This window comes from Sphingobium sp. SJ10-10 (genome assembly GCF_036038995.2).
Taxonomy (GTDB): Bacteria; Pseudomonadota; Alphaproteobacteria; order Sphingomonadales; family Sphingomonadaceae; genus Sphingobium.
Genome location: NZ_CP158135.1, coordinates 57,672 through 115,342 on the forward strand (window position 1 = coordinate 57,672; position 57,671 = coordinate 115,342).

Here is a 57,671-nt window from a genome sequence, read left to right on the forward strand (position 1 = left end):
TCCGCCGGATCGCGTCGAACCGTCCCTCGGTCGGCAGGGAGGCAAAGCGCGCTGCCATCATTTCCTCAACCGGCTGGACATCGCTCGCTGCCATCATCTCGTCGGGTACGTCGGTTTTGACCCTGTCCGCCTTCAATTCAAGGGCCAGATGATAATCATAGGCGCCATGGAGAAGCTGACCGGCCAACGAGTCCAGCAGAATATCGAGCGCGAGTGCGGGGTTTGCCGCCACCGCCTCCTGCACGATCTGGGTCTTGATCCGGGTGAGATCGGCATAGAGGCTATTGGGATAAAGCGGGGCAGGGCCACCCGCGACGCCCGTCGCCTTGACCTTCTTTTCGGCCTTGGCCCGATAGATGCGCTGGCCCAGCGTCCCATCCCGCGAAATCCACAGCGCGATGCCGCCGACCGCTTTCTGCTCGCCATTGTAGGAGCGCAATGCTGCCGTGATAGCGTCCCGCTCGTCGATCAGCGGCGTGATCCGTTCACTATCCTCGCCCTCTTCTTCCGCGATGGCCTCGATCTGCGTGTCCAGTTCGGCCATGCGTTCGGCTTCAAGGTCGCTGGGTTCCCGTTCGACGGGATAGAGATAGCCCTTGTTGTAGAGATCATAGGGCTGGTCGAAGGTGGCGGTCACTTCGAACCAGCCGCTTGCCTGATATTCTTCGGCCAGTGCGTCCAGCTTGGCTTGCGCCAAACCTTCGATCAATTCGGGCTGGTCGGCATAGCCGCCGTCGCCCTGCGCAAATAGATCGGGCGTGATCGTGCCGCCCTGTTCGACATAGGCCTCTCGACCCACAAAGAGGAATGGCCCGCTCTGGGTGGTGAGCTTTTCCTCGGTGAGCATCGCCCTGATCCGGTGCGCCTGCCCATGCGAAGCCTTGAACACCCGAAGCTGTTCGGCATGATCGTCGGACAAGGTGAGGGCTTTGGCCGCATCAAGGGTCAGCTGATCCTTGGCGAGAATGTCGATCAGCTTGGGATTGAGCGCGGAAAGGCGTAGCATACGCGAGACGTAGCTGTCAGCATAGCCGAAGCGGCCCGCAATCTCCGACGCCGACATGCCGCTATCGCGCATTGCTGCGAAAAATCTAATAGCATCGGCACTGTGGAGTGCCTCCCTTCCGGCATTTTCCGCGTAGGAAAGCTCGATAGCTTCTTCTTTGGTCCGAAGCTCAACGGGGAAGATGTCACTGTTGCTGATCTTCTTGCGCTTCACCAATTCCTTAAGGCCGCGATAGCGACGACCGCCTGCAAACACCCAGAACAGGTCATCCTCTTCATAGGCAATGAGGTTCTGCAACAGGCCGTGAGCGGCGATATCGTCGGCCATGGCGTTGATGGCCGATGGCTTCACGCGGCGGATATTGAGGGGGGAAAGGCGAAGCTGCGACAGCTTGGGGGTAATGATAGCCATGATGGAAACTCCTGAAATCTTGACAATGTGCGGGGGAGGGGAGGGTCAGTCCTCCAAGGCAGACAGGTCATCGAACTCGGCCGATGCGCGCTGCGCGGCGTCTCCGGCGAAGGTCGCGCCGGTAAGCGGGTAGAAGAAAACCCGGTCGCCTTTCTTGTAGGGGGTGCCGCTGGTGCAGACCCCGTCAACCTTGGCGCGTTTCCAGTAGGGATCGCCCTGATATCGTCTGGAAGGCATTGTTCTCACTCCTTTCTCTGGCTGAAAGCCGCTTGCTCTGCGGCATGCGGCTCTGCTGCTCCGGCGAGGAGCGGGATGGGGAGGGAGGGCAAAAATCGACCGCTGGCGCGGGCGAGCCGCCTAGCCTGGTCGCCGCCCACAGGGCGGCGGGCTCCGGGGTTGGCGGATTACACGGGCGGTCGATTTTTGTTCGGGAACGAAAGGGCAGGGTCCCTTGGTGTTCCCCGTCTGTGTGGCCTTCCTCAGGGAAGGCCAGCAGGACAGCAGGCCATGCCGCGCAACCGCGCGTCAGTCCGTTGGTGAATGATGGATGGGATGGAGCTTCTGGCGGCTCAGCGCATCAGGCGAAGCGGCTGCTGCATCAATGGCCGATCATGCCGGGGCGCGGTATCGCTCCCAAAGTACGCCCATCGCGTCGTTATATCCCCAGGCGTCGGCATAGACGGTGGATTGCTGGGCCAGATAGGCCATGATCGTCAGCATATCCTCCGCGATGATCGCATCGACATTGCAAAGGTGCAGGATAGGAAAATGGCCGCAGTCCAGGCCATCCCACCAGGCCAACAAAAAGTCAGCGATCTTCGATGATGCGCCGGTTTCTGCCGCGCGGGTCGGGGGCAACGCGATCTCGAGCAAACGTCCGATCGCAGCGCCGGCATCGTCAAAGCTCACGGCTCGGATGACGGGCCGGCGTTGCGGTGAATCTGTCATCTGCGCCCATCCTGCCAAACGTGTCGCGTCTCGTGCACCACTGACCTGCCATAGTCGGTGGCTGTTTTCAAAGGGGTGTCGAAGCCGCGCCGCCCGCCTGCGGGGGGCGCGGCGATTTTTCGGGTTCCAGCGAGATTGGTTCCCGCAGTCAATACGCGATGTATAGCGCTGTGTGCCGCGCTGTGTGCCGCGAGAAACATTTGACCGATCAGCGACAAGGCTGCGCCGTGACAGCGGCGCTTCCCTGTCGCCGGGTCGGGCCCTCCATCACGGGAGGGCGCGAACATCGCCCCTGATGATCTGGAAGCCAGCGTTTGCCAGTTCGTCGCAAAGGGCTTTCTCTCGCGCGGCTTGCTCGCCGGTCGTCGCGATATAGGCGCATCGCCCGTCGTGAAATGCAAAGCCCGCTCGTTTCACGCACGCCCAGAATCGCGCGCGGATACGGTCGCTCCAATCGATCGTGTCGGAGGAGGTGTGGAAGGCGGTCACGGCGTGGACCGGCCCGTAATTCTCGTCGCGCCAATCAAGGCCGATGATGGGGGACTTGTTGGTCATGATGGCAACCCTGCTGCCAGAGGGGAGGGCGACCTGAGGGCCGCCCGGGATGCTCAAGCGGCCTGCTGGCCTGCGGCGGTTTCGGCGGCCGCGAGAATGAAATCGCTGGCGGCCTGTGCTGCGGTAGCGGCCTGAAAAATGGCGCGTTTGTCTCCGCGAAGGACGGTGAGCCAACTCGCAAGGTAGGCGGCATGATCCTCGCGTTCGGTGGGTTCCATGCCCAAAGCTGCGCAGACGAACGATGCAGAAATCTCGGCTACCGCCTCTTCCTTCGCGCGCATCGCGATGCTGGTCCCATATTTTTGCAGGGTTTCCCGGTTCAATCGGCCGATACTGCCAACCGCATGGGCACATTCATGCGCCAGCGTGGCATAATAGGCGTTGCCGCTGGTGAAACTCTCGAACCGGGGCATGGTGATGGTGTCGGTGGCTGGGCTGTAGAAGGCGCCGCCATCCTTCTCCATGATCTTCACGCCCAGCGCGGAAAAGACGGAATCCAGATGCGGATCGCGGCTGTCGCGGTTCTGTATGACGGGGGCAGGGGTCGGAAAAAGCTCTCCGGGGAGACCTTCAATTTGCTCACGATTGAACACTGTAAATCGCTTCAGGAAGGAAATGCGCCGTTCCTTATCCTCCTCGTTCGCCTGACCATCCTCACCCTTTCGGGCGATCGATCCGGCATAGACGATGCGGGTGCCGCGTTCGCCCTTCTTGACATTGCCGCCCAGTTCCAAGGCTTTCTTGAAGGTCATCCAAGTGGGATTGGCGTAGCCGCGCGCCATGCTCTGCGCCCACAAGAGCAGGATGTTGATGCCCTGATAATGGGCGCCGCAGGTGCGCAGCGGCAGGCTGGCGGAGCCGCTTGCCCAGCTTGGCGACCATGGACGCACACCCTGTTCCAGTAGAGCGATGATCTGATCCGTGACCTCCTGATAGATGTCTGCGCGTTCAACATTGCTGCGAGCCGTCTTGTTGTTCCGTGCCATGGGATTTTCCCTTCCAATCTGAAGCCGAAGGCGATGGCGCCATCGACTTCTGCCAACTGGCGAAGGCGGGAGGGTTGAACCGGCAATGTCAGGGCTGGTTGGCGGGGAGGGGCATCACCCGGCTTGCACAAGCGCAGCGCGGAAAGCTGGGGATACCCCGCCAACCACCAAGCGAGCGGAGCGAGACGGTCCAGCCCTTGCCGGGAAGGGAGGAGGCCACCTCCCTTGACGAGAAGAAGAGCATGGCCGCTCGGCGGCCGCCGCTTCGTGCGAGGGGCGTCACCGGAGGGCCGAAACCGCATCGCGGGTTCGGTTGAGCGCAGCGAAATAGAGCCGGGCCGCAGGCCGCACCCGACACATCCTTGGCTTTACTTTATCTCAGCGGCTGCGGCCCCGGTCCGGCGCCGGACGTCGGGATGGCTTGGAGGAGCCAAGGACAATCCCCTCATCGAAAGGTCTGCCTGCGCGCATATTGGCCGCGATCGCCGTGCGCGCTGCATCGGTCGCGCCTTCCACGAGACGGGGACCATCCCCCTTGGCGCGGGATGCTTGCTGCACCCGCTCCAATAGCGCCTCTGCTCCCAGAAAGCGGGGGTCCGCCTTGTTCTGCTCGGGCGTGTTTTTCAGAAACAGGTCGGCGAGGCGCTCCTGCGCAGGAGACTGGGCAGAAGGAAGGATGGGCCGTTCGAGGGATCGAACGGTCCGCAAGACTTGCGCAGGCTGCTGGGTATTGATCCGCGCCGCCAGGGCCGCGCCGATCTCGCGCACCCGCTCCAAGGGCGTCTGCTGCGCCGTGATGACGGCATCGACCTCCCTCTGGCCAAGGTGCGAGAGTAATTGCGTCTGATAGAGTGGTCCCTTGGCATGTCGCACATAGGCAAGTTCGACGCGGGCGGCCGAAATTCGCGCTTCAGCCTCTCCGCCCTGCACCAGCTTCTTCAGTCGATCGGCCGCTTCGGCGCGCGCCGCCGGCAGATAGTGATCCAGCTCTTCCCGGACTTTTGCGAGGGGCAAGCGGTAGCGCTGGCCGGTCGGCGGATCGCGGGGCGGCAGAAAGGCGATGCCGCCTGGCCCGGTTCGCGGGAGAAGAGGAGCGCCGGGATCGACGGCGGCGGCCGCAAGGGTCGCGCTGAACAGACGATGATCGCCGGTCAATAACCCATGGCGAGAGGCCTCGCCCCAGGCCTGCTTGTCGATGCTCGCGATGCGGATTGGGTGCCCGGCGTCGCGTGCCAGCTGCGCTGCATGGTGGCGCAGCGTGCGCGCATTGCCCGCGCGGAAAGGGTGGATGGCATGCAGCTCGCCCAGATGGTGGCCCAGGCGGTCGAAGAAATCCTCGGGCGCCAAACCTTGAAGCCGATCATGGCGGGCGAGATCCTGAAACGCCGCTGACAGCGCGCCCGCGACATAGGGGGCGTGGGTGAACAGGCCGCCGGTCTCGCCGATATTGACGGTGCGGTCCTGGCCCGCCCAATCATAGAGGTCCCCAAAGAGATGCTTGTGGCGCGCCCGGTAACCGTCAGCGTCCGGCGAAAACGTCATGCGCGCGGCCTCATGGCCGCGCGCATGGGTCAAAAGGCGCTCGGCCTGTGCCAGGGCCCGCTCGTCCCGCAACTCCAGACGGTTCTGGAGCGTGGTCGAACCGGGATAGAAAGTGGGGTCGTGATCCGTGGTCAAGGCAGGATCAAGCGGCAGAGGCGGCGATGCCGCGGCGAAGGAGGCCCGCGACAATCTGGGTGACGAGGGCGGGCGGGACGGCTTCGTCCATCAGCATATCGAAAAGCGCCGCCTCATTGGCAGCCAGGCCTGTGCCGGTGATGGCAAGATTGGCGCGCGATTCCTGCTCGTCGAGCCGCCACTGTGCGACCTCATCGGGCGTCCCGCGAACGAAATCCATCGTCCTGACCTGCGCCCGGATCGCCTCGATATCAAAGTGAAACTTGGTAAAGCTCATCGCCACCATAACTATCCAAAATGGAGTGAAATGACAATGAATCACGATCGCCCTGAGGGGGCATCCGCCGCCCCGCTGCGCGGGGCGGCGGCGATTTAATATTCGCTGGCGAGCAAGATGGTCAGCACCCGCGTGGTCTGCTCGGCATCCCAGGGTGCCTCACTGCCGAACTCCAACGCCTTGTCATAGCTGTCGATTTTCCAGAAGACGGTTTCTCGGATCGTCTTCTTGTCCTCCGGCCGACGCTGCACCCATTCGCCGGAAGGAAGGCGATAGATAGCGCCGAAATCATGCTCCCCGTGGGGATCATTGCCCTCGTCAAACTGGTTGAAAGCCATGATCGCGGTGACGGCGGCGTGGCGATCCAGATCCTCCAGCGCTGCAAAGCCGGCCGTCATGACGGCGCGACCGGCCACACCGGGCTTCTGCCGCGCCAGGTCGTTCAGCGTGCGGATGCGCTCAACCTTCTGGTCGTCGGTCAATTCGATGCTCATATTCTGCTCCTCCATTGCAGGCCGAAAAGGCCACGGCCTCACGGCCCTGCTGTTCCGGCGAGGAACGGGATGGGGAGGGGAGCAAAAATCGATCGCTGGCGCGGGCGAGCCGCTTAGCCTGGTAGGCGCCCATCGGCGCCGGGCACCGGGGTTGGCGGATTACACGGGCGGGCTATTTTTGTTCGGGAACGAAAGGGCAGCGCCCTTGGTGTTCCCCCGCGCGCAGCAGCATGGGCTGAGCGCTAGCTCGCATCATCATTGGCAAAATGGGATGGGGGTGACGTCGTCTGACCATCAAAACAACGCCGCCAATAAGGATTGAATGGCGCCTCGCCTTTCTGGCAAAGATTGGAACGGTAGGTAAACAAAGGGGGACGCAGGTGATCCGTTCGGATTTGACGACAAAAGTGGCTGGGGAAAATCCGGCGCTCCCGCCGGAGGTCGTCGAGAAGATTGTCGATCTCTTTTTCGAGCAGATTGTGGACAGCTTATCGACGGGTGGCCGGGTCGAACTGCGTAGATTTGGTTCATCCACGACCCGAGCGCGGGAAGCGCGCATCGGACGAAACCCTTCGACGGGCGAAGAGGTCGCCGTGACGGCGAAGCGCGTGCCATTTTTCAAGCCCGGCAAAGAAATGCGCGAGAGGCTGAAAGCCGAGAAAGCGACTGCCTGAATATGGCTCGCTGCCAAGCCCTCGATTTGACGGCAATGGCGTCCGTTTGGATGAGCGCCATGGCGGCCTCTGTGTTATCGGAGACATTAAGCGGGCTTTCTGAGCAGGAACTGCAATCCTCGGTGCTCCGCGCCGACGATAAGCGCGGCTTTATCTAAAGTATAAAATCGTATATAGTGGGCAATCAAAAGTCACATTTTGCGCGCGGCAAGTTGTGCGATAATAAGAATTATGTTAAGCGGACATGTTCCTGCTAGTTAGAGATGTTGTCGTTTCCCGAAGATCGGTGGACTCTGACTGAAACGGGACCGATTTACCGAAGATCACCGGACAAATATTACCGAAGATCGGTGGATATTTCCCTTAGATTCGGTGGACTCGTCTGATCGTCAGCTCCTTATCCTTGAGAGGACTCGCGCTGCTACATTACTACGAACTGCCAGCTTCCGGCCATAGCGTAATGTCGTTGTCGGCGAACTCCACCGCAGCGCCTGGGGCCAACTGCTCGATGCCTTCCCTCCCCACGAATGCGCAAACTACCTCAGGAATAGCGGCTATGCTTCAATCTAATCAGGACAGACTCTAGATGACGTTCTGACGATTCCAAGGGGTATGGTCGGACCTGGCGCCAACACATTATTTCATCACCGTGGCGCCATCCGGATGGCGCCATCGAGGCGGATGACCTCGCCGTTCAGCATCGGATTGGCGATAATGCTCTCGACAAGCTGGGCATATTCCTCCGGCTTGCCCAAGCGGCTGGGATGTGGAACCTGCGTGCCTAGGCTATCCTGCGCGGCCTGCGGCAGGCCCATCAGCATGGGCGTAAGAAAGGTGCCCGGTGCGATGGTCATCACCCGGATCTTGTGTTGCGCGAGGTCGCGCGCGACCGGCAGTGTCATGCCGACCACGCCCCCCTTGGACGAGGCATAGGCGGCTTGGCCAACCTGCCCGTCATAGGCGGCGACCGATGCGGTATTGATGATCACGCCGCGCTCTTCGCCAACAGGATCGGCGGCCGCCAACTTTGTGGCGAACTTGCTGATGACGATGAAGGTACCGATTAGGTTGATCTCAACCGCCTTGCGAAAGGCATCGATCGGGTGCGGCGCATTGTCCCGTCCCACGGTCTTAATAGCCGGCGCGATCCCAGCGCAATTGACGAGGATACGCGCGACGCCATGGGCAGCCTCCGCCTCCTCGATCCCGGCGATCACGCTGGCTTCGTCCGTCACATTGACCTTGCAGAACAGGCCGCCCAGGGCCTGCGCCGTCGCTGAGCCTATTTCTTCGTTAAGATCGAAAATGGCGACCTTGGCGCCGCGCCCCGCCAGCAGCTTTGCAGTAGCGCCGCCCAGACCTGACGCGCCGCCAGTGACGATCGCGCTTACACCCTGAAACTCCATGGCTTTTATCCTGTTCTAAAAATCAGACGAGTTCGACGGCCATGGCGGTGGCTTCGCCCCCGCCGATGCACAGACTGGCGACACCGCGCTTGAGCCCGCGAAGTTCCAGCGCGCCCAGCAAAGTCGCCAGGATGCGCGCGCCCGACGCACCGATCGGATGGCCAAGTGCGGTCGCCCCGCCATTGACGTTCAGCCTGTCTTCGGAAATACCCAAATCGCGCGCGGCGATCATCGGCACGAGGGCGAAGGCTTCGTTGATCTCGAACAGATCGACATCGGACACGTCCCAGCCCGCTTTGGCCAGCAGTTTGCGGATCGCGGGAACCGGCGCAGTCGTGAATTTGGCGGGCTCATGGGCATGGGCGGCCGTGGCGATCACCCGTGCCACGACCGGTAGGCCGAGCTTCTGCGCGACGCTCTGCCGGGTCATAACCAGCGCCGCGGCGCCATCAGAAATGGACGACGCGTTGGCGGCGGTGATCGTGCCGTCCTTGATGAAGGCGGGCTTGAGCGTCGGGATCCTTTCCGGCTTCGCCTTGCCGGGCTGCTCGTCAGTGTCGACGACCACGTCGCCGCCCCGGTTGCCGACCGTCACGGGCGCGATCTCGCGCGCGAAAGCGCCGCTGGCGATCGCGGCATTGGCGCGGCCGAGCGATCGGATCGCGAAATCATCCTGCTGCGCGCGCGTGAACTGATAGTCGCGCGCCGCGTCCTCGGCGAAGACGCCCATCGCCTTGCCTGGCTCATAGGCGTCCTCCAGCCCGTCCATCATCATCGTGTCGATGATCCGGTCATGGCCGATGCGGGCGCCGCCGCGATGCTTGGGCAGGGCATAGGGCGCGTTGGTCATGCTTTCCATGCCGCCCGCTATCGCGACATCGACCGACCCGGCCGCCAGCGCATCATAGGCCATGATCGCCGCCTGCATGCCCGACCCGCACATCTTGTTGACCGTGGTGGCCTCGACCGACTGTGGAAGGCCGGCGCTCAGCGCCGCTTGGCGCGCGGGCGCCTGGCCGAGCCCGGCGGGCAGCACGCAGCCCATATAAATGCGCTCGATAAGGTCGGGCGCGACGGCGGCGCGCGCCCTGGCCGCCTCGACCGCGGCGGCGCCCAGATCGGTTGCCTTCACGTTGGCAAAAGCGCCCTGAAAGCCGCCCATCGGCGTGCGGGCGTAGCTGGCGATGACGACGGGATCATGGGACATGATAGTTCTCCTTAGGTCGGCGTCGGCAATCGTCAGATAGGGTTTTGTCGACATGCACGTCCTACCAAATATAACGGATTGAACAGCGAGCAGTGATCTCGATTTCGCTGGCAATCACAGCGTCCACCCGCCGTCCGCCGCATAGCTGCCGCCGGTCAGGAAGCTAGCGGCGTCCGATGCAAGAAAGACGATGAGGCTAGCGATCTCTTCAGGTCGCCCAGGCCGCGGGATAGGAAGCCCTTTTGCGAACTGCGCAATGGTTTCAAATGCCTGGTCATCGCCTCTAGGGCGCACCATTGGCGTATCCACCAGGCCCGGATGCACCGAATTCACTCTTATGCTTAATGCGGCGAGATCGAGCGCAGCCACTTTGGTCATGCCCGTCACGGCATATTTGCTCGCGACATAGGCGATCGCCCCACGCTCCGGTTGCAGACCCGCAACAGAGGAAATGTTCACGATCGCCCCGGCGCCCGCGCGGCGCATGGATGGCACCACCGCCTTCATCCCCAGAAAGCAGGAGAGCTGATTGATCTCGACGACCCTTCTATAGTCGGCCTCGCTAACTTGATCGAGCGGCATGATCGGCGCCGTCGTTCCAGCATTGTTTATGAGAATGGAGACCGGACCGAAGCGGTCTTCCGCAACGCGCACGACATTTTCCCATTCGCCGGACCTGCTGACGTCATGCATCATGAAGTGCGCATTGTCGCCAATAGCGACCGCGACCTTGACGCCCTCCGTCTGCTGTGTGTCAGTCAGCAATACCGTGGCGCCCAGAGCCGCCAGCGAACGCGCCGTTGCCGCGCCGATCCCGCCCGCGGCCCCGGTAACGATAGCGATACTGCCTTGCATGGAAACCTGTTCCATTATCTGTCCTATCTGTAAGGAGCCAGACGTTCCGACGCCTTGAAAATCGTTGAGAGCAACTATCGAACCCGTGGTCAGATTTCCGGCGCAGCGCCGCGATTGGCCGTGGACGCGGCAAAGGCGCTCAAGCTGTCGCGGCCGATCTGGGAGAGGGACGTCGCGCCCGTCAGCGCCATGCCGACCCGCATCTCCGCCTCCAGCAGGGTCAGCATGTTGGCAACCGCCTTTTCGCCTCCGCCTGCCAGGGCGTAGGCCCATGCGCGTCCCAACAGCACGGCCTTGGCACCAAGCGCCAACATCTTCACGACATCGAGGCCGGAGCGGACACCACCGTCTGCCATGATGACCGTATCGTCGCCAACGGCATCGGCAATCACAGGAAGCGCGCGCGCCGTCGACAACACGCCATCAAGCTGACGGCCACCGTGATTGGAAACGACAATGCCATCCACGCCGTTCCGCACGGCCTCTCGTGCATCCTCGGGGTCCAGAATACCCTTCAAGATCACATGACCCTTCCATTCCGAACGGATAAAATCCAGATCCTTCCAGCTCGTCGCCGGATCGAAATTGTTGCGCATCCAGGCAAAGAAATCTTCCAGGCCGGTATTACCTGCCAGGATCGGCGCGACGTTCCCCAGATGATGCGGACGACCCCGGATACCGACATCCCATGCCCAACCCGGGTGCGTCATTCCCTGCCAAAGCCGGCGTATCTGCCCCGCGAGCCCCGAAGCACCTGCCAGCCCGCTGCGATAATCGCGATAGCGCGTGCCGGGCACCGGCATGTCCACGGTAAAGACCAGGGTCGTGATGCGTTGGGCCGCCGCCTGGGCCATAAGATCGCGCATGAAGGCCCGATCCCTGATCATGTAGAGTTGGAACCAGATCGGCTTCGTGACGGAACCGGCGACTTCCGGCAGCGAGCAGGCCGAAACGGTGGAAAGCGTGAACGGCACATCCGCAGCTTCCGCCGCACGCGCAGCCTGCACTTCACCCCGGCGCGCGTTCAATCCTGCAAGACCGATCGGTCCCAGAGCGACTGGCAGATTCAGGCGCTGTCCAAGCAAGGTCGTACCAAGATCGATGACGGAGACTTCGCGCAGTATACGCTGGCGCAGCGCGATCTGCTCGAGGTCCGCCACGTTGCGGCGAAGGGTCGATTCGGCATAGGATCCACCGTCCATATATTCGAACAGAAATGGCGGAAGACGCCGACGGGCGAGTTCGCGATAGTCCGAGATCGACGCCGCCTTCATCATATGCCTTTCATGCAGGCGGCCCAAAGCCACCGTACAACAACAAATCCGCTTCCCAACATGCGCCTGACGCTATGATCTTGCCGCGAATGCCTCGACTGCGGCATGATATTCGGACGATTCATGGGACATGGCCTGGAAGGCCGCAGCCAGCTCAAGGATGGTCGGGAGTTCAGCCATCCGGCTCTCTTTCAGAAGACGCTTGGCGAAACGCACGGCTTGAGGCGGATTGGCGGCCACCCGTTCGGCAAGCAGCCTTGCCTCGGCCATCAGGTCGCCGTCGGGCACGACCTGCGAAATCAATCCGATGGCGGCCGCCTTGTCCGCAGTGATGGCCTCGCCGGTCGCGATCATTTCGACGGCATGCGCGTAATCCACGACCCTCGGCAAAATCCAGGTTCCGCCGTCGCCGGGAATGAGACCCAGTTTAACGAAACTGGAAGCAAAACGGGCGCTAACCGCACCGATGCGCATGTCGCAATAGGCGGCAATGCCGCATCCCAGGCCGATCGCCGGACCATTCACGGCGGCGATCGTTATCAGTTCGGCGTCCATGAGCGCCAGCGGAATACGCTGAACACCCCGCTTGTAGTTGCCGCGCGTGGCGGCGGACGAGTCGAGCGGTCCGATCCCATATCGTTCCTTCATAGCTTTCAGGTCGCCGCCCGCGCAGAAAGCCGATCCGGCACCGGTCAGTATCAGGACCGAGACCTCCGCATTGTGCGCCGCTAACTCGATCGCCGTGACCAGATCATCACAGTCCTGGTGCGTCGCGATCGCATTGCGGGTCTCGGGACGCGACAGTGTAACGGTCGCGATCCGTCCATCGATCTCCAGCTTGGCAAAATTCCCCATCATTCACACTTTCTCGTTCAGGCTTTCACCTTAGTGCCACAACATTGTCGGTCCTGGTCAGCGACCGGTCACTTGCTCCAGGATCGATTTGGCATCATCGGGTATGACATCGCCGCGCCAAGCTACATGGTGATCCGGCCTTACCAGGACGAACCGCTTTTCCAGCATCCGAATGGCCGACTCTTGCGTTACCATGAGGGTGCTGAGCGGCACCGCCAATCCTTCTGCGGCTGCCACGAAAGGCGCTGGGTCGCCGCCATCGGAGACGAGCAGGGTCAGTTCGAGGCCCAGGTCATCGTAAAGAGGATGCCCCTCGCCCAGATATATCAGGGGCAGGCGCGACCCCGGCCAGGTCGTTGGCGTGCAGCGCACAGGATCGAACAAGGGGGCGACACCCATTTCCGGGACGATCACTGGAGAGTTGGCATAACGATAGCCATGCTCGATCCCCCAACTTTCATTCTCGGCATTGCCGAGCGCCTTGATCGCCGCTCCCAGATTATCCCGCGTTCCCGCGCCATCCGGACTGTCGAGACCGCCTTCCTGGTTGGCTTCAGCCTTTAGGATTAAATCCCTAATCTTCACGCGTACCTCGGCATGGCGCCGGGTCGCCGCGCGGTTCTGGATCGCGATCTGTTGCCTCTCCGTTTCATAGCTTGGCAACAGCGCGGGCCCGCCCCAGCCATTCACCATCGCCGCCAGCTTCCAACCCAGATCGAACGCATCGCCGATGCCTGTGTTCATGCCATAGCCGCCGGTCGGAATGACCTGATGCGCGGCATCGCCCGCGAGTATGACGCGATCAACGATATAGCGTTCGGCGATTATCTGATGCGCCGACCAAGGATTTGCGAGCACTATCTCGAAATCGAAATCCTGCCCGACCCACTGCCGCAGCTTTTTTGCTGGGTCCAGGCTGCTCTCATCGGTTCCCGGCGGCAGGGGCATTTGCACGGTCCAGGTTTCGACCCCGTCCTGGATGATCAACGATCCAGACACCGTTTGAAAATGATATGCCGCTCCGAATCGCGCGATCACGGCGTGATCGCGGGACTTGAAGTGGATCATGTACATGCGGATGACGGCGGGCTGGCCTTCGGATTCCACGCCGATGCGGCGACGCACCGTGCTGCCGCCGCCGTCACATCCCGCCAGATACTGGGATCGCAGCGCCACGGTTTCACCCGACTTGGAGCGAACGGTAGCGGTAACGCCATCCTCGTCCTGCTCCAGTCCTTCGAGCGCCCAGCCGAAACGGACATCGATCAGGGGATTTTCGTCGATCGCCTTTTTAAGAACCGGCTCGAGAATGACCTGCGAAACGCGCATGCTGGGTTCGGCCGTATCGGTGCCGTCATCGGTCGCAATCGCGGTAGCGCGCTTCTCATCGGGCGTAGGATAGGCAAAGCGATGGAGGACATGACCGCTAAGGCTGGTCGCCCAGACGACATCGAGCGGCTGGTCCGGCGGAACGCCGACAGCCCGAAGCTTATCCACGATACCAAGTGTCCGAAAGAGCTCCATGCTACGTCCGTTGGTCAGGTCCATCTTGGGATAGGTGGTCGTATTTTCGTTGCGCTCGACGATTATCGACTGCACGCCATGATGCGCCAGCACGAGGGCAAGCGTCATGCCGACGGGCCCGCCGCCGGCAATCAAAACTGGGGCGTCTATCATGTTACTCCTCACCTGTCGGACGTTCGTTGACTACGATATTCTCAATGGCGCCAATGGACTGGATTTCGACCTTAACCGTGTCGCCTTCGCGCAGGAAGCTGGGCGGCTTCATGGCGGCCCCCACACCGCCAGGCGTTCCGGTGTAGATGACATCGCCCGGTTCGAGCGTCATCGCCTTGCTGAGATGTTCGATCTGCGCCCAGCAGTCGAAGATCATGTTGCGCGTATTAGAATTCTGCCGGAGTTGCCCGTTGACATGGCTTTTGATGTCCAGTTCATGCGGATCGATATCCGTGGCGAGCACGATCCACGGTCCAAATGGTGCGTGTGTGTCGAATGATTTGCCGATGGTGTGCTGGCCACCCATGCGCTGCCAGTCGCGCACGCTGACATCATTTCCCACGCAGTAACCGAATACCACGCCAGCCGCCGCCTCGCGCGACACATGCCGGCATCGCTGCCCGATGATCATTACCAGTTCGGCTTCATAGTCGATTTCTTCAGAAACCATTGGCCGCTCGATCGGGTCAAACGGACCTGCGACAGCTGTCGCAGGTTTGGCGAACCAGATTTGATGCGCGGGAGGCGCCATGCGCGCCTCATCGATATGGGTCGCATAATTCATGCCTATCCCGCAGATCTTGCCGGGACGCTCAATGGGCGCATGCAGCCGGCATTGCTCCAGGCGGCAATCGTTCTCACCGCGGACCGCCTCCACCAAAGGCGCATAGGTCGGCCAATTCGCAATGAGATCAATCATATCCGAAATCTGCGGAACCCGATGCGTCAGAGATGTCACCGCATCCCCATCGACCACGCCTAACTGTATGGGACCATTCCCCACAGAGAACCGTGCAAGCCTCATTCCACCCCTCCCGAGCTCATGTGAACCCTGTTTGAATGAGCAGTAAATCATCAAGCACAACATTTCAATGCCTATAAATTGCTTGCATGTAACCATTTTCGTCGCAATTATACTGATTTACTGATCAATAAAGTTCCACGCTTGAGCTTAAGATAGAGGAGCCGGGATGTTACCCCTTAGCGGAATTCGCGTGATCGAGTTGGGCGCAGTAGTTCTCGGCCCTTATGCAGCCCAGTGGCTTGGCGATCTGGGCGCGGAAGTCATCAAGGTGGAAGCGCCGACCGGCGATTCCACACGCCGGACCGGGCCGACGGCGGAGTTCGGCATGGCATCCCTGTTCCTTGGCCTGAATCGCAACAAACGCAGCATTGTCCTGGACCTCAAGACCAAGGCTGGAAAGGAGGCTCTTTTACGGCTTGTCGATACCGCCGACGTGCTTTTGCATAACAACAGGCCGCACAAGATGAAGGCGCTTGGCCTAGACAGCGAGACGCTAATCGCACACAATCCGCGCCTTATATATGCGTGCCTCCATGGCTTTGCAGAAAATGGCCCCTACGGAGGCCGCCCTGCCTATGATGACGTGATACAGGGTATGTGCGGACTGGCTGACCTTATGGGGCAGCAAACGGGAACGCCACGATATCTACCGACCGTGGCCGCCGACAAGACATCAGGCCTGGTCGGGGCAATCGGCATTCTTGGCTTGCTGGTCCGGCGCGAACGAACCGGCCTGGGAGGGTATGTCGAGGTGCCCATGTTCGAGACGATGGTGGCCTTCACGGCGGTGGAGCATCTTTACGGGCTGAGCTTTGATCCTCCACTCGGCCAAGGCGCCTATCCACGCGTCATGGTCGCTGAACGTGGCCCGTTTACCACGAAGGACGGTCATATTTGTGTGATGCCCTATACCGACAAGCACTGGCAGGACATGTTCAAAGAATGCGGTCGTCCAGACCTGGCCGCTGAACCGCGCTTTCAGGGGATCACATCGAGGACGCAGTACATCACCGAAATTTACGGCGAACTGGCTCACCAACTGACGTCCAGAACGACCGCAGAATGGCTTTCCACTTTGCTGCGACTGGAAATTCCATGTGCACCGGTGCAATCGATCGACGATCTGGTGACCGATCCGCATCTGGAGCAAACCGATTTCTTCGCCATCCTGGACAATGAAACCGGTCCAGGCAAAACGCGCTACGCTGGCGTTCCGATCCTGTTCGATGGCAATCGCCCGCCCATCGCCCGTCCGCCGCGTCTGGGCGAACATACGGAGGAAATTTTAACTTCGCTCCTGTTCGAAAATGCCAAGATCGAATAACGGGTGCAATGAACGATCTGGAAGCGGCTGCGCGGGGCCGTGCATTTTGGGAGATGCCGAAATATTCAGCCGCCGGTAAAGCCTTATGTGGCTATTTGATGATGCAGGCGTGGAAGCTCGCCTGTTTCCATGCACCGTCTTCCTTCACCCACACCTGGGTCGCCATCGCGTTCATGACATGCTCCGCGCCGGTTCGCACAATGCGGATGGTCTGCTGGAGGCCGCCCGTCATGACGGCCGCTTCCCCATAGATGCGAATGTTCAGATCGCGCCGTTCGACTTTCAGGAAGTCGATGGCCGCCTCCACGCCCTGCAGATAACCTGTCCGTCCATCGATAGTGCCGATTGCATGGATGTGAACCAGATCTTCCCGGATCAACTGATTAATCGCCGACATGTCTCGCTCGACTAGCGCGCGACAGCGCCGCTGTTCGCACGCCGCCACTTCTTCAATGGCTTCCGACATTGCCACGTCCATCACCACTCCACTGATATTATCCAGGCTCATTTGATCGGCGCGCTGATTTCGTGACAACGCTCCGCAAAATGAATACTCAACGTCTTCCGCCACAAACCTCCGTGTCGGTCCCGGTAATCATTGCGGCGCCATCGCTGCTCAGGAAAAGTACGGTCGCAGCAATCTCCTCCGGCATCACGGCACGCGTAATGATGTGCAACTCCCTTGCGATGGCGACCTGTTCGTCCTGAGACAGCATCTCGTTCACCATCTTGGTAGCCGTCAGACCGGGCGAGATGCTGTTCACGCGGATGCCTTCATTGGCATAGGCACAGCTTGCATAATGGCTCAGGTGAACCACGCCCGCCTTTGCCGCCGAATAAGCCGGCGAAGCAGCTGGCGTAAAAAACTTGCCCGACGTCGACGCGGTATTGACGATGGTCCCGCCGCCCGCCGAACGCATGCCAGGAATTTCATGCTTCATGCACAGGAATGTCGACGTCAGCGACATCGAAAGCGTCCAGTTCCAATCCTCGAGCGACATATTTTCAACCGAACCGTTTCGCGGCATGCCGACATTGTTGAAGGCATGGCGGATTGGCCCGAAGGCGGTGGTCGCGCCGGCTATCATGGCCATGATCGAATTTTCGTCGGCCGCATCAAAGCGGAAGAACCGCGCCTTGCTGCCAAGGCTTTCGATCTCCTCTACTACGGACTGCCCCTGCTCCTCGTCGATGTCGGCCAGGCTGATCAACCCGCCCTCGCCGGCAAAAGCCAGCGCCGCAGCACGACCTATCCCCGATGCGCCGCCTGTCACGAGAATGGATCTGTCGGTAAAACGCTGAATCGTCATAATCCAATCCCCCGCCGCGCATATCGGAGACCGAGGCGTTCTGCGTTGCGCGATCCTGTTAAATAACCGATGTGCCAACCGTTCATGAGGACGATGCTGGCTAATTTCGCTTGAGCATTTTGCGTCAGCCGATAGAAAGGCTCCGCTGCTTTCGCTAGAATATAAGGGGCGACAGAATCGCTCCTGTCACCCCTTCCGTTTATTCGGGGCGCGGCTGCTGCGGCCGTGCCGTCAGCGGGCGCAGCTGATCAAAATCGGGATTGCCGATGTGCGAGCCGTTCCATTTGATCCATCCACGATCGATGTGCGCCAAGCCTTCGAAGGCCATGCCGTAACCAACGCCGATCTTATCAACGATAAGGTGCTTCCAACGGTCCACCAGGCAGAGGCGCGTGTAGCGAAGCGTCAGTTCCGAATAGGTCGCCATCTGATGCGCCAGCTCCATAGCACGCGGCATTAGTTCGTCATGCGGCAGGACCTCGTTCACGAAGCCCAGGCGCTGCGCCTCATAAGCGTCGATACGCTGGCCGGTCAGGAGAAAGTAATTGCCCCGCGTCACGCCCAGCAATTCCTGGAACACAATCTGGACACCGTCGCCGATCACCTCGCCAACAGCGAAATGCCCTTCATCGGCAAAGTGCGCCTTTTCCGAGGCGATCACGATGTCGCCCAGGACAGCCAGTTCAGCATGGATCGTGGCGGGACCATTCACCGCGCAAATGACCGGCATTTCGATTTCCAGCAGGCGACGGAACATCAGCTTCTCGCCCCAGGCCGAAAAGTCGAATTCGCGCGGACGGCCGAGCGGGTGGTCCCAGCTGCTATGCTCGTTCATAAATACATCGCCGGTCGCGGTGAGCACGATCACGCGATTGTCGCGGTCCATTCCGATGTCGGTGAATGCGGGAGCCCATTCGGTGTGATGGTCCGCCGAATACATTACCGGACCATTGTCGCTGTGCAACCGAACCACCAGAACGCCATCATCGAAGCGCTCAAAAGCGATCGTCTTATATTTATCAAAATATGCTGGTCGTTTCGTCACGTCATCCTCCGTTGATAATAGAAATACATCTGGCGTTGAATAAAACGCCAAATTTTTACTTTCTCGCGCGCGAACCTTGAGAGTGTCCATAACGAACGCGACAAACAATTTGAATTTCGATAGATGAAATCAGCCAGTTTTTAGCCAGGTCGATATAGCGGGCTGCACACCATGGTGTGTTCGAACATCACCATCAAACGCCAAGTGCAAGCACGGATCCATTGTCCACTCCTCAACCTTCGAGAGGTTCTTATTGATCTAAAGGTCAGTAGATGCGTCTTCCAATGATGTCAATAGCACGAGCAGATGAGTGCTTTGCGCGCAATTCAGGCTAGATTGGCCGCCTAAGCTGGGGCACATGACAATCCCATCGCCGCCCTCGCCGCGAATTTCGAAAGCAGCGGCCGCGCGACGTACAGTTTCTTGCGCAGTCGAATAAGGGAATGTTGAATGAGTGATCCAGACGGCGGGAAAGCCACCGATGCTCCGGCATCGAAGCCAATCACTAGCGCGCCCAAACAGCGCCGCCGCCAACCCGAGGATGTCAAAGCTCGCATTCTGGAGGCGGCACTGAACGCTTTTGCGAATTTTGGTTATGAGGGGACCTCAACCCGATCGGTCGCGATGGAGGCAAATGTATCGCTATCCCTGCTACTCTATCATTTTGGATCGAAGGATGCCCTCTGGATCGCCGTAGTGGAGAATTTGTTTCTTCATACCCAAGGTTCGAAATTGCTGCATAACCGGCCGAAAGGCTCGACTGCCGCGGAGCATTTGCGTGCGGTGGTCCACGCCTATGTCGAACGATTCGCAAAGATCCCCGCCTTGCACCGGCTGATGACGCTGGAAGGACACCGCATATCCCAAAGACTGGTTTGGCTTTGCGAAAACTACATCAAGGAAGATTTCCAACTCCTCTGCGAGCTGATCGCCGAGGGGCAAAGGGAGGGAAGCGTTCACGCCGGCGACCCAGGGCGCTTGCGATACGCCATTATTGCCCTGGCGACCGTCCCATCAGCAGTGGCGGGTGAGTATGAGTATCTTACCGGCAAGAATCCCGTCAGCCCGATAGAAATCCAGTCATCAGTCGATTTCATAAATCGATTGGTTTTCAAGAGCGGCTGAAAGCGCCAGGAACCAGCCGGACAAGCTGATCGGACGACCAGCTCATATCGGCAGAGTCTCGCCTTGACCGACCTCTGCTCACCCGGATAGCGGAAGCGTCGTTGCGCGCCCTTAGCTCAGCGTCAGTCGTCCAGAAGATCCGATTCGCGACGCCAGCAAAGGTCTTGCCGGCGCCTTCTCTCGTCGGGCACGCGCCGTTTAGGCCGGCCAGAACGACGTTTTTGCGTGAAGCCCATCGGCCGGAAAACCTATTGACTTAGTGAAGTCGCTCCCACATTACTGATCAATATGTAAGTTAAAGATTTGGGGTCGGCCTGATTATGGCTGCAGTCGCGGCATGAGTCCGACACCGAGGCTTGCCATATTAACGTAACAGAAAACAGGATTTTGAAATGAACCATTCCGAAAATGCGCTTGATCAGTCGCCTGTGGAACGACCGGCCTATTTCGCCCATTTCGTGGTGCGTACATCCCAATATGCCGAGATGGTCCGTTGGTATAGCATCTTCCTGAACGCCGACCTGGTCTACAATGACGAAAAACTGACTTTTCTCACCTTCGACGAGGAGCATCACCGACTGGCGATCGTGAACAAGCCCGGCTTGGTTCCGATGACGAACGAGCACGCCGGCATCGACCATGTCGCCTACAGCTATTCGTCTTTCGAAGGTCTGTTCAGACAATATGAATGGCTGAAGAAGCATGATATCCTGCCGCATATTTCCATAAATCACGGCCCGACCACGTCCTTGTACTATAAGGATCCCGATGGCAATCAGGTTGAGAATCAGGTTAATAACTGGCCAGATGCGGCGCGTCCAAAGGCCTATTTCAAGACCGAGGCCTTTGCGCAGAATCCGCTAGGAGAATTTTTCGATCCTGATGCCATGAGCGCCAAAATTCTGGCCGGCAGCGATGTGACGGCCGCGTAGAATAGAAGGCGTCGGCTTTATCGGAGCGGCATCGGTCGTTGCAGGTGCATGTCGGTAGTTACTTGGTGCGTCAGCGATGACGATTATGCCATAAATCGATCCTGGATGCTGCTTTTACAAGGTATGCTCATCGCTGAGACTGTTGCGTTGGGACACCGCATAGAACCGCCGACGGGCGCCAAAAAACTTTGGCGGAGAAGACACTTATAACTTTGCACGTTGCTGGAACTAGCGCATCGCTGCGCCTGACCTAGGGATAGTCTATGAAAAAAAAGGTGATAATCAGTTGCGCCATAACCGGGTCGATCCATACGCCCTCCATGTCGCCATATTTGCCGATCACAGCCCAGGAGATTGCCTCATCGGCGCTGGAAGCTGCCGCCGCGGGCGCGGCGATCGTGCATCTGCATGCGCGCAACCCAGAAGATGGAAGACCTGATCAAACGCCCGAAGCGTTTGAACCGTTTCTGAGAATCATCAAACAAGCATCCGATGTCGTCATCAATATCACGACGGGGGGATCACCATACATGCCGGTCGAGGAACGCCTCAAACCGGCAGCGATGTGGGAACCTGAAGTCGCGAGCATCAACATGGGATCGATGAATTTCGGCCTTTTCCCAATGCTTAAACGGTACAAGGACTTCAAATTCGAATGGGAAGGCGCGATGCTGGAAGGAAGCCATGATCTGGTGTTCCGCAACAGCTTCAAAGATATTCGATACGCCCTCGACACGCTCAACGGCACGGGTGCTCGGTATGAATTCGAGTGCTACGATACTAGCCATCTTCATAACCTAAACTATTTTTTCCAGGAGGGCCTGGTGGAAGCCCCCCTTTTCATTCAGACCTGCTTTGGCCTGCTGGGGGGAATTGGCGCGCATCCCGAAGAAGTCCTCCATATGAAGCGAACGGCCGATCGCCTATTCGGCGACAATTACCATTGGTCCGTGCTGGCGGCTGGCAGACATCAGATGACCGTAGCAGCGCAAGCGGCCGCCATGGGCGGCCATGTGCGGGTTGGTCTAGAAGACAGCCTCTGGCTTGGCCGGAGCGAACTGGCCGAAAGCAACGCGGAACAGGTGGTGCGCGTGAGACAAATCATAGAGGGGCTGGGACTGGAAGTCGCAACCCCGGCGGAAGCCCGATCGATACTCGCGTTGAAAGGTGACGACAAGGTCGCGTTCTAGGGTCAGGATCTGTAATTGCAGTTGCTAGGCGGTGCCGATCCCTTGAAGGTTTCATGGATCTGTCCGCACTGGCCGAGGCGAGGCCTGGTCGTGCTTTATCGTGTCTCACAGAGGCGAACGTTGCATTGACTCGATGCGAGCTTTGCAGCCCATCTGACTACCTTCGCAGATCGTTCGTCTCTGCGTTCCCTCTCGGGGCACCGCCCTCGGATCAGCTTTGACGCTTCACCGCTGGCAGACCGCTTTTACTGCATCTCACGCCTGGAACAAAGTGCCATCGCGCAACATGGCGTGCATGATGACCGCGAGGCGCCGAGCTAGGGCGACACGGGCCTTCTTCAGGCCGCGCCGCTTGGCGATCTTCGTGGCCCACGTCTTGAGTGCGAAGTTTTCCCGGCTTCGGGTCAGGATCGAGTTGGCAGCTTCATACAACAACTTGCGCACGGTCCCGTCGCCTTGTTTGGTGATCCTGCCGGTCCAGTCGAGTTAGCCTGATTGATGGCGTCTGGGAACCAGGCCGAAGTAGGCGCTGGCATTGCGCGATTGTCGGAAGCGGCTCGCCTCGTCGACTGCAGCTGCAAAGGCAGCCGATGTCTGCACGCCGACGCCTGGAATGGTCATGAGGATTTCACAGGCTTGTGACTGACTGGCGATAACGCGCAACCGCCGATCCATTTCCTTGATCTGCTCCATCAACTCGGCACGCACCGACAACAAGGAGGCGATGGCTTCACCCAGACCAGGAATGTGGGCGGCCTGCATGATCCGTTCGAGGAATGCCCCCAATCGCATCAACGACACCTTCTTCAACAGGCCACAGGAGTATGCGCCGCGCTTCGTTGAAAAACCTGATGGAGGGATCGATCCTCGTCCCTGGTGTCAGGGCTTCTATGCGGCCATGAATCTGAACCTGCGCGACTGGAAGCCCATGCTCAATCGCGGCGATATCCATCACGGTCTGCTGCTGCCGATCCTGATCTACTGCGTCGACAAGAAGGGGCAGCCGGTGCTCGGCAAGCCTCGCATGGGGGCAGATACCGCGCACTTCCTTGCCAATGAGGCTTATCTCGACATCGCGCTCGTCGTTCCTGCCATCAAGGAACTGTTCGACCCCACGCGCTACACGACCACAGAATAACCGCGACCGTCAACGTGGGACGCTCGCACCGCTAACGATCGATCCCAGTTGCGGCAAAGCCATCGCCGAACGATGTGTCTCGACCTTTGGAAAAATCGATTACCTGGTGAACTCCGCCGGCGTGATCGCCACTTACGCGACGCTGGATCTGCTTCCCGCCGAAAAATTTCAACGCGTCACCGACATAAATTTCAGGATGCTTTCACGTCATGGCGCCGGTAATCGCGCAGATGAAGCAACAAGGCTGGGGATCAATTGTCAATTTGTCGTCCACGGCTGGAATTAAACCGTTTCCCTCATCGGCCGCCTACAGCGCAAGCAAGGCAGCAGTCAAGGCGTTGTCGGTTTCAGCCGCAATCGAGGTCGCGCCATTTGGCGTTAGGATCAACGTCGTCTGCCCCGGGATCACGGATACGCCATTGTTCCGGACGGCCGCCTAGGCTTCAGGAAATGCGATTGCACGGCACGCGGAAAGGTGCCGCTGCGCAGGATAGCGTCACCGAATGATATTGCGGCCGCGGTCGTGTGGCTGCTCAGCGACGAGGCAGATTATGTGACCGGTATTTCGATGCCGGTCGATGGGGGCCTGGCGATCGTCTAGGTGTTCGGTCCAGCATGTGATGGCAAATTGTTATCGTCAAAGCAGTTAGCGATCAAATTGCGATCTGGTCTCACGCACGGCATATGACACAGGCCAATCCAGACACGCGCTCTCGCATCCCAGCAAGAGGCTATGGCTGATTGGGAGCGCTGTTGACCCGTATCTGGTTACGAAGAACGCCAATGCCTTCAATTTCAAGTTCAATTACGTCACCGTCTTGAAGATAACGCTCCAGTTCCAGCCCGCTTCCGCCGCCTACGGTGCCAGAGCCAAACACTTCACCGGCATATAATGTCTCTTCCTGACTGATCAGGCTCAGCGCATCTTCAAATGTCCACGTCATAGTGCTGCTATGGCCGCGCGATCTGACTTCGCCATTCACGCGGACCGTCATTGCACAGTCATAGGGATCGAATGCGTCCGCGGTGACGATGCATGGTCCAAGAGCATTTGACCTATCGAAATCTTTCGATTTCAAAGGCCCCAGGCCAGCTCGCCCATCTACAGCCTGCGTATCCCTCGCGGTGAAATCGTTGAATATCGTATAGCCGAATATTCTATCCTTCACCTCTGCAGGGGTCATATTCTTCCCAGATCGCCAAAGTATCGCTGCCATTTCCAACTCGTAATCGATCACTTTCGAATATTTCGGCCAGAACACATCTTCTTCGGTACCGATCACGGCAAAGCGATTGCTTTTGCAGTATAGCGGTTGCGTCCCCAGTATCTCGATCATCGCTGCGTGACGGTGGCTTATCGCGGCGGCGCCGCTCTGCCGTCGGATGGATTCCGCGCATCCGATCATATGGTCTTTAAAGCACATGCAGTCGCGTAACTGCTCAGGGCGCGGCAAAGGCGACAAGAGACGTATATCCCGACCAACCGTGAGCCTGCATCCTGGATCATTGGAAAGCACCAAAGCTCGAACCCGCTCCAAGCCGGCTGGCCCGCTTTCGATCAATGACTGCATGGATTGCAACGCTGGATCCAGCGTTCCGCCAACAACGCAGTGAGCGCCTTGCACATTCAGCACATGGCCGTCGTCAAGCAGGGCACCTAGCCGTTCCTCATGCTTATGCGATCGGGAATATGTGACAAGTTTCATCGCAACCTTTCCTCCTTGGCACCGCAGGCGCTTGAACAACGCCGCATCGCTGTGCCCCTAACCAGCGCTCAGAATTCTGACTGGGGCGACATCACCGCCGCTGCGAACGGTCGTCTTCAGATTCGTGCGAACCGATAAACCCTGATCAAAAGAGAAGCAACATTCCCTCTGACATATGACCCGCGCGGGGCTATGCCGCGCTGCCCCATAATCGGGTGCCCGTGAGCAAAGTTCCGATATTTCCTATACTAAACGTTCGATATCCATAACCGAGGAACTCGGAACTGCCCCGACTTTGGCAGGCTCTACGCCTCCGAACATTGATCTGTTGACAGTCTGCCGTGCTAGCTTTACTTATCAGTTGAACAGCAAAAGAGGCGTGCCGCAGAGCAGCGCCGAAGTGTGAGGATCGATCGATGGAAGTCAAGGAAATGTCACGCCGGATCGTGGTGGATTCCGATATCGAGGCCCTGCCCCGGATCCAGCGGATGTGGGAACTGGCTGACGAAAATAACAAGAGCAAGCAGCATCCTGCGGACTTCCCGGCGATGGCCGAAATTCCGGTGGGCCGGTATACACGCCAGGATTTCTTCGAGATCGAGAATACCGCGATCTGGAAGCAAAGCTGGCTGCTCGCTGGCTTTGTCGATGAATTTGCCAAGCCCGGTAGCTTCAAAACGACCACCATCGCAGACGTTCCCGTGGTGCTCGTCCGCGATGACAAGGGCGCCATCAACGCCTTTTACAACGTATGCCAGCATCGGGGGTCAAAGCTCATCAAGGCGGCCGGTGGCGTTCAGCCCAATTTGACCTGCGGCTATCATTGCTGGACCTATAATCTTCAGGGCGAACTCAAATTTGTACCGGATGAGCATGATTTCCCCGGACTGGACAAAGGCGGGAAATCGCTCCGCAGCATTCGCTGCGAGAAGTTTGGAGCAATCATCTTCATAAATTTCGATGAGGATGCAGCGCCGCTCCAGGATTTCCTCGGTGTTTTGGGAAGCGCGATCGGCGACGTACCGATGGATCGCGTGCGACTTTACAAGTCTGTAAGTCGTGAACTGCCGGTCAACTGGAAAGCCGTTCTCGATAACTTCGCCGAGAACTATCATGTGAAATTCGTTCACACGCACACTCTTCATCCGCTCGTCGATTCTAAGGTGGCAGCCCGTCAGTGCCTGTCCAACGGGCATTCCGCGCTGACTATCAAACCGCGGACTGCGTCGGCGATCGGATCTGTGGTGAAGTCCGATGGGCTCGCGCCAGCAGACTCGAGCGGCATGAAGGAAGTCACGAGCATCTCGCAACGTGCCTATACTCTTTTCCCCAATGTCAGCATCACCGTGACTGAATCCCTGCTCTTCGTGCTTTCGATCTGGCCGGTTTCGGTCAACCAGACGCGCGCCGATGGGTATTTTCTCAGTATCAGCAGGACCGGCGAGGATCCCGAAGCCACCGCCAAAGCAGCCGCGGAGGCAGGTGAGGCAGGCGTCCAGTTCTTTAGCGCGGTCATGCAGCAGGATCTGGATGCGATGGAACAAATGCAAGAAGCGATGTCGAGCGGTGGCATCGAGAAAATACGCCTAGGTTACAAAGAACAGCAGATTTATAATTACAATCTCGAGTTCGATAGATTGATTGGTAAAAATAATATTCCGGATGGCCTGGAAGTCGAAGACGTCGGCCTACCGATCATCGTTACCGCCTAGCTATTTTCATAAAAAATACTTGAAACGCCACGCACAGATGCGGGCATTATAGGGGAGAGTTCTATGATAATCCGGCTCATTACATCTGTCAGCGTATTGTGCATGTCTTGGGGCCTTTCAGTCAGCGCGCAGGCTCAAACTGCTGCTGGCCAAGGGGCGACCGGGCCGCAAAGTGGCAGCTCCGCGGTGGATGACATCATCGTAACGGCGCAAAAGCGCGCGCAGAGCCTGAGCGACGTCGGCATGACGATCAACGCCGCATCAGGAGACCAGCTGCAGAATGCAGGTGTAACCGACCTTTCGCAGCTCGCAATAGTCGCGCCGGGTTTTTCAGCTAGTGTCGGCCCCCTTGGTTACCCTCTCTATTCATTGCGTGGCGTGAATTTCTATTCCAATTCTGGAGCATCGCCCGCTGCGGTCAATGCGTATCTCGACGAAGCGCCATTATCCTATCCAATCATGACCGGAGGATTATTGCTTGATGTCGAGCGCGTCGAGGTTCTTAAAGGACCACAAGGAACCCTTTTTGGGCAAAATTCGACCGGCGGCGCAATCAATGTAATATCAGCCAAACCGACCAATTCGTTCGCTACCGGTGCACTGCTCGACGCAAATCATTTCGGACAGGTGAGGCTGGAGGGCTTCGTCAGCGGACCTATATCCGATACACTCAAGGCCCGAGTGGCGCTTACCACAACGCAGTTCGGCGCGTGGCAACATGATCCCACGACCGGACGGGAAAATGGCGACCAGAACAAGTTTGGCGCGCGCCTCTCGACGGAATGGGCGACGACCGATCGTCTAACGCTGTCCGTGATCGGAAACGCTTTCATCGATCGGAGCGAAATTCAACAGCTCCAAGCATCACTTGTCACTCCTGCTGACCCGACAAATCCCGCGCCAGGACTGACGACCTATCCGTTGGCAACCAAGAATCGTGAAACTGGTATCGACCCCAATTTTAATACACGGGGCAATATACAGACTTATCAGGCGATTGTGCGAGCTGACTACAAGTTGAGTGAAAATGCCAATATTACTTCTTTATCAAATTATGTTAACACGCATTCCAGAAATCCGCGGGATTCTGATGGAATGTCAGTACCGACGCAGCAGATCGTCTTAACGGCGGCTATATCGTCGTTCACCCAAGAGATCCGATTGTCTGGGGATTTGCCGTCGCAAGGAATAACCTACACAGTAGGTGGCAACTACGCGCATGATCTATTCAGCAAGGACAATTTTACTGCCGTTTATCCCGGATACTCTGCGCTGCCAATAGGTACTCAACTTTCAAATCAGTTCAGATTGACCAATGAAGCAATCGCGGCATTTGCAAATGTCGATTACGAAATAGTTAATGATGTGACGCTAACTGGTGGCGTGCGTTACACGAATACAAAGCAGACTGTTCAGGGCTGCACGTTGGATGGTGGCAATGGCATCTTCGCAGGCGCAATCAACGGACTTTCGGCATTTGCGCGAGCAAATGCCGGTCTTCCGGCGGTACCAGACCCTATTTCTCCGGGTGGCTGTGTCACGTTGGACGATCTGGGCGCCAACCCAACCTTTTTACCCGGCGCCGTTCAAAAAAGTCAAAAGCAGAACAATGTCTCCTGGCGCGCGGGAGTGAACTATAAGATTTCGCCCGGCACGTTACTCTACGGCCTAGTCAGTCGTGGTTACAAAGCTGGGCAGTTCCCCGACCAGTTTGCTACCCTTTCATCACAAATTCGACCTGTAAGGCAGGAAAAACTTACATCTTACGAAATCGGCGCGAAGGGTTCGGCTTTTGATCGCCATTTGCAGTTCAGCCTTTCTGGTTTCTATTATGATTATCGCGACAAACAATTTTTCACGTACGTTCAAAGCTTGATTGTGTTGCCTACAGTGATCAATATTCCGAAGTCGAGCGTGAAAGGCTTTGATTTTGATTTTACGGCCCGCCCGGTGGATGGTTTGACTTTGCATGGTGCCGCCACCTATGTAAAAACCGAAGTTAATCAGTATGTTGGACTGAATTATCTTGGACTGCCGACTTACTACAGCGGATCCGAATTCAATCTTGCTCCACCCTTCTCTGCCAATTTTGATGCGGAATACGCTGCGCCTGTCGGCGACGGACTCGAAGGGTACATCGGGTCATCGGGAGTATATAATTCGCGGACATATGCTGATTTGGGCGAGCCCTCCGCGTTCCAAATCAAGCGCTATTTCGTATTGGATGCCCGCATAGGGCTGCGATCAGACAAGGGATGGTATGCAAGCGTTTGGGCGCGCAATCTGAATAATGAGCGATACTGGAGTAACGCGATTTCCTTTGGCGACGGCGTATCGCGGATAGCTGGACGCCCAAGGACGTTCGGAGTGACTATTGGCATGAGGACGCCATGATGCCGGCCAAGGTTTTTTTCATGAAGTCCGATGCTCATATCCGTAAGCGGCGCGCCTCGGGCGCGTCGCTTATGTCCGTGGTCTCGCTCGCTCCGGCCAGCCTGTTTGTTTTGACTTTCGCTCCATCACGTCGCCTCGCGAGACTTCTCTTCTCAGTCGAGAAACGTGGCAAGGCGGCTTTCATTTCTGCGGCGCGCATCGATTATATATGGCGAAAAAAGCCGTTTGGGGCCGTGGGACATGTTTAAGCCTGTTCATAAAATTGCAACAGCTGATTATGTGGTAGTCGGCGGCGGCAGCGCGGGTGCGGTAATCGCAAGCCGCCTGTCTGAAGATCCTGCCGTTCGGGTCGTGGTGCTGGAAGCCGGCGGAGACGGCCGCTCGCTGATGGTGCAGGTCCCCATCGGATATGTGAAACTGGTCGGCAACCCCCAAACGGACTGGTGCTACAGCCACGATCCCGACCTCACGATCAAGGATCGTCAACTGATCTGGCCGGCCGGCAAAATGCTCGGCGGCGGCAGTTCCATCAATGGCCAAGTCTATGTTCGGGGGACACGCAGGGATTTTGACGGCTGGGTTGAAGCAGGGGCTACTGGCTGGGGGTTCGACGATGTTCTGCCCTATTTCAGGAAGTCCGAAACATGGACCGGCATGCCAAGCCCATCCCGCGGCACAGAGGGACCGCTTACGGTTTCGCCCATGCGGCGGGGCTATCATCCCCTCACCGACAGGTTCATCAAAGCTTGCAACGAATTTGGCATACCAACGCTCGTCGATCCTGCCGGTGGTGACATGGAGGGCGTATTTTACGCTCAAGCGACCCAACGCCGCGGATGGCGGTGCAGTACGGAGAAAGCCTATCTGCGCCCCATCCGCCATCGCAAGAATCTGGAAATAATATCGCGGGCGAATGTAGAGCGTATTTCGTTTGAAGGCAGGCGCGCCAAATCCGTCGAGTTCACTACAGAACATGGCGCGGCGACGATTGAAGCAACCCGTGAGATTATCCTGAGCGCCGGTGCGATGGGTTCACCCGCCATCCTATTGCGATCAGGCGTCGGCCCGGCCGAGTATCTGCGCGAACTCGGCATCGATGTCGTGCACGATCTTCAGGGCGTGGGCGCCAATCTGCACGAGCATCCTGGCGTGGGACAGAATAAATTCGTCAATCGCCCGACGCTCAACAGTCGGCAGCGTCCGATCGACATGCTCGGATACTTTGCCCGTTTCGGTTGGAATCGGTCGGGGCCGCTTGCGGCGCCCGCCGTGCCGGCGATGGGCCTCGTGCGATCCAGTGAAGAACGGAATGAGCCGGACCTGCAAATCCATTTCATGCCGTTGGGCTTCGATCTGTCTCCCGAGGCGGAAACCTGGAGTTCGGGGGGTGGCGGCATACCCACGGATCAGATCGTGACCCTCTATGCCTCGCTATGTCGACCCAAAAGTCGGGGACATATCAGGCTGGATAAGGATCGAAAGGTCAAGATTTCTCATGCTTTGCTCGATGATCAGCGCGATGTCGATACGCTGATTGCAGGGTGCAGGTTCATTGATCGGCTGAGCAAGGTTCCCACCATGCAGGCGTTGATAACAGCGGCTCGCAATCCGAACCCTGTGCCCGAAACAGACGACCAGTGGACGGATTATATCAGGAGCACTGTTTCGCTTGGATATCATGCGGTCGGTACCTGTCGCATGGGTGCGGACGATCAGGCGGTAACCGATCCAGCTTTGCGGGTGAGAGGGGTGGATGGCCTGCGGGTCGCCGATGCCTCGATCATGCCTTCCATTACCAGCACGAACACCAACGCCGCGACGATCATGATCGGCGAGAAGGCTGCGGATCTCATCCGCGGAAGCCGATACGATGGTTCGAAGTAGCAAAATCGTCCGAGATATCAAATCCCTGTAGGAGTTTGACGATGAACATCGCGCAGAATACGAATGCCGCCAAATGCCCTTTCGGTGCGAAGACAGTAGAACTCGACACGATGGAGGGGGTGAAGACTGCGCTCCGATCGAGAGCGGCGTTCGGTGACGCTGACGTCTCGAGCAACAATTACCTGGACCCGACCGAGGTGGGTACGATCAACTCGGAGGAGTTCTTGATCGGAATTCTGCCGATGATCAACGGGGACCCCCATCGCGCGCGGCGCGGACTTTTGAACGCGCTCGTGCGGCCCGACCAACTTGTCCGGTTTCGGGAGGATGTGGTGCTCCCCTCGGTCGACCGTTGGCTGGGCCGCGCGCTCGTGCGCGGGGAGGACGGCAGCTTCAGCTGCGATCTGGCACCGGTCGTCGAGAAGGTGTTCCTGGAATTTGCCGCAAAGATCATCGGCCTGCGAGACATCGAAAGCGTCGAGCGTATGGAGCGGTTGCAGGCGTGCGCCCTGCCGATCTTCGCGGGTATGAGTTCCGGCCATTTTCAAGATCGCGAGAGGATCATCCGGGAAGCAATTTCGGCGAAGGAAATCTTCCTCAGGGAATTTTATCGCCCTTCGTTCGAGGCGATGCGGGGTGATCTGGACCGGGTTGCGCGCGGTGAAATGGCAGAAGAGGATATTCCTCGCAACCTCCTGCAGATGGTAGCCACCGGCGCCAATGAAAATTACGCCGACGAAGATTTGGCGGTCAAGGAAGCTATTCTCTTCTTCGTTGCATCCACGGGAACTAGCGCCCAGGCGGTGCTCAACACGATTGCTGACCTGTCCAACTGGTTCACGGCTCATCCAAAAGACCGGGAACTGATCGACAGTATGGAATTTATGAGCAATGCGCTGCAGGAGACATTGCGGCTTAAAGGTCCGTTCGTACCCTATATCACACGAGTGGCATCGGACGAGATCCCGGGTCCGAACGGATGCCCGATAAATGCGGGCGACGAAATCCACGCCATGTTGCCAACTGCAGGACGAGACAAAACGGTGTTCGGCGAAGATGCCGACGTCTTCAATCCGCATCGCCCGAAGCCCGACGGCTATGACCGGTATGGCTTCTCCTTTGGCGCGGGCGCGCATCAATGCATGGGGCTGCGGGTCGTACTGGGGAATGACGGCAAAAGCGGAAGCCATATCCACCTGTTGCAAAGGCTGTTTCAGGCGGACGTTAAGCTGGATCCTCGCCAAACTCCACAGCTTCTGGCGATGCGCGGTGCGGACAATATCCCGACCTACATCAGCTTTCCTATAATTCTCAGCGATTGGAGTGCGGGCCGATGAGCCGTCACAGCATTGGTAAAACCGAAGATTTCGCTGCCGGTGAACTTACTAGGCTGGAAGTTGGAGGGAAAATCCTCTGTATCGCTCATCTGAACAGTGGCGATATCCTGGCAATAGATGACCGTTGTACCCACGAAGACGAATCCCTGAGCGAAGGCTTCCTCGATGGGGATTCAGTCGAATGCCCCGCGCATGGATCACGCTTTTGCCTCCGCAACGGCGTCGTGTCCGGACTGCCAGCAAGCGAGGACAGTATCGCGTACAAGATCATCGTCGAAGATGACGATGTTTTCGTGGAGTTATAGACGAGCTTCTGACGTTGCCGTTGGCGTGAATTTTCCCATTCACTGCTTGTTTTTTATGCATCTCGCGGCGGAGACCCGGCATTTGACTAAACAGAATATAGGGAGAGGATAATGGGGCAGTTGTCCGGACGGCGGGCGTTAATCCAGGCGCCGCCGACGGCATCGGACGCGCCATTGCAGAATTATTTGCGCAAGAAGGCGCGAAGGTTCTGGCTGTCGATTTGTCGGAATACAAACTCATGGCTGCGTTTGGAGCGTCCAGCGCCATCAGGGCGCTCAGGCAGGACGTCACCGCCGGTGATGCCGCCGATACGCTTGTGGGCACTATCCAGAGCGAATTGGACGGGCTCGATATCCTGGTCAACAATGCCGGAGTTCCTGGGGATCTGGGGCCCATCGAGGAAACCAGCGATGCAAGCTGGGCGAGAGTCTTTTCCGTCAATGTCGATGCGGTGTTTCGGATTAGTCGGGCATGCATTCCCCTTTTGCGGGAGAGCGCATATGGCAGGATCATCACCACGTCGTCGGTGAACGTAGATTTTGGCTTGCGGCGTTACGGCCCCTATGTGGCGTCCAAACACGCGGTATCCGGGCTCATGAAGGGGCTGCCGATCGAGCTTGGGCGGAACGGCATTACGGTCAATTGCATCAACCCCGCCAATGTCGTGACCGGAATGACTCGAAGCGGTTTTCCGGCCCCCAATACCGCCGAAGGGCGGGCCTATCTGGATGCCGCAACTGTCCTCAATCGATCTTGCCAGCAAGAAGAGGTGGTATCTGCCGCTGTATTTCTGGCGTCGGATGGCGGTGCTTATATCACTGGGCAGGCCATAGTGGTGGACGGCGGCATGACCTGCCGGCTTCCTTCCCTTTCGGAACGGGCCATACGCGAGATCCAGCGCGTCACGTAAGGCAATCCTTTGTGCATAGTGTTGTTGATCGCCGCCATCCGGCAGTTGGGTGGACATGCTGAAACGGGGTTGTGGCGATGAGGGGCGGCACGGCCCTGCCATTTCCAAAAAACTGAAGAGGCGAACGAGGATGCTGAATGAGAAGATCGCCGTCGTAACTGGTGCTGCGCAAGGGCTAGGCAAAGCCATTACCAGCCAATTGGTGGAAGGGGGCGCCGAAGTGATCTGCATCGACCGCGATCTTGCCGTAAACGACACGGCCGCATCGCTGGGCCCGAAAGCACACCCAATCGTAGCGGATATCGCCAACGTCGCGCAAATCGCGTCCCTGTTCGCGACCATCGACGAGCGCTGGGGCGGCGTCGATATTTTATGCAATAACGCCGCCATTTCTGGCCAACCCAAGAAACTTCACGAATATTCGCACATCGAATTCGATATGATTGTCGATACGAACCTGCGCTCGACGTTCCTGTTCATGAAACATGCCATTCCCATGATGCTCGATCGCGGTGGCGGCTCCATCGTGAATATTTCCTCGATCGCGGGTCTGGTCGGCAATCCGTCAGCCTCAATCTATTCGGCGACGAAATCAGGCATTATCGGCCTCACACGGACTGCTGCGCTGGAATATGGCGACGTGGGCATCCGTGTGAATGCCGTCTGTCCCGGCGGCATACTCACCCCGCTCAACGAACAGTATCTGGCGCAGGACGCATCCAATGCCCAGCAATGGATCGACAAACATGCGCTCAAGCGGTTTGCCGATGCCGATGAGGTTGCAAGACTCGTGATCTTTCTCGCCAGCAGTTCCGGATCCTTCATAACCGGTGCGGCCATCCCAGTGGATGGGGGGTTTACCGCGCAATGATCCAGGCGCAGGACAAGGATCGGGAAATATTCCAACGCGCATGGATCGTCAGCGACATCCAGAAGGCCATGCGCCACTGGATCGAGGTGCGTGGTATTGGACCTTTTTTCTTCTCCCCCAGGGTTCCTTCCCAGCGGGCTCTTTTTCTGGGACGGCCAGCGTCGTTCGAGATCAGTGCCGCTATCGCCCAGGCCGGCGATATCCAGATAGAGCTCATCCAGCAACATGTGGCCACATGCCCGCTGTTCGGGGATCAGGTATGTCCACCGCAAGGCGACTTGCATCATATCGGCGTCGCGGTCTCTGACCTGGACGCTATCGTCGAACAATATGCGGCACTGGATTTACCGCCCTTCTTCGAGGACCGGTTCGGCGAAACGCGATACATGTTCATCGATACGCGCGCCCAACACGGCTACCTGACGGAATTCATCCAGAGCACGCCCGCTTTCGACCGGACCCGCGCCATGATCCGGGATGCGGCCGATCGCTGGAACGGTGACGCACCGATACGCAGCTTCGCCCAAACTTGATCGAACAAACATGGGCAAACTGCGCGCTTTTCAGCACTTCGGTATATCGTGTCGCGCGTGGTGCCGCCGGCCGCGCGGGCACGCCACAACACTCATTTTCTGGCCGTCGGCACCTCGGTCAGATGGGGATCGCATCGCCCTCCACCAATTGCGTTCCCAGATAAACGGATAGATGCTCCAGACTTTCGAGCAAGCCGGCGTTGAAGTTTGCTATCAGTACGCTGGCCGCGCCAGGGTCGCCTACCGAATTGAAGTTAACCGTGCGCTCTACCAGTGTCGCGCTTTCATCACCCGTCGCGGCAATGATACCGCGAACGTCGCGAATGGGCCATGCCGTCTCGCCGACCAGCGTATATTCGAGGATATTTTCCTCATCGTCCACCTTGGTGACCTGTTCATCTGCATATGATCCATCCGAAAATCGCAGTCTTCGGATCGTGCGTATGTCGCCGGAAGGGCTATCCAACATCTCCGTAGCTTCAACGTGCGGCAGCCATGATCCATGAGCGTCGAAATCGCGAATAGCGTCCCACACGACAGATACGGGATAAAAAACGACATGGCGCGCGTAGGTTTGCTGCGGGATGATCTCGCAGGTCTCGTCTTTGTCCATATTTCATCTCCATTGTTATACGTAAATCTGTCGTGTCATAAAATTTGCGGAAGTTGCCTTGGCTTTATGGCGCTAAGAAGCGGCAGCCCATTGCCCGCCGCAGCAACCGGATTCGACGCTCGGCCTGGCCGGGGCCTGATTCTGCTTAGCAACCCACGTGTCGCATTGACAGCATTTTAGAACGGTGATAGCTGATCACTAAGTCAGTAAGCTCGGCAAGCTTCTACGGTCAAAACCATAGCCAGAAAAAAGGTGAGTTTGATGTCTTTCTCTTATACGGAATTGCCGGTGGGCGGCGTCGAGGTAAGTGTAGATCTGCGCGAGTCGACCTATGATGATGAGGTTGTCGAGCTGTTCCAGAAGCACGGATTTCTGCTTTTCCGGGATCAGAATCTGACGTTGGAGCAGCAACGCCGTATCATTGGAAAGCTGGGACCTATATTGGACGACTGGACGACCGTCGGCTATGTCTCGAATACGCGCGTTGACGGCATGCTGGGCGACATCGATGTGTCGTTCCATTCCGATTTCATCTATACAGAATCGCCGCTGCTCGGCATCTCGCTTCATGCCATAGACGTTCAGTATGAAGCTACCTGGACGAAATTTGCGAACGGTCTGGCGGCATTGAAGGCCCTTCCGGACGATTTGCGCCGCCGGATTGCCGAACTGGAAAGCGTCAACCTTTACGGCTATTCGTCGGAAGCGATCAACGGTCGCCAGCGACTGGAGGGATATCCCGAAGATGCCCCTGTTGCCAATCACCCCGTCATCGCGACCGATCCCATCACCAATTTGCCCGTTTTGTATGTCACGCAGCAGAACACGGCTGCCCTGAAGGGTGTTGAGGAAAGCGAGAGCGAAGAGCTTCTGGCTGAGCTTTATGGCTACCTCTATGCCCCATCCAATATCTACCAGCATCGCTGGCGCAACGGCGACATGGTGGTATGGTCCAATCATGCATTCCAGCATGCGCGTGGCGGCCTGACGCCGGGCGTCACCCGCACACTGCAGCGCGTGACGATAACTGAGTGCCAGGACAGCAATATGTATCGCCCGCCCGTGCCGGCCGATCGCCTTCCTCCCCAATTGCGAACGGCCTGACTAACATAGGCCCTGCCTGCGCTTCGCATCAAGATTAGTCGGGGGTGATCATTCGGATGCTGTTGCATCGGGAGATCGCCCCCGTCGTCTAATGACTAAATATAATAGAGATAAATGTTGGGGGGAGTTTTGACATGGCGCGTGCGCTTCAGGTTTCGACTATCATGTTTGCGGCCGTTTCGTGCTTACCGTCGGTATCGATCGAACAAGCCTCAGCACAGACCGGCACGGAAGAGCGCGCAGACAATATGCTGGGCGACATCGTGGTCACCGCGCGCAAACGGGCGGAAAATGCGCAGGACATTCCCATCTCCCTGACCGTGGCCAGTGGCGAAGATCTCGTCGCAAAATCGATAACGCAGTTTATCCAGTTACAGCAGATCACGCCCTCCCTACACATCATCCCAGCATCATTCGGCAATACATCCGTCATCCTCGCAAGCCGAGGCGTGGCGTATGTGGATATAAGACTGAACAACGATCCGGCAGTGGGCATTTATGTGGATGGCGTATATCTCCCCCGCGCCGTGGGCGTTAACGCCTCCGAACTACTGGATATAGCGCGGGTGGAAGTGCTGTCCGGCCCGCAGGGCACATTGTTCGGCAAAAACACATCAGGCGGCGCGATCAATTTCTTCACCCAAGCGCCTACGGATCGCCTGGAGGGAAGCGTCAAAGCCCGGATCGGAGCCTATGGCGATCGCGCGGCATCGGCTGTACTTAATCTCCCCGTCACGGATACGCTATCGTCACGAAGCGTGGCTTCTTTTTTCGGACGCGACGGCTACGGCCGCAATATGTTCGACGGCTCTCGTACGGACAAGGTCAACGGTCGGATGTTCCGAACGGCGTTGAGTTGGACCCCTGGAACGACGTTCCAGGCTACGCTACGGGCGGATTACAGCAGAACGCGGTCGACGCAGGGGGCCTATAAGGGTTTCAGCTTTCTACAGGCGCCAACTGTCGCAGGTGCCGGCACCGGCGGGCCGTTCCCTACGGTCGAAGCAGCGTTGGAGCGCAACGATATTCCAAACCTTGCGGCGTGGCTGGCGCTTTCGCCTGCGACCCGTGACGCGCTGCTGCTGGATGCAGACAGGGCATTGCGCACATTTTCCGCCGGCAACGCGCGCGACGGTAATTTTGACCAGGCGGCCAGGGAAGACATGAAGGCATGGGGTTTTTCGGCTACGATCGATTATGATTTGAACGACAAGATATCGGCAAAATCGATCACGGCGCTGCGGCGGTTCGACCGCAACGGCACATCGGATCTGGACGGCACTCCATATGCCATCCTTCAATATCCCTATCTGGCGGCGCACGATCGGCAATTTTCCCAGGAACTCCAGATTTCCGGCGATTTTCTGGACGGACGCCTAAAATCGATCCTCGGCCTCTATTATTCCAAGGAGAACGGGATGGAAACGTCGTGGCAAGAGAGTCTGCGGCGGATAGGTGGCAATAATGCCATAACGTTTCAAAACGCGCGCGTGGGCAACCGCAGCAAGGGCATTTTCACGCAACACACATTCCGCGTGCTGGATACATTGTCGGTCACGGGCGGCGTTCGGCTGAGCCGGGATGACCGGTCTCTGGATTCCAGCAACTATAACAACACAAATTGCCTTTCCCTTGGACGAAGCCTCGCATCTATCGGGGGTATTGCCAATTGCATAAGGCCGATGGACGTGTCGTTCACGCGCTGGAGCTATACCGGTAGCATCGAATATAAACCTGACAGAGACCTGCTATTCTATGCCACCACCCGCCGCAGCTATCGTTCGGGCGGATTGCAGGAGACCGCGGGCGCGACGACGGTCGCCGCAGCGGATGTAGCGTTCATTCCGTTCCGTCCCGAAGTCGTGACCGATTACGAAGTCGGCATGAAGTCGGAATGGTTTGATCGCCGCCTGCGGGTCAATGTCAGCGGCTATCACTCTATCATTGATGATTCCATCCGCAACCAGGCGCGGCCAGTGGTGGGCAGCACAAGCACGCCGATTTCCACGCAGAATGCTGCCGGCGTCAAGGTAAACGGCATTGAGTTCGAAGCGACCGTATTGCCGGTAAAAGGATTGGAAATCTCCACAAACGGTGCATATACCGACGCGAAATTTACGCGCTACCTCACGCCGACCGGTGTCGATCTGACCAACCTGCCTGTCTGGTTCACGCCGAAATGGCGGATAGGCGTGTCGGCGGCCTATACGCAGCCGATCACTATCGGGACAGTGTCAGCCAACATCGACTATTCATGGGAGGACAGGCAACTTGTATCTGAACCCAGCGCTTATTCACCGAGCCATGAGCAACTGAATGCGCGGATCGCCTTGGACCTTTCAAAATCGGGGACAACATTCGCCATTTTCGCGAAGAATATCACGAAGGAAAAATATGGGCCTGGCCCGATCGATCTATCAGGTGCTCTGGGTTTTGTCGCTTCAGGTCAGTATAATCCGCCCCGGACCTATGGAGCCGAGATCACCAAAACTTTCTGAAAATTTATGACCGGTCCAAGATGCAATTACGCTTGTGGGAAGAAAATGTTAACCCGCTAACGCTTTCGCCCGGTATGCAAAGGTAACTGTGCGATGGCTAAGGGACGACCAATCAATCACTGGCAACCGCAGGTCGCGCTGTTCATTCTCTGCCTCGTATATACGTTCAACTATATAGATAGACAGCTTGTATCGCTGCTGGCTGAACCCATTAAGCGGGATATCGGCATGACAGACACACAGCTCGGGCTGCTGTCCGGTTTTGCGTTCGCTGCCGTCTATGCGTTGGCCGGTTTGCCATTGGCCTGGTACGCGGATCGCGCCGACAGGGTGAGGATCGTCGCCTTTTCCTGTGCCTTGTGGAGCATCAGCACCGGTCTTTGCGGTGCGGCCAACAGCTTCGTGCATATGGCGATAGCCAGAGTGGGGGTCGGCATAGGCGAAGCGGGCGGCGTGCCGCCATCCTATTCCATCATTTCGGATTATTACAAAGCGAGGCATCGCGGAATCGCGATCGGCATATACTCGTTGGGCGTCCCGTTCGGCGCGGCGGTAGGCGTTGCAGTCGGCGGGTGGTTGACCGTGCAATATGGCTGGCGCGTGACATTTTTCTCTATTGGCGGGTTCGGCGTATTTCTGTCGCTTTGCCTGTTGATATTCGTGGCCGAGCCCAAGCGCGGCGCTCTCGACCATGAAGCCAAGCTGAACGAAGAACCTCACGCCGCGCTGCAGACGATGCGCGCCCTCATCGGGAACAGGACCTTTGTGTCGCTGATGATATCCTGCGCGCTCTGCAGTTTTGCATTTTCCGGTTTTGCGAGCTGGGTCCCAGCGATGCTGATGCGCTCAAAGGGCATGCTCATGGGCGAAGTGGCATCCTATTACAGCCTTGTCGTGGGTGGATCGATCGCCTTCGGTGCGCTGTCAGGGGGATATCTGAACAGCCGGTTCAGCCGGAATCCCGTCATATCGGTCATGATCCCGGCCTTGCTCATGGTGATTGCCATCCCCTGCCTCGTCACCGGCAGCCTTCTGGATAGCTGGACGATCGGCCTGTTCTTTCTGGCGATCCCCCTGATACCGAATATGATGTTCTATACGCCCGCCATGGCGATCATCCAGAATTCCGTAGGGGCACATCAGCGGGCGCTCGCTGCCGCCGTCCCGACACTGATCACGAATTTGATAGGGACCGGCCTCGCCCCACCCTTTGTCGGCATGGTAAGCGACTGGGCAACGCCGCGTTACGGCACCAAAGGCATCGAAATCGCCATTATCAGCCTGTCTCCCTTCTTCCTGGTTGCTGGGCTGTCGATTCTGTTCGTTGTCTATTGCATCCGCCGCGACGCGGTGCAGGCCGAACCGGCATAGGCCGTTCGCTGGATAGCCCGATGACACATATTTTTTGCGCCCCATCCTCGTGGACACCGGCTATCAGGCCGGTACGGGCAAAGCCGTACGATAGACCACCGGGCGCAGGGCGAAGCTGGTCGTCAGCTGCGACACCCCTTTGATCCGGGTGAGCTTGTGGCGCAGGAAATCCTCGAACTCACCGAGCGAACCGACGAGAACGCGCAACTGATAATCGGCCTCGCCCGTCATCAAGTAGCATTCCATGACCTCCGGAAAAGCCGCAATCGCCGCTTCGAACAATGCCAGATGGCTGTCGTCTTGCTGGTCCAGGCGGATGCGGACGAAGGCATTGACCGACAAACCAACCGCTTCCGGCTTCACCAGCGTCACATAGCCTGCGATGATGCCGTTCTCTTCCAGCAAACGCACCCGGCGAAGGCACCCGGCGAAGGCACGGACTGGGAGAAAGCCCCACGTCTTCCGAAAGCTGTTGATTGGTGATGCGGCCGTCTCCCTGGAGCCGGTCTAGAATTTTGCGATCAATCTCATCTAGGGGATTTTGTGGCATTATATTCTTACATTCCTGGATTATCATCAAACATATGCCAAGATACTAAGTTATAGAAGCAATATTCGCAAGGATTTGCACAACTTACGGCGCTATAAAATGTGACCTGCTTATTGGAGGCACGTTATGACCATCGCGACATCGGATACCCGGCAGGCGGATATCCACGCGCTCGAAGCGCTGGACACTCGGCTGCGCTGGCTGTCATCTTGGACGGTGCACAACGCCAATCATGTGCGCATGAAGCGCGACGGAATGAAGGTCGGTGGGCATCAGGCCAGTTGCGCATCCATGACGACTATCATGTCTGCGCTCTATTTCAGCGTGCTACGCCCGCAAGACAAGGTTGCGGTCAAGCCGCATGCCGGTCCGCTGCTGCACGCCATTCACTACTTGTTGGGCAATCAGAGCCTGGACCAATTGCAGCGATTTCGCGGCCTGGGCGGCATGCAAAGCTATCCGTCGCGCACCAAGGATCAAATTCCGGTCGATTTCTCGACCGGGTCGGTCGGCTTGGGGGTCGCCATCACCGCATTCGCCAGTCTGGTGCAGGATTATCTGATCGCGCACGCCCAGATGCCCGCCGAAGATGCGGGCCGCATGATCGCGCTGATGGGCGACGCGGAACTGGACGAGGGCAATATCTATGAATGCCTGATCGAGAGTTACAAGCATGACATCCGCAATTGCTGGTGGATCGTCGACTATAATCGCCAGTCTCTGGATCACACCACCGCGGACCGTATGTTCCGACGTTTCGACGATATCTTCGAAACCTGCGGCTGGCGCGTCCTGACACTCAAGTTCGGCAAGTTGCAGCGCGCCGCGTTCAAGAAGCCGGGTGGCAAGAGCCTGGAAGAATGGATCGATGGTTGCCCCAATGCCGATTATGCGGTGCTGACCTATCAGGGCGGCGCAGCTTGGCGTGCGCGGCTGATCGCCGACATCGGCGACAAGGCCAATGTCCGCAAGCTGCTGGACGGCTATGACGACCCGGCGCTGGCGGCGCTGATGACCAATCTGGGCGGTCATTGTGTTGAGACGCTGCTGGAGGCGTTCGCCGCCGCCGACGACGAAACTCCAACGATGTTCATCGCCTATACGATCAAGGGGTTCGGCCTGCCGCTGGCGGGGCACAAGGACAATCATTCGGGCATGATGAACCCGCCCCAGATCGCCGTACTGCGCGCCAACCTGAACATCGCCGAGGGGCAGGAATGGGAGCCCTATGGCGGGCTGGGCGACAATGTCGCGGCGGAGTTGAAGGCCTTCGTCGGCCGCAGCGCCTTTGCCGCGACCCCACCCGAGCATCAAGCCGAAGCCGTGCCGGTCCCGGCGCGCCTGCCCGTGCCCGAGGGTGAGGAACAGTCGACCCAGTCCGCCTTCGGCCGCATCCTGATGGACCTTGCCAAGGCCGGCGATCCGCTGGGCGACCGCATTGTCACGACCGCGCCTGACGTCACCCAGACCACCAATCTCGGCGGTTTCGTCAACCGGCGCGGCCTGTTCCGCCGCAGCGAATTGAAGGACGTGTTCCACGCCGCCAAGATACCCTCGGCCCAGAAATGGTCGGGCCATGCGGCGGGGCAGCATATCGAGCTGGGCATAGCGGAGAATAATTTCTTCCTGATGCTGGCGGCGCTGGGTCTGTCCGCCCCGCAGTTCGGCACGCGACTGCTGCCGATTGGCACCGTCTATGATCCGTTCATTGCGCGCGGCCTCGATGCGCTCAACTATGGCTGTTACCAGGATGCCCGTTTCCTGCTGGTCGGCACGCCGTCTGGCTTGACGCTGGGCGCGGAGGGCGGCGCGCACCAGTCGATCAACACGCCGCTGATCGGCATGGGCCAGCCCGATCTCGACTATTTCGAGCTCGCCTTTGCCGACGAGGTCGCGCTGATGATGCGCCACGCCTTCGAGCATATGCAGAAACCCGACGGCAGCTCGGTCTATCTGCGCCTCAGCACCCGCTCGATCCCGCAAGTCGCGCGGACCGGCGGGGAGTGGGAAACCGATGCGCTCAAGGGCGGCTATTGGCTGCGCCAACCCGCGCCCGGCTCCGAAGCCGCCATCATCTTCACCGGCGCGATCGCTCCGGAGGCTCTCGCCGCCTGGGACATCCTTTCGGAAGACATGCCGGGCCTGGGCCTGCTCAACGTGACGTCGCCCGATCTGCTGCATCGCGGCTGGTCGGCGCGGCGAGCGGCGCGCTGGACAGACAAGAGTGTGGCGCCGAGCCATGTCGAGCAGTTGCTCTCTGCCCTGGCACCCGGCGCCGGCCTCATCACGGTGATCGACGGATCGCCCGGCGCCCTGTCCTGGCTGGGCGGCGTCAAGGGGATGCGCGTCAGCCCGCTGGGCATCGACCGCTTCGGTCAGACCGGCGACCTGCCCGATCTTTACCGGACCTACAGGCTGGACGCCGACGCGATCGTCGAAGCGGCCGCCGAACTCTTCCTGGAGGCATGACATGGCGATTGAACTGACGATGCCGGCGCTGTCGCCAACGATGGAAAAGGGCACTCTGGCCAAATGGCTGGTGAAGGTCGGCGACACGATCAAGCCGGGCGACCTGATCGCCGAGATCGAGACCGACAAGGCGACGATGGAATTGGCGGCCATCGACGAGGGCACGATCGCATCGCTTGCGATCCCTGAAGGCAGTCAGGACGTGCCGGTGGGTACGGTAATCGCGACGGTCGCAGAGGCCGGGGAGAAGGTCGATGCGCGCGCGCTGGAAACGGTGTCGGCCGCCCCCGTTCAGGAGAGGGCATCGCTCGCGCCGCCCGCCGCCGTGCCCCCTGCCCCCGTGGCCGATCCGGCGCCAGCGCCCAGAACCCCTGCGCCGGACAATGGCACGATCAACGCTACGCCGCTGGCGAAGCGGATCGCGACCGTGCGCGGCCTGTCGCTACTCGGCATCGCAGGCTCCGGTGCGCGGGGCCGCATCGTCAAGGCGGATCTGGGCCTCCCGTCCCTGCTCGCCCCGGCCATGGCCGTGCCCGCCATCGCTCCCGCAGCCATTGCCGCGCCGGTCTATGATCCGCCGGCAGGCGTTCCGGTGAATACGGTCAAGCTCACCACCATGCGCAAGACAATCGCGCGGCGCCTGACCGAGTCCAAGCAGAATGTCCCGCATTTCTATCTGACGGCCCGCTGCAATATCGATGCGTTCAACCGCCTGCGCGGCGAACTGAATGCGGGTCTCGACGCGCGTGGGATCAAGCTGTCAGTCAACGACCTGCTGATCAAGGCGATGGCGCTCGCCATGACGGCGGTGCCCGACGTCAACGTCCAGTTCGGCGGAGAGGTGCTGCACCGCTTCGCGCGCGTGGACATAGCCATGGCCGTGGCAATCGAGGGCGGGCTGGTGACCCCGGTGATCCGTGACGCCGGCGCCCTGTCCCTCTCCGCGATCGCCCAGGCGAGCAAAGCGCTGGCGATCAAGGCCCGCGACGGCAAGCTGGCGCCCGAAGACTATCAGGGCGGCACCGCCTCCATCTCCAACCTGGGCATGCTCGGCATCGACGAGATGTTCCCGGTCATCAATCTCCCGCAGGCCCTGATACTGGGCGTCGCGGCTGGGGTCGAGCAACCGTGGAAGGTCGATGGCGGCATCGCCCTGGCGACGATCATGGCCGCGACCGCCAGCTTCGATCACCGCGCGATCGACGGTGCCACGGCGGCGCAGTTCATGGCGGCGCTGCGCGACCTTATCGAACACCCCCTACAGATCGTGAGCTGACCCGCATCATGGCCGACATCTATGATCTTATCATCCTGGGCTCAGGCCCCGGCGGCTATGTCGGGGCAATCCGCGCGGCGCAGCTGGGCCTGAAAGTCGCGATCGTTGAGCGCGGCTGGGCGGCATTTGCCTCAACTGGGGCTGCATCCCAACCAAGGCGCTGCTGCGTTCCTCGGAAATCTATCACTACATCACCCATGCGGAGGCTTATGGCCTGTCAGCGCCCAAGCCCGCATACGACCTCGAAAAGGTCGTGCAGCGATCGCGCAAGGTCGCCGATCAGCTAAACCGCGGCGTCAAGGGCCTGATGAAGAAGCACAAGATCACGGTCGTCGAGGGCGCCGGCAAGCTAACCGGCAAGGGCAAGCTCGAAGTCACCCAAGGCGACCAGAAGACGGTTCTTGAAGGCAAGAAGATCATCGTCGCCACTGGCGCCCGCGCCCGCGACCTGCCTTTCGCGCCGGCCGGCGGCAAGAAGATCTGGACCTACCGCACCGCCATGACCCCGCCGGAAATGCCGACCAACCTGCTGGTCATCGGCTCGGGCGCGATCGGCCTTGAATTCGCCAGCTTCTACGGCGACATGGGCGCGAAGATCACAATCGTCGAAATGCTCGACCGCCTGCTCCCTGGCGAGGACGCGGAAATCAGCGTCTTCATGGAGAAACAGCTGAAAAAATGTGGCATGGACATCCGCACCTCCACCGGCCTGCAGAAGCTGGAGGCGACAAGGGTGTGAAGGCGGAGATCAAGGCGAAGGACGGCACCTTCACCACGGAGGAGTTCAGCCACGCTGTCGTCGCTATCGGCATCGTCCCCAATACCGAGAATATCGGGCTTGAGGAACTGGGCGTGAAGACCGATCGCGGCCACATCGTCACGGACGGCTATGGCAGGACTAATGTCGAGGGCATCTATGCGTTCGGTGACGTCACTGGCGCTCCCTGGCTGGCGCATAAGGCGATGCACGAAGCGGTGATCTGCGTCGAGGCGATCGCCGGCCAGCATCCGCACGAGATGGACGTGCTGAACATTCCGGGCTGCACCTATTCCCGTCCGCAGGTAGCCTCCGTCGGCCTGTCCGAAGCCAAGGCCAAGGCAGCCGGATACAAGGTCAAAGTCGGCAAATTCCCCTTCATCGGCAACGGCAAGGCGATTGCGCTCGGCGAGGCCGAGGGCTTCGTCAAGACCGTGTTCGACGAAGCCACCGGCGAGCTTCTGGGAGCGCACATGATTGGCGCGGAAGTGACCGAGATGATCCAGGGCTATGTCGTCGGCAAGACGCTGGTGACGACTGAGGTCGAACTGATGGGCACGGTATTCCCGCACCCGACCATTTCCGAGGTCATGCATGAAGGCGTGCTGAGCGCCTATGGCCGCGCACTGCATATCTGAAACGAGCTGGACCATGCCACGACCCGGTTCGGCAAACACCTAAGGTGACATAATGGATGAACTGTCCGGAACAGAGATCATCATCCGCACCTTGATCGATCTGGACGTCGATACCGTGTTCGGCTATCCCGGTGGCGCGGTCCTCCCCATCTATGACCTGCTTTTCTCAGATGGTCGGATACGACATATCCAGGTCCGACACGAAGTCGCAGCCGCCCACGCGGCTGAAGGCTATGCACGATCCACGGGAAGGCCAGGTGTCGTGCTCGTCACTTCCGGCCCCGGAGTGACGAATTTGGTCACGCCGTTCACCGACGCCATGATGGACTCCATTCCCGTCATCGTGCTGAGCGGCCAAGTGCCCACACATCTCATCGGCACTGACGCCTTTCAGGAATGCGATACGGTCGGCATCACGCGGCACTGCACGAAGCATAATTATCTCGTGAAACATGGGAGTCGGCTGGCCCAGACGATCCACGACGCCTTTCGCGTCGCGACGCTGGGGCGACCGGGGCCGGTTCTGATCGAAATTCCCAAGGATGTGCAGGTCGCGCTCGCTCCCTATGATTCAGGGACCGTACGGCAGCTTACTCACTGCTCCAGACCTGTCGCCTCAACGAGGTCGAGCCCAGGCCTGGCTCGCCGATGTCCTCGCCCGCATCGCCGACCATCCTATCAACCAAATCGACGCCCTGTTGCCGTGGAATTGGTGCGCAATTCAGCGCGCAATCGCAGCCTGATCGAACCACGCCGCGGCCTTCAGCGTATGCTTGCCCTTCGAGTGGGGCAGACTCTACATCAAATCGAGGGATGCAGCGGGGGGCAGGTCAGGAATGATCTGGCTGGAAGTTTAGTTTTAGCCCGGCAACGGGCCAGGGATCGAACACGCCTAGCGCACCCCGTTCACCGAGAGTGACGTAAAGCGACCGCATGTCTGGGCCACCAAAGCATGCATTAGTCGTCAACATGTCGCCCGTGGGAACATGCAGAACAGTCGTTCCATCTGGACTGAAGACGGTCAATCCCCCATTGAGGATCGTACCCACGATAATATTGCCAGCAGAGTCCACAACAAGCGAATCGGCGACAGCGATGTTCAGAGTCGTCCCGAGCGGCAACGTGCCCAAGCACCGCCGGCTTCCCACCTCTCCAGGGCCGATTAGCTCGAACGCCCACAATCGGGCTGTGGTCGATTCTGCTACATAGAGGGTCTTACCATCAGGGCTCAGGCCGACACCATTAGCGCCCAAGAGCGGATGCACAATCTCTCGGATCATCTTGCCATCAGGCGACGCATAATAAAGCGATCCTGGAGGACAGTGAATGACAATATTTAGTATACCGACGATGTCCTTATCGCCATTCGACACTCCGACGTCACGGATGTCGCGGATATGCGAGCCGAAATCTGTAAAGTAGAAATTTCCGTGTTCATCAAATACGATATCGTTGGGGGCCATAAGCCGCCGGCCATCGCAGTGGTCGTAAAGCGTATGAGGCTGCCCCCCTTCTAAAACGCGCTGAATTCTGCCACCGATACGGGCGCTACCGTCCTGAATACCAGACTTCCCATACCAAGCGCCATTGTTGCAGATGTACATCGCGCCATCGCTTCCTAGCGCGGCTCCGTTGGCTCCGCCCTCGACGTCGGCATAGTTTGTCTTCCGACCGCCTAAACTTATCCGCACGATTCCGGCAGCATGGGTTTCGCACACCGCTATGTCTCCGCCCGGAAGGACCACGGGCCCCTCTGCGAAGCTTAGTCCATCGGCAATAATTCGCAATGGAGGTAGAGCATGGTGCACGGTAACTCTCCTATATTCTATCTATTGTATTAGCATTTCTCGCGAAAAGATATTCCCGAGACAACTCGGCACAGACTACGATCCGAGCGACCATCGCTGATCAAAGAGTCAGCAGCATGACTGTTTGGATAGGGCGTGAAAAATAAATGTCAACGTCTCACGCCGCTGAGGAACTTCATCGATTTGAAATTTCGGAGCACGCAGTTTGGCCCACCGTGCGACGTCTGGGGCTACATGGCAGCGATCAGTTCGAGGGATGCCTGAAGGTGCAGAAGCTACCTGCGAAGAGACCATGATCAGCTGTACAAGGGATGTTGGCTCCCTTCGCCCCGACAACCCCCAAAGCAGAGCCGGGCCGCGCAAATTCTGGTCTGAGCACGTGACCGTTCACCGACGCGCAGACGTTCTCGGATCAGGTCGAGCCCAACCGCATATGGCCGACGCAAGCGGAATTTATGCACTTGACGCGCTACGATCCGACTGTGTACTGATCACTCAAACAATAACGGCGTGGCGTGTGTGAGCGTTCAGTCGATGCCCGCAAGCGATGTGCAAATCGCGCTGCACGCGAATTAACTGGGGAGAGGGTAAATGAACAGCTTCACTGCTAAATCTTGGGCAGCGCCCGCGTTCAGCGCGATGGCGGCGTCTCTGCTTTGTGGGACAAGCGCGCTCGCTCAGGTGACAGATTCCAAGCCGGTCGGCGCATCAAATTTTGACGCAGCCGCGCAGCGAGATGAAGGCGGCGGATTGACCGAAATCATCGTTACCGCACAACATCGCATCGAAAGGCGCCAGGATGTTCCCGTCTCGGTACAAGTTATCGAAGGCGGCGACCTTGCTCAGCACAATCTGACTTCGCTTGGAACGGTGAGTCTCAAAGTGCCATCCGTTCAAGTTGGGTTCGGGAGTTCGCGCGGCGCAAATCTCTACATTCGCGGAATCGGATCGGGATCCAATCAGTCTTTTGATCAGTCTGTCGGTATTTATACTGACGACGTCTATCATGGGCGCTCGCGGACATCTGCGGGTACGTTCCTGGACTTGGAACGGATGGAAATTCTCAAAGGTCCGCAATCGACCTTTTTTGGAAATAACTCGATCGCCGGCGCATTTAATATCGTGACAAAAAAGCCAGACGACGTCTTCGGCGGATGGGCAAGAGCTCTAATTTCTCCCAACGGAGACAGCGGCGGCCAATTCGCTTTGGAGGGTGCTGTCAATAGTCGGATCACCGACACTCTTAATGTTCGAGTTGCAGGTACTTTTAATGGCCAGCGGGGCTGGCTTGAAAATATAGTCACCGGGAAGTTTGTACCACGGGAGCGGAATGCGGCGGGACGGCTGACGCTTGCTTTCGCTCCGTCCGACTTGTTCGATGCGACTTTGAAGCTGGAAGTCAGCAACAGCAAATCAACCGGCGGTCTTATTTCTCAGACTGATAATTGCCCGCCACCGGCACCGTTTACTCCAAGAGGATTCTGCGCGATTTCTCTTTCTCTTGGCCTTCCAAATATAGACACCAATAAGTATAGTGTAAATGATGGCGGGTATGGTGAGTTTAATAATAAGGAGGCCGTGTTAAATATAAATTATCACATTGGCGATCATGTTTTGACGGCTGTGACGGCCTATTACAAATCAAAATACTACCTGCAGTATGATGGTGATGGAACTCCGGTTCATCTTCTTAACCTACAAAATCCTGAGGTATACGACCAATTCAGTCAGGAAATTCGGCTGACGTCACCGGATGGCAATTCACTTGAATATATTGTGGGGGCATACTTTCAGTCTGACCAGTTATTTTATGAGACGGATTTGAATTTTGGCAACCTGTCTTCGACGATCACCTCCAGTCCCGCCTTAGCGGCTTTGGTCCCTTTCTTGCCGATTGGCCAGGTCTCCAAATCAACTCAGAATGAGCGAATCTTGTCTGCGTTTGGATCTCTCACCTGGAAGGTGACGGATAAACTGCGATTGACAGGCGGCGGGCGCATCAGCCACGTTCGGAAGTCCTTCGTTTGGGACGAATTTTACGCAGCAGCTCCTGTTCCATTCGGAGTATTTACACCGCTTCCCGCGAATCTAAATTCCCTGCCGAGCATCTTAGGAATTGGAAGTGTTGGTTCGGTGAATCTGAGCCGCAGCGACAATGCGTTTATGCCTTCAGCAAAGCTTCAATACCATTTTTCCAGAGACGTCATGGCATATGCATCCTATTCTCGAGGCTTCAAGGCCGGCGGTTTCAATGGGGCGGATAACACGGCGATCGCGGCGAATTTCCCCTTCAATCCGGAACACGTAAACTCGTACGAAGTTGGCCTCAAAAGCGAGCTGTTCGATCGCCACGTGCTTTTCAACCTTGCGGCGTTCAGATCTGATTATTCCGACTTGCAGGTTTCAATAAATCAGTTTCTGCCTAATGGCGTAGGGTTTACAATTGTCAGAAATGCCGCGCGATCACGGAGTCAGGGTGTAGAGCTTGAGAGCAAATTCATCGTATCTCCCTGGCTGAGTCTTGAGGTGGCGGGAAGCTATCTAGACACGAAGTATGTGAGCTATCCCAATGCATCTCCAACCGACCTTCAAAAGTTCAACGGTCTGACCTTTCAGGATTTGTCGGGTCACAGGACGCCATTTGCGCCAAAGTGGAGTGGGTCTGCCACGGCCCTGTTTACCGCACCTTTGCCGGGTGGGTACAAGGCGATCACGGAAGTTGAAGGACTTTTCGCCACGGGCTATGATACCCGGGGAAATGACGATCCGTTGCTTCGTGAAGATGGCTATGTGCGACTCGACGCGCGCTTGGGGTTTGAGGACGCATCTGGAAAATGGGCATTCGATATTATCGGAAAGAATCTTACCAATGCCCAGATCATAACTTTTGCCGCGCAATATCCCAGTTCTCTGGGGAGTCGCTCAGCTTCCAAGCAACAGCCCCGCAATGTTGCCTTCCAGGTCCGCTACAAATGGTGATGGACTAATAGATCAAGCGCCTGTCCTAATGGATGCATGTGGTTGCATTGGGAAATCTGATCCCGCTCGCCCGGATCTTGGCATGCCATGACGGGGGCGAGCGATTATATCGTGATGCACTGGAGGTGGAAAGTGGAAGAGCTTTGTTTTGACCGACAGGTCGTGATTGTAACGGGTGCGGGTGGGGCCCTCGGCGCAGGTTACGCAAAGTTTCTAGCTGAAAGAGGTGCGCTTGTCGTTGTCAATGGACGAACGTCAGGGACCGTCGATGCGACCGTTAGCGACATCATCGCTAATGGAGGTACCGCAGTTCCGGATTGTAATGACGTCGCGGTCGAAGCCGATCTGATAGTGCGATCGGCGCTTGACGCGTTTGGGCGGCTAGACGTCGTTATAAACAATGCGGCAGTTTGGAATGATGCACCTCTTTATGGCGATAGGTTCGATGAGTTCACCAAGGCCATGGACATAAATCTCAATGGCACGCTGAATTTGACAAGAGCTGCGTGGCCGGAATTGGCCAAGACTGGCGGACGCTTGGTACAGACATCCTCGGCAGCCGTTTTTGGAGTCAATCATCCGTCCTACGGAATCTCAAAGGCTGGCGTGTTCGGAAGTGTCTATGGGTTGAAGTCTGCAGCCGAGGCGGCAGGCATCAAGATCAATGGTGTACTGCCTATCGCGTATAGCGAAATGTTGGAGACCACAGTGCCAGAAGGGGAAAGCAAGGAAGCATTGAGAAGGATGCTTCCTTCTCAACTCGCCGCTTTTGTCGCGCTTTTGTGCCATGATGCTGTGCCATTCAATGGAATGTGCTTCGATGCGGGAGGACGGCACGCCTGCCGTGTCCTCTATGCGCACAATCCCGGTGCGTATGGCGATACGCCCGAGGACTTTTTGAAGATGGCCGGGCAATTGAGTGCCACGGAAGTCCTGATTCACTCCCCCGATGCCCATGCCTTTTCTGCATGGAAAATAGCCAAACTAAGGTAGGCGCTTATGATGCCATAATTGCTATTTCATCCAGATTAATAAGCATATGGCGGTGTAATAGTGAACGACTTTCAAAAGATTAGAGTGGTATTTGGTGCCTTCGTAACAACGTCGGCCAGTGCGATAGCCGTTATGTCGTATAGCTTCGCAGCGATGGCGCCAGACATTCAGAGAGAATTCGGGTGGGGTCGTGGATATGCGTCGTTAGCTATCACAATGCTCTCTTTCGGGACGTTTATTGCATGTACGGGGGGGGGTAAGGTTGCCGACAAATTCGGAACTATGATCGTCTCGATCGTCAGTGCAATACTATGCGGCCTCGTGGTTACAGGGATGCCGTGGATCATAAACTCCATATTTACATTCTGCATATGCTACGCATTTATCGGTATTTTGGGCGTTGGGATGCTACCTGTAACTCTGTTAAGGCCAATTGGCCGCTTGTTTAACACACGCAGAGGCTTGGCGACTGGGGCGGTTTTGAGCGGGACGGGGGTGTCGGCAATCTTCATTCCATTCATGACAAATGCGCTCGTTGAGAGGGGCGGTTGGCATCTCGCGTATATCGGCCTTTCCCTCTTGATATTCTGTAATATTCCTGTCCTTTGGCTTTCCTTGCGCCATTACGCTAGAGAAGAACGTCTGGTTTTGCATCATGTCGCTCTGTCGCAGTGGGGTTGTGTAACCCAAGGCCTTACTCTTAAGGAAGCTCGGAGAACGGCAACGCTCTGGAAACTCACCGCCGTTGCACTACTTGCAGGTACCTGCTTTGCCGGTATTGTCGTACACCTAATGCTCGCATATCGTGACATGGGGGCGTCGCCAGCGCATGCATCGACACTTCTCGCGGTTATCGGGTTTTCTGCGATCGTTGGCAGACTGTTCACTGGAATGTTGCTAGACCGGATTAACGGTCCAAAGCTCGGCTTCCTTGTGTTGTTAATGGCGAGTGGGGGATTTGCAGTCACTCTTGCATTCGGGTTGGATGGCGCATTCTTAGGTGCTGTGCTAATCGGACTTGGATACGGATCCGAGTATGACATAATCGCCTATTTCGTTGGCCGGTATTTTGGCGTATTGGAATTTGGCGCTATATATGGCTGGTTGTATGGATTTCTTGCTCTAGGAAATTCTATCGGCCCGTTGTTAGTAGGTATGTCATATGATTACGGTGGTAATTATTATTTCGCACTCGGCGTAGCTACGAGTTTAATCTGCATAGCTGCAGGGGTTACGTTAGCTCTAGGCGAGTATCGTTATGCCGTGTCTGAGCCGTCGTAATAATCCGAGATACCAGTACCGTTCTGTTATTGAAGATTTGGGCATATGTTTTCTTGGGGTCAGGACCCATTGATATGAGCGGTTCGATGTGATTCAGGCTCCGTGAGGAGGCTGGTGGACTTGCAACGGATTTGTGCCGGTGAACCGCCCCGGGTTTGCCGGAGGCCATTTGGTTTAAGTTACGCAGCCATGGAGACATCGTCCAGCATGGCGTAATATTGTGCTTCGGCTTCAGCGGGCGGGATGTTGCCGATGGGTTCGAGCAGGCGGCGGTTGTTAAACCAGTCCACCCATTCGAGCGTGGCAAATTCCACGGCCTCAAAGGATCGCCATGGCCCTCGCCGGTGGATCACCTCAGCCTTGTAGAGGCCGTTGATCGTCTCCGCCAAAGCGTTGTCATAGCTATCGCCGACGCTGCCGACAGACGGTTCGATGCCTGCCTCCGCGAGGCGCTCCGAATATCGGATGGAGACATATTGGGCGGACTCAACCGGTCGTCGCAACACGCTGCTTTTCGATCTGAGCGAGGCATTGGTCAAGCGCCTCCGCGGGTGTTTTCCAGCCCAACGTTTTACGGGGCCTGCTGTTGAGCGCAGCAGCCACAGCAGCAAGCGCCTCGGGATGATGGGCGCTGAGATCGGTACCTTTCGGAAAGTACTGGCGTAGGAGGCCATTGGTATTTTCGTTGGTGCCCCGCTGCCACGGGCTTTGCGGGTTGCAGAAGTAGACCTGTAATCGCCCTCGTGATCCAGCACCATCCGCACAGCCCGTTCGCGCACCTCAGGCGAAAATTTGTTCGTCGTCTTGCTCATCTCGGCTCCACTTACTCAGAAGTTGGAGCCTCCGGCAAACCCGGGGCGGTTCACTGCGAACGGTGCACAAAATTAGCGGTTACCGGTCTTCTGACAAGAACGGCAAATGGCTGACCATGTCGGACGCGGCCGCCAAACTCGGGGTCTCGCACGTTAAAATTCGACGCTTCATCAGGGATGGCATATTGCCCGCCGAGCAGGTCATGCGTTGCGCGCCCTATCAGATCCGCGCCAGCGACCTCGAAGACGAACGGATCAAGGTTGAACTGGCGCGCAAAATCCCGTGTCGCGATAAAGATGACAGACAAAAATCGCTGTTTTCCGCCATTTGAAAAGGGGGTGCATAATGAATCAGCCTTCGTGATCGGCCGCAAGAACTGGATCTTTGCCGGATCGAAGGCTGGCGGCGAACGGGCTGCGGCCATCTATTCCGTCATCGAGACCGCCAAGCTCAACGGCATCGAACCGCAGGCCTACATCGCCGATGTCATCGAGAAGATCGCTGGCGACTGGCCCGCTACTCGTTGGGACGAACTCATGCCGTGGAACTGGCATCCGAGCGAGCAAGACGTCGCCCAAGCCGCTTAATTGCGGTGCTCAGGCCACGCTTACCTTGGTCTCAAAGGCGAGCGAGCTGATGCGGCAAGGGCAGAATGCAACCAATGAGGATTGATGCCGCCCAGTTTGCAGTTTTCGATGAGCGTGGCGATGACCGCCCAGTTATCGCCGCCCTCGTCGGAGCCGGCGAAGAGCGCATTTTTCCGCTTATGCATACCTTTCCATAACCGTAAGAACTGGCTGTTTGCCGGATCAAAGGCAGGCGGTGATCGCGCTGCCGCCGTCTATTCCGTCATCGAAACCGCCAAACTCAATGGCCTCGAAGCGCAGGCCTATATCGCCGACGTCATCGCCAAGATCGCTGGCGAATGGCCTGCTGCCCGTTGGGATGAGATCATGCCGTGGAACTGGCGGCCAGATCAGCAACCGATCGCCGAAGCTGCCTGATCTGCGGCCTCCAGCCCACGCTTACCATAGAGCACCGCGGTAAGGGTAACACTCGACGAATTTGTCCCGTCTGTCACCGCCGCAACATTGATAAACATTGAAGTCCTTGAGCGGATTTCGCTACCATGACGTCCTGTACGTGACCGGACACCCTGCAAAGCCTTCGGCCCGGCCAGCCCACAGATTGGAGCGACCGGGCAAACAGCCTAAGCGTGCGCGTAAGGAAGTTTGACTTCCACGACCGACAGCTCCGCCGGAATATTCTCGCGACCGATTACCGTGTCGATATGTTGTTCATGGTTGTAGATGAACTGCTCCGACCAGCAGAGTGGTATCGAATCGATGCCACCGTGGGCCAAAGCCTTGTGCATGCCGGCCAAGGCATCCAGATCTTCTCCGATAAAGCTTTTGAAGAAGGTCAGCGTATCCTTGTCCAGTTGCTCATTCGCCGGCCCGTCGCCCGTTTTAACGAATGATACCTCAACCTTGCAGCGCCCCGTACCGATCGGCCAGACCATCACAATCGGAAACAGATACTCGGCGATGGGAAACGTGCCGTTGGGAAATATATTATAGCTGCGCTGGCCGCTGCGCGATATCTCGGCGAGCTTACTTTCTTGCTCTTCCGCTGTATCGCTTTCCGATTTAAAGAAAGCAGCACCCATCCCGCTGGTCAGCTCACCGCGCGACTTGATGACAATCGCGTTATGTCCACCACGGATCATCTGCAGCGCCGAGGTCTTCGAATCGATCACCTTATCGATTGTGTGCTCGTGCACATATTTAGCGTGATAATTTTCAGCAAAATTGTCCTGAAGGCATTTCCAGTTGCAATCTACTTCAAAGCTGAAGCGATCAAACAACCGCAAGTCATCAAGCGGAATATCCGACCAAAGTGCCGGGATATCCGTCAGAAAATCGATTAATGGCTCCGCCGCCTCGTCAAAATTCACGAAAACCAGGCTTCCGAACTGTTCGCAGCGGATCGGCTTGAGTCCACGCTCCGCCTTGTCCAAGCCCGAAAAATAATGTTCGTCAGGAACGAAGATCAGCTTGCCCTCAAGGTCGTAGGTCCAGCAGTGATAAAGGCATCGCATGTTCCGTGCGACACCTCCCTCGTCCTTCATGAGAAGCGAACCACGATGTTGGCAGACATTGTGGAACGCCCGCAACTCACCATCCCGCCCTCGCAGGACGACTACCGGGGCCTCGTTGAGCGTGTAGGTCCGATAGCTTCCCGGTTCGTCAAACTCGTGCGCCAAACCAACGAAGAGCCATGTCCTGGACCAAAGATGTTTCTTCTCGAGCTCATAAAATGCTTCGCTGGTATAGCGGGCCGCAGGAATATCCGGCAGCGCAGGAAAATCGTCCGGATATCGACGTTCACGCATTTGCATGCTCGCCGCTTCCCACATCGATTGGATGCGTTCAGGGGTTTCCAGGGTCATGTACAACCTTCCTCGTCCTATTTCGTCACAAACTTATACTCTTGCCCTTCGGCCCCTCTATCCCCCCAGCGGGGGACCGGCGAACGCGACTGTGGCCGTCCCGCCTAAGAGGGACTGCGAAACGGGTAGTGTCAGAATATGCACAGGATCTTGGGGAAGGGGACCGACGAAGCAGCATGACGCCGGCCGACATTATTCCCGATTGCAAGGACAGGATATTGCCAAAGATCGTTGAGAGCGCCCGAGCCGCCGTTGATGGCCTTTTATTCGACGGGATGACCGTCGTAGCAGGGGGATTTGGCCTCTGTGGAATTCCGGAAAAGCTGATCCTTGGCGCGCGGGATTCAGGCGTGCGCGAATTGACGGTGATCTCGAACAATGCCGGTGTGGACGATTTTGGACTGGGCCTGCTTCTCCAGACCCGCCAGATCAAGAAGATGATCAGCTCCTATGTCGGCGAGAACAAGGAGTTTGCACGGCAACATCTTGCCGGAGAACTTGAGCTGGAATTCAATCCCCAAGGCACGCTGGCCGAACGCATCCGGGCCGGAGGCGCTGGAATACCAGCCTTTTTTACCAAGACGGGCGTGGGTACACTCGTCGCCGACGGCAAGGAAGAGCGGAGCTTCAATGGCGAGCGGTACATCATGGAGACAAGCCTGTTTGCCGATGTGGCGCTGGTAAAGGCCTGGAAGGCGGACACCAAGGGCAATCTGATATTCCGGAAGACAGCTCGAAACTTCAACCCGATAGCAGCCACGGCAGCCAAGATAACGCTTGTGGAGGTGGAGGAGCTCGTGCCTGCGGGAGAGATTGACCCGGACCATGTGCATACGCCCGGCATCTATGTCGATCGGATACTCGTTGGAACCAATTATGAGAAACCGATCGAGCAACGCACGATCCGGACGGAGACGGTTTGATGGCCTGGACTCGTAACGACATTGCCGCTCGGGCTGCGCGCGAACTCAAGGACGGCGACTATGTCAATCTAGGCATCGGTGTGCCTACCCTGGTGCCGAATTTTCTAGCAGAAGGCATTGAAGTGACCTTTCAATCCGAAAACGGTATGTTAGGCGTAGGCCCATTCCCGCTTGAGGATGAGGTCGATGCGGACCTGATCAACGCCGGCAAGCAAACGGTTACCGCACTTCCCGGCGCATCCTACGTCAACTCCGCCGAGAG

General features: G+C 57.9%; 52 protein-coding genes and 8 pseudogenes (2 of these 60 cut by a window edge). 33 read left to right on the forward strand and 27 right to left on the reverse strand.

Translation table 11 applies throughout. From position 1 onward, the window contains the following. The 8 genes from VVT58_RS22170 to VVT58_RS22205 all read right to left on the reverse strand — a co-directional run. Positions 1-1,417 carry the 5' portion of a ParB/RepB/Spo0J family partition protein gene (locus VVT58_RS22170; protein ID WP_066564471.1) on the reverse strand. It extends 419 nt beyond the left edge of the window, so only the first 1,417 of its 1,836 coding nucleotides appear in the window; the start codon lies at positions 1,415-1,417; its stop codon lies off the left edge, out of view. A 45-nt stretch (positions 1,418-1,462) separates the two neighbouring features. Then, positions 1,463-1,654, reverse strand: coding sequence for a hypothetical protein (locus VVT58_RS22175; RefSeq protein ID WP_066564473.1), 192 nt, complete (start codon positions 1,652-1,654; stop codon positions 1,463-1,465). 372 nt (positions 1,655-2,026) lie between these two features. Next, positions 2,027-2,365, reverse strand: coding sequence for a hypothetical protein (locus VVT58_RS22180; RefSeq protein ID WP_066564475.1), 339 nt, complete (start codon positions 2,363-2,365; stop codon positions 2,027-2,029). Positions 2,366-2,632: 267 nt separating this feature from the next. Next, the gene (locus VVT58_RS22185; RefSeq protein ID WP_066564477.1) at positions 2,633-2,920 is read right to left on the reverse strand and encodes a hypothetical protein; all 288 of its coding nucleotides are present in this window, start codon (positions 2,918-2,920) and stop codon (positions 2,633-2,635) included. Between the two features lie 53 nt (positions 2,921-2,973). Further along, positions 2,974-3,906 carry an ArdC family protein gene (locus VVT58_RS22190; protein WP_066564478.1) on the reverse strand — a complete coding sequence of 311 codons (933 nt, stop codon included), beginning with the start codon at positions 3,904-3,906 and terminating at the stop codon, positions 2,974-2,976. A 378-nt stretch (positions 3,907-4,284) separates the two neighbouring features. Continuing rightward, entirely contained in the window at positions 4,285-5,583 is a 1,299-nt protein-coding gene (locus VVT58_RS22195; protein WP_066564480.1) for a Fic family protein, read from the reverse strand. Positions 5,584-5,590: 7 nt separating this feature from the next. Beyond that, positions 5,591-5,860 carry a hypothetical protein gene (locus VVT58_RS22200; RefSeq protein WP_066564767.1) on the reverse strand — a complete coding sequence of 90 codons (270 nt, stop codon included), beginning with the start codon at positions 5,858-5,860 and terminating at the stop codon, positions 5,591-5,593. 95 nt (positions 5,861-5,955) lie between these two features. Beyond that, a complete protein-coding gene (locus VVT58_RS22205) occupies positions 5,956-6,354 on the reverse strand; it encodes a DUF3768 domain-containing protein (protein WP_066564769.1) in 399 nt (132 codons plus the stop codon). 380 nt (positions 6,355-6,734) lie between these two features. Here VVT58_RS22205 and VVT58_RS22210 point away from each other — a divergent pair, with 380 nt between their 5' ends. Then, a complete protein-coding gene (locus VVT58_RS22210) occupies positions 6,735-7,028 on the forward strand; it encodes an HU family DNA-binding protein (protein WP_066564483.1) in 294 nt (97 codons plus the stop codon). Between the two features lie 644 nt (positions 7,029-7,672). Here the strand turns inward: VVT58_RS22210 and VVT58_RS22215 are convergent. From VVT58_RS22215 to VVT58_RS22245, 7 genes are all read right to left on the reverse strand, one after another. Further along, entirely contained in the window at positions 7,673-8,434 is a 762-nt protein-coding gene (locus tag VVT58_RS22215) for an SDR family NAD(P)-dependent oxidoreductase (RefSeq protein ID WP_066564490.1), read from the reverse strand. A 22-nt stretch (positions 8,435-8,456) separates the two neighbouring features. Continuing rightward, positions 8,457-9,641, reverse strand: a complete 1,185-nt coding sequence (locus VVT58_RS22220; RefSeq protein WP_066564493.1) for an acetyl-CoA C-acyltransferase — start codon at positions 9,639-9,641, stop codon at positions 8,457-8,459. A gap of 114 nt (positions 9,642-9,755) precedes the next feature. After that, a complete protein-coding gene (locus VVT58_RS22225) occupies positions 9,756-10,511 on the reverse strand; it encodes an SDR family NAD(P)-dependent oxidoreductase (protein ID WP_066564495.1) in 756 nt (251 codons plus the stop codon). 74 nt (positions 10,512-10,585) lie between these two features. After that, on the reverse strand, positions 10,586-11,770 hold the full coding sequence (gene lldD, locus VVT58_RS22230; protein WP_066564771.1) for an FMN-dependent L-lactate dehydrogenase LldD: 1,185 nt from the start codon (positions 11,768-11,770) through the stop codon (positions 10,586-10,588). A gap of 72 nt (positions 11,771-11,842) precedes the next feature. Then, positions 11,843-12,628 (reverse strand): enoyl-CoA hydratase-related protein, encoded by a 786-nt coding sequence (locus VVT58_RS22235; RefSeq protein WP_066564496.1) that lies wholly within the window; start codon positions 12,626-12,628, stop codon positions 11,843-11,845. Between the two features lie 54 nt (positions 12,629-12,682). Further along, the gene (locus VVT58_RS22240; protein WP_197672838.1) at positions 12,683-14,302 is read right to left on the reverse strand and encodes an FAD-dependent monooxygenase; all 1,620 of its coding nucleotides are present in this window, start codon (positions 14,300-14,302) and stop codon (positions 12,683-12,685) included. Position 14,303: 1 nt separating this feature from the next. Beyond that, positions 14,304-15,119, reverse strand: a complete 816-nt coding sequence (locus VVT58_RS22245; protein ID WP_335339815.1) for a fumarylacetoacetate hydrolase family protein — start codon at positions 15,117-15,119, stop codon at positions 14,304-14,306. A gap of 238 nt (positions 15,120-15,357) precedes the next feature. On the opposite strand from VVT58_RS22245, the gene VVT58_RS22250 reads away from it, so the two are divergent. Continuing rightward, positions 15,358-16,491 (forward strand): CoA transferase, encoded by a 1,134-nt coding sequence (locus tag VVT58_RS22250; protein WP_352000185.1) that lies wholly within the window; start codon positions 15,358-15,360, stop codon positions 16,489-16,491. A 91-nt stretch (positions 16,492-16,582) separates the two neighbouring features. Here the strand turns inward: VVT58_RS22250 and VVT58_RS22255 are convergent, their stop codons facing one another. The 3 genes from VVT58_RS22255 to VVT58_RS22265 all read right to left on the reverse strand — a co-directional run bounded on the left by VVT58_RS22255 (position 16,583) and on the right by VVT58_RS22265 (position 18,954). Continuing rightward, positions 16,583-17,062: a nuclear transport factor 2 family protein gene (locus VVT58_RS22255; protein ID WP_145907824.1), complete on the reverse strand. Its 480-nt coding sequence runs from the start codon at positions 17,060-17,062 to the stop codon at positions 16,583-16,585. Next, positions 17,046-17,801: an SDR family NAD(P)-dependent oxidoreductase gene (locus VVT58_RS22260; RefSeq protein WP_237230229.1), complete on the reverse strand. Its 756-nt coding sequence runs from the start codon at positions 17,799-17,801 to the stop codon at positions 17,046-17,048. The genes VVT58_RS22255 and VVT58_RS22260 overlap by 17 nt, the downstream gene beginning before the upstream one ends. Positions 17,802-18,000: 199 nt before the next feature. Next, a complete protein-coding gene (locus VVT58_RS22265) occupies positions 18,001-18,954 on the reverse strand; it encodes an enoyl-CoA hydratase/isomerase family protein (RefSeq protein ID WP_352000187.1) in 954 nt (317 codons plus the stop codon). Positions 18,955-19,296: 342 nt separating this feature from the next. Between VVT58_RS22265 and VVT58_RS22270 the strand changes: the two genes are divergently transcribed. The 3 genes from VVT58_RS22270 to VVT58_RS22280 all read left to right on the forward strand — a co-directional run bounded on the left by VVT58_RS22270 (position 19,297) and on the right by VVT58_RS22280 (position 22,093). After that, entirely contained in the window at positions 19,297-19,971 is a 675-nt protein-coding gene (locus VVT58_RS22270) for a TetR/AcrR family transcriptional regulator (protein WP_066564523.1), read from the forward strand. Positions 19,972-20,399: 428 nt separating this feature from the next. Continuing rightward, positions 20,400-20,903 (forward strand): VOC family protein, encoded by a 504-nt coding sequence (locus tag VVT58_RS22275; protein WP_327753055.1) that lies wholly within the window; start codon positions 20,400-20,402, stop codon positions 20,901-20,903. Between the two features lie 263 nt (positions 20,904-21,166). Further along, a complete protein-coding gene (locus VVT58_RS22280) occupies positions 21,167-22,093 on the forward strand; it encodes a 3-keto-5-aminohexanoate cleavage protein (protein ID WP_066564526.1) in 927 nt (308 codons plus the stop codon). A gap of 255 nt (positions 22,094-22,348) precedes the next feature. Here the strand turns inward: VVT58_RS22280 and VVT58_RS22285 are convergent, their stop codons facing one another. Next, a complete protein-coding gene (locus VVT58_RS22285) occupies positions 22,349-22,537 on the reverse strand; it encodes a hypothetical protein (RefSeq protein ID WP_237230231.1) in 189 nt (62 codons plus the stop codon). Between the two features lie 42 nt (positions 22,538-22,579). Beyond that, positions 22,580-22,855: a transposase gene (locus VVT58_RS22290; RefSeq protein WP_237230233.1), complete on the reverse strand. Its 276-nt coding sequence runs from the start codon at positions 22,853-22,855 to the stop codon at positions 22,580-22,582. Here VVT58_RS22290 and VVT58_RS22295 point away from each other — a divergent pair. The 3 genes from VVT58_RS22295 to VVT58_RS22305 all read left to right on the forward strand — a co-directional run bounded on the left by VVT58_RS22295 (position 22,854) and on the right by VVT58_RS22305 (position 23,832). Then, on the forward strand, positions 22,854-23,231 hold the full coding sequence (locus VVT58_RS22295; RefSeq protein ID WP_237230234.1) for a hypothetical protein: 378 nt from the start codon (positions 22,854-22,856) through the stop codon (positions 23,229-23,231). The two genes, VVT58_RS22290 and VVT58_RS22295, sit on opposite strands and share 2 nt — an antisense overlap. A 188-nt stretch (positions 23,232-23,419) precedes the next feature. Next, positions 23,420-23,671, forward strand: a complete 252-nt coding sequence (locus VVT58_RS22300) for an SDR family oxidoreductase (RefSeq protein WP_257721831.1) — start codon at positions 23,420-23,422, stop codon at positions 23,669-23,671. Between the two features lie 35 nt (positions 23,672-23,706). Beyond that, complete coding sequence (locus VVT58_RS22305) at positions 23,707-23,832, forward strand: SDR family oxidoreductase (RefSeq protein WP_158511800.1); 126 nt, start codon at positions 23,707-23,709, stop codon at positions 23,830-23,832. 130 nt (positions 23,833-23,962) lie between these two features. On the opposite strand, the gene VVT58_RS22310 is transcribed toward VVT58_RS22305, so the two are convergent. Next, positions 23,963-24,937: a fumarylacetoacetate hydrolase family protein gene (locus VVT58_RS22310; RefSeq protein ID WP_327753057.1), complete on the reverse strand. Its 975-nt coding sequence runs from the start codon at positions 24,935-24,937 to the stop codon at positions 23,963-23,965. A 416-nt stretch (positions 24,938-25,353) separates the two neighbouring features. On the opposite strand from VVT58_RS22310, the gene VVT58_RS22315 reads away from it, so the two are divergent. The 9 genes from VVT58_RS22315 (at position 25,354) to VVT58_RS22355 (ending at position 34,884) form a co-directional block, all read left to right on the forward strand. Then, the gene (locus VVT58_RS22315) at positions 25,354-26,649 is read left to right on the forward strand and encodes an aromatic ring-hydroxylating dioxygenase subunit alpha (protein WP_066564532.1); all 1,296 of its coding nucleotides are present in this window, start codon (positions 25,354-25,356) and stop codon (positions 26,647-26,649) included. Positions 26,650-26,712: 63 nt separating this feature from the next. Then, positions 26,713-29,043, forward strand: coding sequence for a TonB-dependent receptor (locus VVT58_RS22320; RefSeq protein ID WP_082749240.1), 2,331 nt, complete (start codon positions 26,713-26,715; stop codon positions 29,041-29,043). Continuing rightward, entirely contained in the window at positions 29,040-29,291 is a 252-nt protein-coding gene (locus tag VVT58_RS22325) for a hypothetical protein (protein WP_066564544.1), read from the forward strand. The genes VVT58_RS22320 and VVT58_RS22325 overlap by 4 nt, the downstream gene beginning before the upstream one ends. Continuing rightward, positions 29,284-30,927, forward strand: coding sequence for a GMC family oxidoreductase (locus tag VVT58_RS22330; RefSeq protein ID WP_082749241.1), 1,644 nt, complete (start codon positions 29,284-29,286; stop codon positions 30,925-30,927). Before VVT58_RS22325 ends, VVT58_RS22330 begins: the two co-directional genes overlap by 8 nt. Before the next feature lie 41 nt (positions 30,928-30,968). Continuing rightward, entirely contained in the window at positions 30,969-32,264 is a 1,296-nt protein-coding gene (locus VVT58_RS22335) for a cytochrome P450 (protein ID WP_066564548.1), read from the forward strand. Further along, positions 32,261-32,569 (forward strand): non-heme iron oxygenase ferredoxin subunit, encoded by a 309-nt coding sequence (locus VVT58_RS22340; RefSeq protein WP_066564551.1) that lies wholly within the window; start codon positions 32,261-32,263, stop codon positions 32,567-32,569. Before VVT58_RS22335 ends, VVT58_RS22340 begins: the two co-directional genes overlap by 4 nt. Positions 32,570-32,742: 173 nt before the next feature. Beyond that, positions 32,743-33,480, forward strand: a complete 738-nt coding sequence (locus VVT58_RS22345) for an SDR family oxidoreductase (protein WP_237230235.1) — start codon at positions 32,743-32,745, stop codon at positions 33,478-33,480. Positions 33,481-33,610: 130 nt separating this feature from the next. Next, complete coding sequence (locus tag VVT58_RS22350) at positions 33,611-34,351, forward strand: SDR family NAD(P)-dependent oxidoreductase (protein ID WP_066564558.1); 741 nt, start codon at positions 33,611-33,613, stop codon at positions 34,349-34,351. Next, positions 34,348-34,884 carry a VOC family protein gene (locus VVT58_RS22355; protein ID WP_066564561.1) on the forward strand — a complete coding sequence of 179 codons (537 nt, stop codon included), beginning with the start codon at positions 34,348-34,350 and terminating at the stop codon, positions 34,882-34,884. Before VVT58_RS22350 ends, VVT58_RS22355 begins: the two co-directional genes overlap by 4 nt. 118 nt (positions 34,885-35,002) lie before the next feature. Here the strand turns inward: VVT58_RS22355 and VVT58_RS22360 are convergent, their stop codons facing one another. After that, positions 35,003-35,497: an SRPBCC family protein gene (locus tag VVT58_RS22360; RefSeq protein ID WP_066564564.1), complete on the reverse strand. Its 495-nt coding sequence runs from the start codon at positions 35,495-35,497 to the stop codon at positions 35,003-35,005. A 261-nt stretch (positions 35,498-35,758) separates the two neighbouring features. Here VVT58_RS22360 and VVT58_RS22365 point away from each other — a divergent pair, with 261 nt between their 5' ends. The 3 genes from VVT58_RS22365 (at position 35,759) to VVT58_RS22375 (ending at position 40,470) form a co-directional block, all read left to right on the forward strand. After that, on the forward strand, positions 35,759-36,601 hold the full coding sequence (locus VVT58_RS22365) for a TauD/TfdA family dioxygenase (protein WP_145907828.1): 843 nt from the start codon (positions 35,759-35,761) through the stop codon (positions 36,599-36,601). 134 nt (positions 36,602-36,735) lie between these two features. Further along, positions 36,736-39,099: a TonB-dependent receptor gene (locus VVT58_RS22370; protein WP_066564571.1), complete on the forward strand. Its 2,364-nt coding sequence runs from the start codon at positions 36,736-36,738 to the stop codon at positions 39,097-39,099. A 93-nt stretch (positions 39,100-39,192) separates the two neighbouring features. Continuing rightward, positions 39,193-40,470, forward strand: a complete 1,278-nt coding sequence (locus tag VVT58_RS22375) for an MFS transporter (protein ID WP_066564574.1) — start codon at positions 39,193-39,195, stop codon at positions 40,468-40,470. A 63-nt stretch (positions 40,471-40,533) separates the two neighbouring features. Here the strand turns inward: VVT58_RS22375 and VVT58_RS22380 are convergent. Beyond that, a pseudogene (locus VVT58_RS22380) lies at positions 40,534-41,020 on the reverse strand (Lrp/AsnC family transcriptional regulator). A gap of 126 nt (positions 41,021-41,146) precedes the next feature. On the opposite strand from VVT58_RS22380, the gene VVT58_RS22385 reads away from it, so the two are divergent. From VVT58_RS22385 to VVT58_RS22405, 5 genes and pseudogenes are all read left to right on the forward strand, one after another. Further along, a complete protein-coding gene (locus VVT58_RS22385) occupies positions 41,147-43,489 on the forward strand; it encodes a transketolase (protein WP_327753062.1) in 2,343 nt (780 codons plus the stop codon). A 1-nt stretch (position 43,490) separates the two neighbouring features. After that, a complete protein-coding gene (locus VVT58_RS22390; protein ID WP_066564579.1) occupies positions 43,491-44,765 on the forward strand; it encodes a dihydrolipoamide acetyltransferase family protein in 1,275 nt (424 codons plus the stop codon). An 8-nt stretch (positions 44,766-44,773) separates the two neighbouring features. Further along, positions 44,774-46,160 (forward strand): annotated as a pseudogene (gene lpdA, locus VVT58_RS22395) (dihydrolipoyl dehydrogenase). 52 nt (positions 46,161-46,212) lie between these two features. After that, positions 46,213-46,731 (forward strand): annotated as a pseudogene (locus VVT58_RS22400) (thiamine pyrophosphate-binding protein); the annotation flags it as partial. 14 nt (positions 46,732-46,745) lie between these two features. Then, positions 46,746-46,903, forward strand: a pseudogene (locus VVT58_RS22405) (transposase domain-containing protein); the annotation flags it as partial. Between the two features lie 87 nt (positions 46,904-46,990). Here the strand turns inward: VVT58_RS22405 and VVT58_RS22410 are convergent. Then, on the reverse strand, positions 46,991-47,878 hold the full coding sequence (locus tag VVT58_RS22410; protein ID WP_237230216.1) for an SMP-30/gluconolactonase/LRE family protein: 888 nt from the start codon (positions 47,876-47,878) through the stop codon (positions 46,991-46,993). A gap of 681 nt (positions 47,879-48,559) precedes the next feature. Here VVT58_RS22410 and VVT58_RS22415 point away from each other — a divergent pair. The 3 genes from VVT58_RS22415 to VVT58_RS22425 all read left to right on the forward strand — a co-directional run bounded on the left by VVT58_RS22415 (position 48,560) and on the right by VVT58_RS22425 (position 53,221). After that, positions 48,560-50,947 carry a TonB-dependent receptor gene (locus tag VVT58_RS22415; RefSeq protein WP_082749246.1) on the forward strand — a complete coding sequence of 796 codons (2,388 nt, stop codon included), beginning with the start codon at positions 48,560-48,562 and terminating at the stop codon, positions 50,945-50,947. 87 nt (positions 50,948-51,034) lie between these two features. Then, the gene (locus VVT58_RS22420) at positions 51,035-51,940 is read left to right on the forward strand and encodes an SDR family NAD(P)-dependent oxidoreductase (RefSeq protein WP_066564590.1); all 906 of its coding nucleotides are present in this window, start codon (positions 51,035-51,037) and stop codon (positions 51,938-51,940) included. Between the two features lie 60 nt (positions 51,941-52,000). Next, entirely contained in the window at positions 52,001-53,221 is a 1,221-nt protein-coding gene (locus tag VVT58_RS22425) for an MFS transporter (protein ID WP_066564592.1), read from the forward strand. A 179-nt stretch (positions 53,222-53,400) separates the two neighbouring features. On the opposite strand, the pseudogene VVT58_RS22430 reads toward VVT58_RS22425, so the two are convergent. Together VVT58_RS22430 and VVT58_RS22435 are read right to left on the reverse strand one after the other, a co-directional pair. Continuing rightward, positions 53,401-53,703: pseudogene (locus tag VVT58_RS22430) on the reverse strand (integrase core domain-containing protein); the annotation flags it as partial. 4 nt (positions 53,704-53,707) lie between these two features. Continuing rightward, a pseudogene (locus tag VVT58_RS22435) lies at positions 53,708-53,956 on the reverse strand (IS30 family transposase); the annotation flags it as partial. A gap of 193 nt (positions 53,957-54,149) precedes the next feature. Between VVT58_RS22435 and VVT58_RS22440 the strand changes: the two are divergent. The 3 genes and pseudogenes from VVT58_RS22440 to VVT58_RS22450 all read left to right on the forward strand — a co-directional run. After that, the gene (locus VVT58_RS22440) at positions 54,150-54,365 is read left to right on the forward strand and encodes a helix-turn-helix domain-containing protein (RefSeq protein WP_066564595.1); all 216 of its coding nucleotides are present in this window, start codon (positions 54,150-54,152) and stop codon (positions 54,363-54,365) included. Positions 54,366-54,396: 31 nt separating this feature from the next. Continuing rightward, positions 54,397-54,621 (forward strand): annotated as a pseudogene (locus VVT58_RS22445) (transposase domain-containing protein); the annotation flags it as partial. A gap of 198 nt (positions 54,622-54,819) precedes the next feature. Next, positions 54,820-55,038, forward strand: a pseudogene (locus tag VVT58_RS22450) (transposase domain-containing protein); the annotation flags it as partial. A 206-nt stretch (positions 55,039-55,244) separates the two neighbouring features. Here the strand turns inward: VVT58_RS22450 and VVT58_RS22455 are convergent. Then, entirely contained in the window at positions 55,245-56,486 is a 1,242-nt protein-coding gene (locus VVT58_RS22455; RefSeq protein WP_066564598.1) for an SRPBCC family protein, read from the reverse strand. A 176-nt stretch (positions 56,487-56,662) separates the two neighbouring features. Between VVT58_RS22455 and VVT58_RS22460 the strand changes: the two genes are divergently transcribed. Further along, a complete protein-coding gene (locus VVT58_RS22460; protein WP_206377606.1) occupies positions 56,663-57,409 on the forward strand; it encodes a CoA transferase subunit A in 747 nt (248 codons plus the stop codon). Beyond that, on the forward strand, positions 57,409-57,671 hold the 5' end (the start) of the coding sequence (locus VVT58_RS22465; protein WP_066564600.1) for a CoA transferase subunit B. 379 nt of this gene lie beyond the right edge of the window; 263 of the gene's 642 nt are visible here — the first part of the coding sequence; the start codon lies at positions 57,409-57,411; its stop codon lies beyond the right edge, outside the window. The genes VVT58_RS22460 and VVT58_RS22465 overlap by 1 nt, the downstream gene beginning before the upstream one ends.

Bases quoted from the DNA above. Each gene is read 5' to 3' on its own strand.
- VVT58_RS22360 (WP_066564564.1), bottom strand. From the start codon at position 35,497: ATGGACAAAGACGAGACCTGCGAGATCATCCCGCAGCAAACCTACGCG.
- VVT58_RS22355 (WP_066564561.1), top strand. From the start codon at position 34,348: ATGATCCAGGCGCAGGACAAGGATCGGGAAATATTCCAACGCGCATGG.
- VVT58_RS22215 (WP_066564490.1), bottom strand. From the start codon at position 8,434: ATGGAGTTTCAGGGTGTAAGCGCGATCGTCACTGGCGGCGCGTCAGGT.
- VVT58_RS22385 (WP_327753062.1), top strand. From the start codon at position 41,147: ATGACCATCGCGACATCGGATACCCGGCAGGCGGATATCCACGCGCTC.
- VVT58_RS22220 (WP_066564493.1), bottom strand. From the start codon at position 9,641: ATGTCCCATGATCCCGTCGTCATCGCCAGCTACGCCCGCACGCCGATG.
- VVT58_RS22270 (WP_066564523.1), top strand. From the start codon at position 19,297: ATGAGTGATCCAGACGGCGGGAAAGCCACCGATGCTCCGGCATCGAAG.
- VVT58_RS22185 (WP_066564477.1), bottom strand. From the start codon at position 2,920: ATGACCAACAAGTCCCCCATCATCGGCCTTGATTGGCGCGACGAGAAT.
- VVT58_RS22455 (WP_066564598.1), bottom strand. From the start codon at position 56,486: ATGACCCTGGAAACCCCTGAACGCATCCAATCGATGTGGGAAGCGGCG.
- VVT58_RS22190 (WP_066564478.1), bottom strand. From the start codon at position 3,906: ATGGCACGGAACAACAAGACGGCTCGCAGCAATGTTGAACGCGCAGAC.
- VVT58_RS22365 (WP_145907828.1), top strand. From the start codon at position 35,759: ATGTCTTTCTCTTATACGGAATTGCCGGTGGGCGGCGTCGAGGTAAGT.
- VVT58_RS22200 (WP_066564767.1), bottom strand. From the start codon at position 5,860: ATGAGCTTTACCAAGTTTCACTTTGATATCGAGGCGATCCGGGCGCAG.
- VVT58_RS22315 (WP_066564532.1), top strand. From the start codon at position 25,354: ATGGAAGTCAAGGAAATGTCACGCCGGATCGTGGTGGATTCCGATATC.
- VVT58_RS22420 (WP_066564590.1), top strand. From the start codon at position 51,035: ATGACGGGGGCGAGCGATTATATCGTGATGCACTGGAGGTGGAAAGTG.
- VVT58_RS22225 (WP_066564495.1), bottom strand. From the start codon at position 10,511: ATGGAACAGGTTTCCATGCAAGGCAGTATCGCTATCGTTACCGGGGCC.
- lldD (WP_066564771.1), bottom strand. From the start codon at position 11,770: ATGAAGGCGGCGTCGATCTCGGACTATCGCGAACTCGCCCGTCGGCGT.
- VVT58_RS22260 (WP_237230229.1), bottom strand. From the start codon at position 17,801: ATGACGATTCAGCGTTTTACCGACAGATCCATTCTCGTGACAGGCGGC.
- VVT58_RS22280 (WP_066564526.1), top strand. From the start codon at position 21,167: ATGAAAAAAAAGGTGATAATCAGTTGCGCCATAACCGGGTCGATCCAT.
- VVT58_RS22330 (WP_082749241.1), top strand. From the start codon at position 29,284: ATGTTTAAGCCTGTTCATAAAATTGCAACAGCTGATTATGTGGTAGTC.
- VVT58_RS22370 (WP_066564571.1), top strand. From the start codon at position 36,736: ATGGCGCGTGCGCTTCAGGTTTCGACTATCATGTTTGCGGCCGTTTCG.
- VVT58_RS22180 (WP_066564475.1), bottom strand. From the start codon at position 2,365: ATGACAGATTCACCGCAACGCCGGCCCGTCATCCGAGCCGTGAGCTTT.
- VVT58_RS22320 (WP_082749240.1), top strand. From the start codon at position 26,713: ATGATAATCCGGCTCATTACATCTGTCAGCGTATTGTGCATGTCTTGG.
- VVT58_RS22390 (WP_066564579.1), top strand. From the start codon at position 43,491: ATGGCGATTGAACTGACGATGCCGGCGCTGTCGCCAACGATGGAAAAG.
- VVT58_RS22375 (WP_066564574.1), top strand. From the start codon at position 39,193: ATGGCTAAGGGACGACCAATCAATCACTGGCAACCGCAGGTCGCGCTG.
- VVT58_RS22415 (WP_082749246.1), top strand. From the start codon at position 48,560: ATGAACAGCTTCACTGCTAAATCTTGGGCAGCGCCCGCGTTCAGCGCG.
- VVT58_RS22325 (WP_066564544.1), top strand. From the start codon at position 29,040: ATGATGCCGGCCAAGGTTTTTTTCATGAAGTCCGATGCTCATATCCGT.
- VVT58_RS22340 (WP_066564551.1), top strand. From the start codon at position 32,261: ATGAGCCGTCACAGCATTGGTAAAACCGAAGATTTCGCTGCCGGTGAA.
- VVT58_RS22240 (WP_197672838.1), bottom strand. From the start codon at position 14,302: ATGATAGACGCCCCAGTTTTGATTGCCGGCGGCGGGCCCGTCGGCATG.
- VVT58_RS22335 (WP_066564548.1), top strand. From the start codon at position 30,969: ATGAACATCGCGCAGAATACGAATGCCGCCAAATGCCCTTTCGGTGCG.
- VVT58_RS22295 (WP_237230234.1), top strand. From the start codon at position 22,854: ATGATCCGTTCGAGGAATGCCCCCAATCGCATCAACGACACCTTCTTC.
- VVT58_RS22460 (WP_206377606.1), top strand. From the start codon at position 56,663: ATGACGCCGGCCGACATTATTCCCGATTGCAAGGACAGGATATTGCCA.
- VVT58_RS22350 (WP_066564558.1), top strand. From the start codon at position 33,611: ATGCTGAATGAGAAGATCGCCGTCGTAACTGGTGCTGCGCAAGGGCTA.
- VVT58_RS22440 (WP_066564595.1), top strand. From the start codon at position 54,150: ATGTCGGACGCGGCCGCCAAACTCGGGGTCTCGCACGTTAAAATTCGA.
- VVT58_RS22205 (WP_066564769.1), bottom strand. From the start codon at position 6,354: ATGAGCATCGAATTGACCGACGACCAGAAGGTTGAGCGCATCCGCACG.
- VVT58_RS22235 (WP_066564496.1), bottom strand. From the start codon at position 12,628: ATGATGGGGAATTTTGCCAAGCTGGAGATCGATGGACGGATCGCGACC.
- VVT58_RS22310 (WP_327753057.1), bottom strand. From the start codon at position 24,937: ATGAAACTTGTCACATATTCCCGATCGCATAAGCATGAGGAACGGCTA.
- VVT58_RS22290 (WP_237230233.1), bottom strand. From the start codon at position 22,855: ATGCAGGCCGCCCACATTCCTGGTCTGGGTGAAGCCATCGCCTCCTTG.
- VVT58_RS22175 (WP_066564473.1), bottom strand. From the start codon at position 1,654: ATGCCTTCCAGACGATATCAGGGCGATCCCTACTGGAAACGCGCCAAG.